A 55,993-nucleotide genomic window follows, 5' to 3' on the forward strand; every position below is an offset into this window, starting at 1 on the left:
ACCTCCTCGTGCGTGCGGGCGACGAAGTTCCACCACATCAGGATCTCTTCGCCGAACGGCGGCCCGCCCAGCAGCAGCACCCGCGCCGGGCCGCCGCCGGGGTTGGCCAGCTCCAGCCTGGGGGCACCGGCGTCGAGGCAGCCCAGCTCGGCCCGGGCCAGGGGCGTGCCGGCCAAGGTGACCGCGCCGGTGTCGACCAGCACGCCGTGCTCGAACCCGGGGTCCACGTCCAGGGTGAGGCGGGTGCCCGCGCCGAGGGTCAGCTCCGCGCCCAGCACCGGCGTGAACGTCTCCACCGGCGAGGTCTCGCCCGCGAGCGTGCCGAGGAAGACCCGCGCGGTGGCGCCGCGGCCGAGCCCGGTGAGGGGCGGGACGTGGTGCTGGAAGTCGCGGCCGGTGTGCCGGTGCGCTTCGGGCAGCGCCACCCAGAGCTGAACCCCGTGCAGTGTGGTGGTCTCCGGGGTGGAGACCTCCGAGTGGCAGATGCCGAGGCCGCCGGTCATCAGGTTCAGCTCGCCGGGGCGCACCAGCGCGTGGGAGCCGAGGCTGTCGCGGTGCTCGATCTCGCCGGCGAAGAGCCAGCTGACCGTCTGCAACCCGGTGTGCGGGTGCGAGCCGACCGCCATCCCGCCCGACCCGCCGGGGTCGTCCGGTCCGTAGTGGTCGGCGAAGCACCAGGCGCCGATGAGGGAACGGGCCCGCTGCGGCAGGGTCCGCCGCACCGGCATCGCCCGCGGGCCGCCGAGCGGCACCTCGCGGGCGCCGAGGACCTGGACCCGGCCCGGACCCGCGGTGGGGCCGTCACCGCAGCTCAGCTCGCCGGGGGAGGCTTCGGTGTTGCTCATCGCGGCGGACCTCCGATCCTTCGTCGCGGTCTCACCGAGACGATAGCCCGGGCCGGCCGGCGGGCAGGTGTGAACCGGGCCCGGCCGGGGTAGCCCATGAGCGCCTTACCGGGCCGTCCCTTCCCTCCGGCGAAAGAGCAGGTGCCCCGTGACCCGCATGATGGATGCCGACCTCGACGTGCACCACCGCTTCGATCGCGCGCTGCGCGGCTACCTCGCGCGGGTGGCCCGGGCGGCCGGCGTGGGACCCGAGTCCTGCACCGTGGACCTCGGCACCCCGGCTTCGGCCTACATCGCCCTCGACTGGCGGCTCGGCCGCTTCCCCGGCCGCGACCTGGCCCTGCTCTGGCACGAGGAGCACGGCTGGTCGGCCGCCCTCGACGCGGCCGGCGGGCAGGACACCATCGTGCTGGCCTACGCGGAGGTCCAGGACGTGCTGCCCGACCCCCGGACGGTGGTGAAGTTCCTGGCCGCTCTGCGGGCCGAGGACCACTCCGCCGGCCGGCCGGACCCGCGGGTGCTGCGGCGCGCCGGGCAGCACGAGGAGCTGATCGAGCGGCTCGCCTGAGCGGCCGGGGCGTGTCACCGGGCCGGGCCGCGGGTACTCCCGGGTCATGAGGCCTGTCTGGAGTGGATCGCTGACCTTCGGCCTGGTGACGGTGCCGGTGCGGCTCTACAGCGCGGTCGAGGACCACACGGTGCACTTCCGCCAGTTCGAGCGCGGGACCAGCGACCGCATCCGCTACCGCCGGGTGAACGAGCGCACCGGCGACGAGGTGGACTACGCCGACGTGGTCAAGGGCTACGAACTCGACGACGGCGAATACGTGCTGGTCGAGCCCGGGGAGCTGGACGAGATCGCCCCCGGGCGGTCGAAGGCGCTGGAAGTGGAGCAGTTCGCCGACCTCGCCGAGGTCGACCCGATGTTCTTCGACAAGACCTACTGGCTGGCCCCGGCCAAGGAGGAGTTCGCCCAGCCGTACGCGCTGCTGCTGGCCGCGATGGCGAAGACGGACAAGGCGGGCGTGGCGAAGTTCGTGTTGCGCGGGCGCGAGTACCTGGCCCTGGTGCGGGCCGGCGAAGGCGTGATGCTGCTCAACACCCTGCACTTCGCCGCGGACCTGCGGGACCCGGCGAAGGAGCTGCCCGATCTGCCGGACCGCGCGGGCGCGCGTGGGAAGGAACTGGACCTGGCCGTCAACCTGATCGAAGCCATGACCGACGAGTGGCGGCCCGGCGACCACCACGACACCTACACCGACCGCGTGCACGAGCTGATCGACGCCAAATCCCAGGGTCGCACCGTGACGCCCGCCGAAGAGGCCGCGGAGCCGACGAAGGTGGTCGAGCTGTTCGAGGCATTGCAGCGCAGTGTGGAGAAGGGGCGCGGCGGTGCCGGGAAGAAGCGGAGCGCGAGGAAGAAGCAGCCGGACCTCAAGGAGCTGTCGAAGGCCGAGCTCGAGGAGCTGGCGCGGGAGCGCGAGGTCAAGGGCCGGTCGAAGATGAACCGGGCCGCGCTGGAGAAGGCGCTCAAAGCCTCCTGACGGGGCCTCAGGGCTGGGCGAGGAGCCAGTCCAGCGAGACCGGGACCGTGTGCAGCACCGAGATGTGGCCGTCGCGGGGCCGCAGCCACAGTTCGGCGTGGGGCAGTCCGCGCAGCAGCGATTCGGCGTGCGCCATCGGGACCACCCGGTCCCCGCCGCCGTGGGCGAGCAGCACCGGGGCGGCCACGTCGGCCAGTTCGAAGCCCCAGGGGGAAGTGAACGCGACATCGTCGTCGGCTTGGGCCTCGACGCTGCTCTCGGCCGCACCAGCGTCTCGGCCCAGCACGGACCAGGGGCCCTTCAGCGTTTCGAAGTCCACGGGCAAGAAGGAATCCTCGACGAACTCTCCGTGGTGGGCGAGCCTGGCCTCCCGGCCTTCACTGGCCGCGCGTAGGGAGCTGTCGTCGGCCATGCCCGCGTACCAGTCGAATTCCTCGGTATACGGCGCCGGGCTCGCGTAAACCGCCGCGGCGCGCACGCGGCCGGGCAGCAGCGCGGCGCAGGCCAGCGCGTGCGGTCCACCGCCGGAGGCACCCAAGGCCGCGAACCGGTCGAGGCCGAGCGCGTCGGCGAGCTGCCGGACGTCCTCGGCGGCCGAGGAGACGGTGCGGCCCGGCTGCGCGCTCGAGCCGCCGTACCCGGCCCGGCCGTAGGAGACCACCCGGATGTCCCGCGCCTGCGCGGCCTCCACCAGTGGCGCGAGCAGGGCCCCGGTCTGCGGGGTGCCGTGGTGCCACACCACGGTGAGCGCCCCGCCCCGGCCGGTGTCGTGGACCTGCAGCGCGCGGCCGTCGGCCAAGGTCAGCTCTCGTGAAGTCCCCATGCGGCGATGGTAACGGCCACCGCCGGTCCCCCCGGGCCCGGAAGCGACCTTCCCTCGCTGGGACGCGGGCACCGCGCCCGGACGCCCCGCGGTGACCTCGAAGCTGCGGGCGCCGCGGTCCTCGAAGGGTCGGCGCCCGCGCTCACCGCCCCGTTCGTTCGGCGCGGGCCTGGTCGGTGAACCCGGACCAGGCCTGGAAGACCAGGGCCGGGTGGGCCAGCAGGTCCACCGCCGTCCGGGCCAGGGCCGCGGCCGCCGCGAGCAGCACGGCCCGCCCGCGCGAGGAGACCGCCGCGGCGGCGAACTCGGGGGTGCGGTCGGCGTGGCGCGGGTCGAGGATCGCGATCTGCGGGTGGATCGACGGCACCCGGACGCTGACCTCGCCGACCCCGGAGCCATCGGCGAAGACCTCGGGATCCGGTGGGGTGGTGTGGATCCCGTGCGCGGCCAGGTGGTGGCTGAACCGCGCCGACAGCACCGGGTTGTCGCGGAAGTGCGAGCTGTCCGCCAGCCGTTCGAGCTCGACCTTGGTACCGGTGGACAGGGCGGCCCCTTCGGCCGCCGCCGTCACGTCGGCCACCAGCGCTTCGAGCTCCGCGGCCGTGCGGGCGTACAGGCCGAACCGGCCCTCGGCCAGATCCGGCACGACGTCGGTGGCCTCGCCCCCGTGGGTGACGATGCCCTGCACCCGTGACCCCGGGGAGAGCCGCGCGCGCAGCGCCGCCACCGCGGTGAACGCCTGGACCAGCGCGGCGAGCGCGTCGACGCCGGGCTCGGGGGCGCTCAGCCCGGCGGCCCGGCCGTGGAAGGCCATCCGCAGCTCGGCCCGCGCGGCCAGCGGCGTCCACGACCACGAGTGCGCGCCCGGGTGGAACACCAGCGCCGCGTCCACCTCGTCGAACACCCCGGCGCGGGCCAGAGCCGGCTCCTCGGCCGGGGCCCCGGCCACCAGCAGCGAACCGCTGTCCCCGGCCAGCACCCGGCGCGCGGCCAGCGCGGCGCCGAACCCGGCCGCCGCGACCAGGTTGTGGCCACGCGTGTGGCCCGATCCCGGCGGTGCGTCGTAGGCCAGCAGCAGCGCGACGCACGGCCGCCCGGTGCCGTAGCGCGCGGTGAAGGCCGTCGGCCGGTCCGCCACCCCGCGCCGGACGTCGAACCCTTCGGCCGCCAGCCCGGCGGTCAGCCGGTCCGCGGCGAAATGCTCCTGACCGGCCGGTTCCGGGTGCGCGTGCAGCTCACCGGCGAGCGACCGGAGGCGCTCGTCCAGCCGTTCGATCTCCTGGTCCACCCGCTCGTGGCGGACTTCGTCGGACTCCATGCGCGGCTACTACCCACGCGCGGGCCGTTTTGACCGCGACCAGTGGGTAATTCGGCCGTGGGCACGGGGCGGGCGGTGGGGAATCCTCGGTCCGGACAGCGAACGGGCGGACCGGGACGGAGCAGCCAATGACAGCGGGGACCTACCGGGTGTTGCCGGCCGAGGTGTCGTCGATCGTGCAGAACGTGGAGGGCATCGGCGCCTCCGCGCTGTCCGCGACCCGTGACCTGGAGACCCTGGTGATCGACGCGCTGTCGTTCGCCGGCATCGGCAGCGGGGTGGCCGCCGCGAACTCCACCCTGCAGTCGCAGCTCGGCTCCGCGCTGGGCAAGTTCGTCAGCCTGCTCGGCGAGGTGAACACCAAGGTCCAGACCGCGGCCCGCGGGTACGCCGACGCCGACAGCGCCGTCGCCGAGGGCTTCGGCGGCGGGACGCAGACCGCGCAGGCCACCACCGGTGCCGCGGCCGGTGGGGGCGCCGCCGCCGGTGGGGGTGCCGCCGCGCCGGCCGTCGCGCCGCCGCAGCTCGACCCGCGCGTGGTCGATTCGATCATGCTGTCCGAGGGCGCGACCGGGGAGCAGGGCGGAGTGCCCGAGGCCTACGGCTTCCGGCAGAACATGCACAACGGCTACGACCAGATCATGGCCGCGCGGCAGCAGTACGGCCTCGGCAGCCCCGAGGAGCGGGCGGTCGTCGCGAACCTGATGACGAACAACGCCCGCCAGGCCGGCGCGCTGAACTTCACCGACCCCGGCACCCAGGCCGCGGTCATGTCCGGCGCGCACATGCGGGGCGCGGGCGGCGTGCGCGCGATCCTCAACCACATGGGCGGCGCGGACATCGTGCAGAGCGCGCGGACCCTCGACCCGGCCGCGGTGCAGCAGATCCAGGGCCTCACGCCGCAGGAGTTCCAGCAGCAGTTCCACGACGCCCGGATCGCCTACGACCAGCAGGTCTACGGCGGCACGACCACCACCCAGGGCGGCCACCGGGCCAACTGGTGGGACCGGTACGGCACCGGGCTCACCCAGCGTTACGACCGGGAGCAACAGCAGTTCCTGGGCTTCTCCCAGCCCCAGCCGTGAGCTCAGGCCGGGGGTGACGGGTACCGGACCTCGCGGACCATCTCCAGCGCGAGGCGCGGGTACCGGACGGTGCCCGCCCGGGTGAACCCGTGCCGCCGGTAGAGCGCGATGGCGGACTGGTTGTCGTCGAACACCTCCAGCCGCAGCCGCCGCGCGCCGCTGCGCCGCGCCCAGCCCGTGACGGCTTCGATCAGCGCGTCGCCGATCCCGTGCCCGCGCGCGGAAGCCGCCACGTACATCGAATGCAGGGCCACGGTGGCAGTTTCGTCGGGTGCGGACCCGCTGGCCATCCCGGTGGCCCGGCCGCCGATCTCGGCGAGCACGGTGAACGGCCGGTCGGTCAGCCGCTTCCGCCACCGGGCCTCGGTGTCGCCCGCGCCCTGCCACTCCTCGAGCCGCGCGCCGAACGCGTGCGGCGCTTCGGCCAGCGCGGTGAGCCGCAGGGCCCGCCACTCCCGCCAGTCGTCGGCGGTGAGCTCCCGGATGATCGCCATGGTTCACCATCGCCGGGGGAGCGGGGCGGGACAAGGGAGTTTCCGGGGCTTGGCCTTCCGACCCCGAGATACGGCGAGCCGGTTTCGGCTGGGCCAAGCCATCCCCTGTGCAGTGCCTCGGAGGCGCGGCTGCCTCGCCCTGGTTTAGGCTGGATGCTCGGCAGGCCAAGGTTTGAGTGAGGGCTTTCGTGAGTTTCGAGTGGACAGACTCCATCCCGTGGGTGATCTCCACGGCTGGTGCGGTCGTGTCAGGCTCCGCATTCCGGCGGTCGATCAGGACGGATCGACGCGAAGTGGAGCGGCACGCCCGAGACCGGCCGGCGAAGTTCGGCTTGTGGCTCGAGTGGTCGGGCGAGCTTTTTCCCGACTGTCCGACATTCATGTACCTCAACCGCAACACAGGCCCGATTCGCAACGTCACCATCACGGTCAAGTTCCATGTTATGGGCGGCGAACCGCCGGTTCAGCCATCACGGCTCTTCCTGACGCTTCTCAGGCCGACCGAGCAGCCGCTAGCCGTTGCCAACGCGATGGTCAACCTGCTCGGCGATCTCGTGCTCTCCGGCGCAGCTTCAGAGCCCGGGCAGACCCTTGAGACGGCGTATATCGCCGAAGTGGAGTTCACGGACCCGGCTGGAGAGCACTGGAGTCGTGACCTGGACGGCAACCTGGAGCGCATCAGGCGGCCGTCCCAGTCCGAACTTGAAGAACTCCGACGTGCCGATCTCGAAGCGCAGCCGGCAAGGGAGGAGGCCGCATCCGCAGTCTGGGCCGCGTACGACCTCGCCCGTTCCTCCTCCACACCGAAACAGGCGCGCTGATTTCCTCGGGGTCGAGCCCAAGCCCGAGGACGCCACCTCAGCGAATTGGCGTATAACGATATATACCGCTCGGCTCAGGCCGGTTCGGTCGAGCTGCCCAGGGTGATGAACGTCTTCGTGCCCATCACCCCGCCCGAGCTGCGGATGGTGTCGATCACCTCGCGCAGGTGGGTCACGTCCCTGGCGCGGATGTGGCACAGCGCGTCCGGGTCGCCGGCGATGAGGTAGACGGCCTGGACCTCCGGGAGGTCGACGGCGAGGCGTTCGATGTCCGGGGGACGGGTGCGGCCGGTGTAGCGCAGCTCGGTGAACGCCTCGATGCTCCAGCCGAGCTTCGTGTAGTCCACCTTCGCGGTGAAGCCGGTGATCACGCCGGCCGCCTGCAAGCGGTCCACGCGGCGCTTCACCGCGGGTAGCGAAAGACCCACTTCGGCCGCCATGTCGGCGTACGAGCGGCGGCCGTCGAGCCGCAGGAACCCGATCAGCCGCCGGTCGATGTCGTCCACGGCGCTCATGGCCCCTCCGCGCAATAAATGAACCCCGGCCGCGACCCTACGTCACTTAGTTGCGTGGAACCCGGCCGGGTGAACAGGGATCTTGCGCCGTGGGAAAGTGTCGGTTCTGCTGTGGGCCACCCCACAGGTCCCCGCGCGAGAGGAGCGCCACCGTGCTCACCGATCCGGTTTCGCTGGACGACAAATACGTCGCCGACCACGGGCGGGCGCTGATGTCCGGGGTGCAGGCGCTGGTCCGGCTGGTGCTGGAGCAGCGGCGGCTCGACCGGTCGAGGGGACTCGACACCCGGGCGTTCGTCTCGGGTTACCAGGGCTCGCCGCTCGGCGGGCTCGACCAGGAGCTGGGCCGGGCGAAGCGGTTCCTCGACCCGGCCGGCGTGGTGTTCCGGCCCGGGGTGAACGAGGAGCTGGCCGCCACCGCCGTGGCCGGCACGCAGCTGCTCGGCACCGTGCCGGGCCGGCGCCACGCCGGGGTCACCGGCTTCTGGTACGGGAAGAACCCGGGTCTCGACCGCGCGTCCGACGCCATCCGCCACGCCAACCTCGCGGGCACGGCCAGCCTCGGCGGCGCGGTGGCGTGGATCGGCGACGACCCGGCGTGCAAGTCCTCGACCGTGCCCAGCTCGTGCGAGCCGATGGCGCAGAGCCTGGTGATGCCGCTGCTGGCGCCGGGCAGCGTGCCGGAGATCATCGAGTTCGGCCTGCACGCCGTCGCGCTTTCGCGGGCGAGCGGGCTGTGGACCGGGCTGAAGCTGGTCGCGGACATCGCCGACGCCTCGGCCACCATCGACGTCGGCGCGCTGCGCCACGGCATCCCGATGCCGCCGGAGACCGTGCGCCCGACCGGGGCCGCGCTGGTCGGCGCGCCGGCCCTGGACGCCGAGCACGACCAGCTCACCCGCCGCCTCGACCTGGCCCGCGCCTACGCCCGCGCGACCGGGCTCAACCGCGTCACCTTCTCCGCCCGGGCACCGAAACTGGGGCTGCTCGCTTCGGGGACCGGGTACGCCGTGCTGCAGCGGGCGCTGCAGGACCTGGGGCTCGACGAGGCCGCGATGGACGCGCTCGGGCTCCGGCTGATCCGCCTGGCCATGCCGCACCCGATCGACGCCGGCGCGCTGGCCGAGCTCACCGAGGGGCTGGACGAGGTGCTGGTGGTCGAGGACAAGGTGCCGTTCCTCGAAGGGCACCTGAAGGAGGCGCTGTACCGCCGGCCCGGCGCGCCCGCCGTGGTCGGCCGCCGCGACGAGTCGGGCCGCCCGCTGCTCACCGCCCGCGGCCAGCTCGGGGCCGAGGACGTGGCCCGGGCCCTGGCCCGGCGGATCGACGCCGTGGTCGGCCCGGACCGGCTGCCGCGCGCCTCGGTCGTGCACCTGGACGCGATCGCACCGCCGCGGCCCGCCCGGATCGCGCTGCCCACCGCGACCGCCCCGCGCACCCCGTTCTTCTGCTCCGGCTGCCCGCACAACGTCTCCACCCGCACCTCGGACGGCACGCTGGTCGGCGTCGGCATCGGCTGCCACGCCATGGTGGCCGTCGACGGCGCGGGCCGCGGCCACCAGGTCGGCCTGACGCAGATGGGCGGCGAGGGCGCGCAATGGCTCGGCCTGGCGCCGTTCACCGACGACCGGCACTTCGTGCAGAACCTCGGCGACGGCACGTTCCACCACTCCGGCTCGCTCGCCATCCGGGCGGCCGTGGCCGGGGGCGTGACCATGACCTACAAGCTGCTCTACAACGACGCCGTCGCGATGACCGGGGGCCAGCGCGCCGAGGGCCGGATGGACGTCCCCTCGATCACGCGGCTGCTGGCCGTCGAGGGCGTGCGCCGGATCGTGATCACCACCGACCGCCCGGCGGACTACCGTGCCGCCGCGCTCGACCCGATCGCCTCGGTGCGCCACCGCGACGACTTCGCCGAGGTGGAGGCCGAGCTGGCCGCCACCGAGGGGGTCACGGTGCTGATCCACGACGACCGGTGCGCGGCCGAGGAGCGCAGGCTGCGCAAGCGGGGACAGTTGCCCACCCCGGCCGAGCGCGTGGTCGTCAACGAGCGGGTGTGCGAGGGCTGCGGCGACTGCGGCGACGTGTCCACCTGCCTCTCGGTGCGGCCGGTCGACACGGAGTTCGGCGTCAAGACGCGGATCCACCAGTCCACCTGCAACAGCGACTTCACCTGCCTCAAGGGCGACTGCCCGTCGTTCCTGCTCGTCACGCCGGGCGCACCGGGGCGGCGCGAGGTGCCGGAGCTGCCGGTGGCCCTGGCCGACCCGGTCCCTCGTCTGTCCGAAGAGGACAGTGTGCTGCTGCGGATGCCGGGGATCGGCGGCACCGGCGTGGTGACCGTCTCGCAGGTGCTGCAGATGGCCGCGCACCTCGACGGCCGGTTCGCGGCCGGGCTGGAGCAGACCGGGCTGGCGCAGAAGGGCGGCCCGGTCGTCTCCGACCTGCGGATCTCCAAGACGCCGCTGGCCGGGGCCCTGCGCGCTTCGCGGGCCACGGTCGACGTGCTGGTCGGCTTCGACCTGCTCGGCGCCGCCGACGCGGGTAACCTGGCCACCGCCCGGGCCGGGCACACGGTCGCCGTGGTCAACACCGCGGTGGTGCCGACGGCCGCGATGGTCACCCACCGCGTGGTCCTGCCCGGCTCGCCGGACGACGCGCTGGAGCGGATCTCCGCCGTGACCGCGGACCTGCTGCCGCTGGACGCGAACCAGCTGGCCGAGACGCTCTTCGGTGACCACATGCCGGCCAACGTGCTGCTGGTCGGTGCCGCCTACCAGCACGGCGCGGTGCCGATCTCGGGGGCGGCGATCGAGGCCGCGATCCGGCTCAACGGCACGGCCGTGGAGCGGACCCTGGCCGCGTTCCGGTGGGGCCGCGCCGCGGTGCTCGACCCGGCCGCCGTCCGGTCCGCGCTGGCCACTCCGGTAGTGGCGCCAATCGAGGTCGGGGTCGCCGCCGCGTCGATCGCGGCCGGGGAACTGGAGCCGGTGCTGGCGCCGCGGGTGGCCGACCTGATCGGTTTCCAGGACGAGCCGCTGGCCCGCCGGTACGCCGCCGAGGTCCGCCGGGTCGCCGCCGTGGCTACCGGGCGCACCGACGAGGAGACCGGCGCGCGCATCGGTGCCGCGTACGCCCGTGGGCTGCACAAACTGCTGGCGTACAAGGACGAGTACGAAGTCGCCCGCCTGCACCTCGACCCGGCGGAGCGCGCTCGCCGCGAAGCGGAGTACGGCGCCGACGCGGACGTCGCGGTGATGCTGCACCCGCCGGTGCTGCGCGCGATGGGGATGAGGCGCAAGATCCGCCTTCGCGGCCGCACGGCCACGGTGGCCTTCCAAGCCCTGCGGGGCGCTCGGCGGCTTCGCGGCACGAAAGCCGATGTGTTCGGGTACGCCCACGTCCGCCGGGTGGAGCGCGAGCTGCCGGGGGAGTACCAGCACCTCGTCGACCGCGCGCTCACCCATCTGGACGGGAAGACCGCCGAGTCCGTCGCGGAGCTGGCCGCGCTGCCCGACGTCGTGCGCGGGTACGAGGACATCAAGCTGGCCGCGGTCGAGCGGTTCCGGGCGCGTGCGGCGGAACTGCTGGAGACGATCACCGCCTGCGCCCCGTCGACGTCCACAGAGGACTGATCGGTCCGGGACCCCGCGGTGGCGCGCCGCGGGCGGCGGTGCGAGGCTCCACCGGGGAAACCGACGACCGGGAACCGACGACGGTGAGGTGGGCGTGAACGCTCTGGCCCGCGGCGGCGGGATGCTGGCCGTCGTCCTGGTGGTGGTGGGCGGTACGGCCGGGCTCGGCGCGGCCCTCGGGCTCGGCGGGACGACGATCCTGGCCGGGCTGATCGCCCTGTTCTGCTTCATCGCGGCGAACGGCGGCCCGCTGCGGCCCGATCTGCGGCTGCTGGCGGGGTTCGCGCCCGCGGTGGTCGCCGGCGCGGCCGGTCCGCGGCTGCTGGGCGGTGTCTCGGTGGTGGCCGCGGTGGCGCTGCTGGTGCTGGTGGTGTTCGTCTCCGCGCTGCTGCCGGCCCTGGGCGCGCGGTTCGTGACCGTCGGGCTCGGCCTGGGCCTGGCGTCGGTCTTCGGCTACGGGTTCCAGCTCACCGGTTCCGCCGGCGCCGCGCAGATCATCGGCGCCCCGGCGCTCGCCGTCGCGGTGGTGTTCGTGCTGCGGCTGCTGATGGGCCTGGGCGACCCGGGCCGGCCGACCCGCGCCGCGCTGGCCGACGCGCTGGCCGGTCCGGACCCCCTCAGCGCCGAGCGCGCCGTGCGGCTCTGGCTGGCCGACCGCCCGCGGGCCTGGCAGGCCCGGGTGCTCGGGGCGGGCCTGCGCGCCCACGGCACCTCCGAGGTGCTGCGGGACCGGCTGCGCGCGCTGGAGCCGGAACCGGCCGAAGCCCTCACCGCCGTGCTCTCCGCAGCCGACGGGGAGCTGGCGAGGATCGCCGCGGCCGTGCGCGAGAAGCACCCGCCGGCCGAACTCGCCCCGGTCGCCCGCGTCGGGGTGGACCACGAACTGCCGGGGGAGACCCGGAGGCTGGTCGAGGACCTGTGGAGCGCGATCGAGGCCGTGCGCGCGGCCGCTGCGGTGCGGGACGAGTCCATCGTGGACTTCCCGCGCCGCCTGGTGGAGGCGGCCGTGCGCCACGAAGCGGCCGGCGCGTTGTCGTGGCGCTCGGCCCAGTTGCGGCACGCGGTCCGGTGCGCGCTGGGCATGCTGGTCGCGATCATCGTGGCGAGCCTGCGACCGGGCGACCCGCTCACCGTTTCGTTCCTGATGACCACGTACGCGATCATGCAGCCGGAATGGCGCGACACCCTGTCGAAGGCCTGGCAGCGGTGCGCGGGCGCGGTGGCCGGCGCCGTGGTGCTCGCGCTGGTGCTGTGGCTGCTGCCGCCTTCGGCGCTGCTGCCGGCCGGGGTGGTCGCGCTGCTGGCCGGGCTCCCGTTCATGCAGGCGAAACCCATGGTGTTCAACGGGTGCATGGTGCTGATGAGCGTCGGGGTGAACGCGGCCACGCACCGGCTCGACGCGGTTTCGGTGCTGGTGGAGTACCTGCTGCTGGTGCTGCTGGCCGTGGTGATCGGCCTGCTGTTCGGCTTCGCCGCCGTGCCGGGGGTGCCGAAGCCGCCGGTTTCGCGGCGCTTCGCCGAGGCCACCGAAGCGATGGGCGAGCTGCTCACCGCTGTCGCGGCCCGGCTGCGCGGTGAAGCCCCGGAGCGGCGGGAGCTGGGCCTGCGGTTCCGCGCCGCCGTGCGCACCCACCAGGACCTGCTCAACCCGGAGGCGGGCAGCCGCAACCCGGACGAGGCGCAACGCGAAGCTCTGGACGAGGCGGCCGGCGGGCTGCGCGGGCTCGCCGCTTCGGCGGGCGCGATGCTGCAGGGCGGCTCGGCCGGGCTGGCCGCGTTCGCCGAGGGCGCCGCCCGCGCGCTGGCCGACGGTACCGCGGTGCCCAGCCTCCCCGAGCCCGCCGACGACGAACAGCGCCTGATCGCGGACCTGCTCCTCACCGACGTCCTGCGAGTCCAGCACGCCCGGCCGGCGCTCGCGGCCGGTTGACCGAGGTTCGTGGCCGGTCCGGGGGAAGCAGGCGGCGGGGGGCGGTTTCCGGGGCACCGGCATCGCGTCCACTCCGGACAGTGCAGCCGTGGTCCACAAGGGACTTTGTCGACCGGTCGGCCCGGGGGTGGACGGTGCCGCCGCGCGTTACCCGGTCAGCTCACCGGTGGAGCGGTTTCGCCGACCGGGGGGGGGGTGCTGATCGGGCCGGTGGCCGGAGCACGCGGTCAAGCGACGTACACGGGCACGCCGAGCGCGGCCAGCTCACGCCGCTGGTGCTCGGGTGCCGACTCGTCGGTGACCACGGCGCCGAGCTCGGTCGCGGCGCACACGTGGGCGAGGGCGGAGTGGCCCCATTTCGACCCGTCAGCCGCGAGGATCGAGCGGCGCGAGACGGCGAGCGCCTGCTGCTTCACCTCGGCGTCGCCCAGGTCGAACGCGGTCAGCCCGGCTTCGAGACCGAAGGCGCACGCGCCGAGCACGGCCACGTCGAACCGCAGTGAGCGCATGGACGCCAGCGCCAGCGGCCCGGCCAGCGCGAGCTCGCCGGGCCGGGGTTCGCCGCCGGGCAGCAGGATCCGCACGCCGGGCGCGTCGACCAGCGCGAGCGCGGCGTGCAGCGAAAGCGGCATTACCGTGACCGGCCGGTCGCGCAGCCACTTCGCCACCTCCAGCGCCGTGGTGCCGCTGTCGAGCAGCACAGTCTCGCCGTCGGAGACCATCGACGCCACCACGGCGCCGATCGACTGCTTGGCCCCGGCTCCGGTGGCGAGCCGGGCGTCGAACGGCGGCTCGATCCCGGTCGGCACCACCGGGACCGCGCCGCCGTGCACCCGCCGCAGCACCCCGTGCGCGGCCAGCACGTCGAGGTCGCGGCGCACGGTCATCTCGGACGCCCCGGTGAGCTGGGCCAGCTCACCCACCGCCACCTGGGCCGAGCCCCGCAGCCGCTCGACGATGACCTGGCGGCGTTCGGCACTCCTCATCCGCCCATGCTCGCACGCGGAATGGTCGTTCGCACAGGCGTGGTGTGCTAACTCCCATTGGCCGGTTCAGAACTTCACGTAGTCCGAGAGCACCGGGAACTGCCCGGACAACTCGTAGTCGCCGATGAGGGCGTTCTTCACGTCGAGCGAGTCGTGGGAGCCGAAAGTCCGGGCGTTGCGCCAGAAGCGGTCGAACCGGTAGCGGTTGGAGGTGCTGCGCGCGCCGGTCAGATCGTGGACGCGCGAGGCCACGTCGAGGCCCGCCCGGGTGCTGGCCACCTTCGAGCGGAACCCGCGGACGCCCAGCTCGCCGGCGTCCACCGAGGGGTCCTCGAGCTCGGCGGCGGTGGTCACCAGCAAGGCGCGGCTCGCGGCCAGCTCACTGGACATCTCGCCGAGCTGCCGGTGGATCAGCGGGTCGGTGGCCGCGGCGCCGAACCTCGGCATGCTCGGGCGGTCCAGCTCCCGCAGGTAGCCGACGGCCGCCTCGAACGCGCCTTCGCCGATGCCCTGCAGGAGGGCGGCGTGCAGGAGCATGACCGCGCACAGGAAGTACGGGTCCGGGGCGGCCGAGGCGAAGTGCCAGCCGTCGGGCACGAAGACGTCGTGGTAGACGATGGTCTGGCTGCAGGTGCCGCGCTGGCCCATGTTGTCCCAGTCGCCGCGGGCTTCGAGGGCGGGGTCGTCGAGCCGGACCAAGGCGCGGTGGCGGGGCGTCTCGCCGTCGAGCGTGAAGCTGACGCAGGACAGGTCGCGGCCCCCGCCCCCGCTGTCGGTGTTGAACGTCTTGGTGCCGTCGACGACCAGCCCGCCGGCCACCCGCCGCCCGGTCACCGGTCCGGTACCGCCGGTTTCGGCGTTCGACGCGACGAACCGGCGGCCCTCGTGCATCAGCTCGCCGGCCAGCGCCCGCTTGGTCCCCGGGTCGAGGTCCGAGCCGAACACCTCGCGTGCGACCAGCGCCGTGGTGGCCCAGCACTGCCCGGTGGAGCCGTCGGCCGCGGAGACCTCGGCGATCGTCTCGACGGTCTCGCGCCAGCCGCCGAACGGGCCGCCGTCCCAGAGACCGCCGAACCCGGCGGGCACGTTGACCCGCTGCAACCCGGCTTCCCCCAGCCGGCGCAGGTTTTCCGTGGGATCGGCGCCCTCGGCGTCGATGCGCACGGCGTCCTCGGCCAGCTGGGGCCGCAGCTCGCGGGCGCGCGCCACGACCTCGCGACGGGTTTCCGGCAGTCCGGTGGTCATCGGCTCTCCTCACGGATCTCACCGCGGCCCTCGAAGACCCGCGGCTCGTCATGGTGGCTTCCCGGTGCCCGGCACCGGTCCGACTGAACAGGCCGGGACCGTATCGTCCCGTCGACTCTAGGCGGGACGGCACGGTCCTGTCCAGTGCTAACATCGCCGCCCATGCCGGAAATCAAGCGTCGAACCCCCACCGGCGCCGCCGTCCTTCGGCCGGACCTGACCGATTCCATCATCGAGGCCGTGCTGGACGAGCTGGCCGAGAAGGGCTACCAGTCCCTGTCGATGGACGCCGTCGCGCGCCGAGCCGGAGTGGGCAAGAGCGCGCTGTACCGGCGCTGGCCGTCGAAGCTGGAGATGACGGTCAGCACCTTCGTGCGCCTGAGCGTCCCTCTGACGTCGATCCCCGACACCGGCAGCTTTCGCGGCGACCTGCGGAAGGTGCTCGACGAGATCCTGGCCTGGCTCGGCCATCCCCGCCACGGCCGGATCTTCACCGACCTGCTGGGCGCGGCCCGCACCAACCCGGAACTGGCCCGCGCCCTCACCGAGGACATCGCCGCGCCTCGGCGCGAGCTGGGCATGGAGGTGCTGGACCGCGCCGTCGCCCGGGGCGAGGTGCCGGCGGAGGTCAACCGCGAACTGGCCCTGGACGTCTTCGCCGCACCGGTCTTCTGGCGCCTGCACGCCCGGCGCGAGGTGGTGACGGCGGAGTACCTCGACGAGGTGGCGGACCTGATGGTGAAGGCCTTCACCTGAGAGCGTGGCCGCCTTCCGGCCGGGCCGGTGGCACGGGGTAGTTTGCCCCGGTGAGTCTCCTCGATGACGTGGCCGAGCGCGACGGCTGGCGCTGCTGGGTGTGCGACGAGCCGGTCGACCCCGCCCGGTCGGTGAACGACGCGCGCGGGCCCAGCGTGGACAGCCGGACCGCGGACCGGAAGGCCAAGGTCGCCGAGCGGCTCGCGCACCGCGGCTGCAACACCCGCAAGGGCGCGGTCAAGGTGGTCATCGAGTGGCCGGACCGGTTGTACGTGGTCGAACCCGCGCCGCTGATCACGGTGGCCGCGCGGCTGGAGCGCAAGGGCGGCCGCGAGCTGGTGGCCCGCTGCCCGACCGAGAAGGACGCCCGGGCGGCGGCGGACTGGCTGGTGGACCGCTTCTCCCGGCTGGTGCCGGGACTGCCGGTGACCGCGGCCGTGGAACCGGGCGGCGGCCAGTTCCTGGTGATCCTGAACGCCGGGCGCCGCTGACCGGGCGACGGTCGCCCGGCTCGGTGGCTCAGCGGGGCCGCACCAGGGTTTCCAGGTTGGCCCGGGCGATCGACCGGCGGAAGCCGCCCACGCGGGAGGCGTCGCCGGAGTCGTGCACAGTTTCGGTCAGCCGGACCGCGGCCGCCTGACGCCGCCAGATGTGGTCGAGGCAGGTGTCGGAATAGGACTTCAGCCCGCCGTCGTCCCCTTCTTCGACGTGCCGGGCCAGGGCGCGCGCCAGCGTTTCGGCGTCGTGGAGGGCGAGGCTCATGCCCTCGGCGCTCATCGGGGAGATCAGGTGCGCGGCGTCGCCGACGAGGTGGAGCCGGCCGTGGCTCATGGGGCTGAACACCAGTCCCCGCAACGGAACCACCTCCTTGCTCAGGATCGCGCCCCGGGCCGGCAGCGGGGTGCCGAACCGGGTCTCCAGTTCGGCCCAGACCCGTTCGTCCGGCCAGTCGCCGGCGCCGTCGGTCAGCGGGCACTGCAGGTAGAGCCGGCTGGCGCCCGGGCCCCGGGTGATCTGCGCCGCGAACCCGCGGCCGTGCACCGCCATCACCGCCGGCGGATCGGCGGGCACCTGTGCCAGGACGCTGAGCCAGGCGTACCCGAATTCGTGCGTGTCGCAGTGGAGGACGGCTTCGGGGATCGCGGACCGGCTGACCCCGTGGTAGCCGTCGCTGCCGGCGACGAACTCGCACTCGATCACGTGGCCCGCGCCGCCCGGGTCCCGGTAGGACACGAGTGCGCGCTCGGTTTCGAGGCCGGCCAAGGAAATCTCACCGGCCTCGAAGCGGAGGTCGCCGCCGTCGCGGAGGAACACCTCGATCAGGTTGCGGACCAGGACCTGCTGGGGGCAGAAGACCGACTCCCCGTAGTCGTCCGTCTTCCAGGACCGCCGTTCGCCGTCGACCAGCAACGGCAGGTCCCGGTCCTCGGCGGAGCCGGTGGAGCCACCGGCTTCGCCGAGGACCTCGTCGAGGCCCCAGCCGCGGAGCAGGCGGACTCCGTCGGAGTCGAGGGAACCGGCCCGCTGCCGGTTTTCGACGTGTTCGCGGCTGCGCTTCTCCAGGATCACGCAGCCGATTCCGCGGCGCTGCAGGAAGGCGCCGAGCGTGAGGCCGGCGACCCCGCCGCCGACGATGACCACCGTGGTGTTGCCGTGAACCATCGGGTCTTCCGTTCTGTCGAGGATTCCGGTGACCACAGTGGCGCCTCGGGGCCCTTGCCGGCCACCGTTATCCGGTCTCCGGGTAACGGAAACCCGCCAACCTGGACGGCTACTCGCCGCCGAGGCCCGACTGGTACCGGCCCGGGGTCTGCCCGACCACCGCCGTGAACGCCTCGATGAAGGTGGACGGGTTGGACCACCCGCACCGGATCGCGGTCTCGGTCACCGACCGGCCGCCGGCCAGCTCGGCCAGGGCGAGGTGGATGCGCAGGATCGTGCGCCAGCGCTGGAAACTCAGGCCGAGTTCGGTGTGGAACAGCCGGCTCAGGGTGCGCTCGCCGGCCCCGGCCCGCCGGCCGAGCTCGGTCAGGGTGGTGGTGCGGCCGGGATCGGCGCGCAGCAGGTCGGTGACCGCCCGCAGCCGGTCGTCCTTCGGTTCGGGCAGGTGCAGTGACTGCTCCGGAGACTCGACCAGCTCTTCGACCAGCACGGCGCGCAGCCGCTTCTCGGCGACCGGGGTCCGCCGCCGCTCGCCGGTGAGGGCGAGCAGCACTTCACGCACCAGCGGGCTCACCGCGAACACGCCGGGGTGCGCCGGGAGCCGGCCGCACTGCCCGGCGGGCAGGGCGAGGATGCGCGTGTCGGTCTCGCCGTAGATGCGGTGGGAGTGCTCGAACCCCGGCGGTGTCCAGGTGATCCGGTGGGCCGGGGCGACCCAGGTCCCGCGCCCGGTCGTGGTCGCCAGCGCCCCGGTGGCCGCGTAGACCAGTTGCCCTTCGGCGTGTGAGTGGCTTTCGAGGTGGAAGCCGTGCGGAAGCCACCCCGCCCCCTGCGGCGTCGAGCCCGGGGGCCAGGTGTCCGGCGCGGTCGGGCGGGTTTTCGACATCGGCAGCCAGCTTACCGGATACCGGCCGTGTTGCCGGTCGGCGGGCGACGCAGCGTTCGATCAGCTCCCGGGCCGCAGCCTTGGCGAGACGCAGCTCTTCCACGCCGACAGCCGGCACGAGCAGGTCGTGATGTCCGGGTCCAGCTTCGACATCGACGGTGGTTACTGCGCCTGACCGGTACTGGGCCTGCCGGTCACGGAGCGACGTCCACGAGCACCTTGCCGACGGCGTGGCCTTCGACGGCGCGGTGCGCGTCGGCGGTGCGTTCGAGGGGGAAGCGCAGCAGGGGCAGGCCGTGGTCTTCGCCGACCGGCAGCGCGCCGTCGCGGACCGCGGCGGCGACGTCCTCGACGGCCGCGTCGCGGACCTGCCGACCGGCCGTGTAGAGCACCAGGAACTGGAGCCGGGCGTTGCGCACCATGCTCAACGGCACGTTGAGCTCGGCGGTTGCCCCGCCGTCGTTGCCGTAGGTGGCGATCGTGCCGCGAGGACGGAGCACGGACAGGTCCAGGCCGACGTTCGCGCCGAACGCCACCTCGGCCACGAGGTCGACGCCCTCGGGGGCGATGGCGCGGATCGCGCCGGCCGGGTCGCCCGCGCGGTAGTCGATCACGTGGTGCGCCCCCGCCGCGGTGGCGAGCCGGGCCTTTGCGGGACCGCTGACGGTGCTGATCACGGTCGCGCCCGCCCAGCGCGCGAGCTGGCACACCGCGTGCCCGACCGCGCCGGCGCCGCCCGCGGCGAGCACCACTTTCCCGGCGAGCGCGCCCGGGGCGAGCCGGCTCGGCCCGTCCTCGGCCACGGTCAGCGTGCGGTGGGCGGTGAGCGCCGGCACGCCGAGCGACGCGCCGACGTCGAAACCGACCTCGGCGGGCAGCGGCACGGCCCGGTCGGCGGGCACCACCGCGAACTCGGCCGCGGTGCCGGTGGGCCGGCCGGCCGCGGCCAGGAAGACCCAGACCCGCTGGCCGGCCCGGCTCGCATCGACGCCCTCCCCGACGGCATCGATCGTGCCGGCGCCATCCAGATTCGGGGTGACCTCGGGAAAATCCGCCGAACCGGAGCGGGCCTGCCCGTCGGCCGGGTTGACCCCCGACACGGCGACCCGCACCCGGACCTCGCCGGGCCCGGGTTCGGGGACCGCACGTTCGACGAACCGGAGCACCTCGGCCCCGCCGGGCGCGCTGTAGACGATGGCTTTCACGCACCGGACAGTACGACTGACGAATGACAGATGTCAATCTTTGTCATCACTGACGTATGAGGAAGCAGGGTAGGGAGGTCGGGAAGTCCCGGCGGGCCCTTGATCCCGCGCCCCCACCCGACCGGCCATCGGCCCGCAGCGGGGCAAAAGCGTTGTCCTGCCGGGGAAATACGCGGCTGATCAGTCGTCGGTGGTCTGGGGTCCGGTCGTGGCGTACCGGGCGGCCAGGGTGCGAACGGCCTCGTCGACCACCTCGGTGACGCGTTCGGCGCTCACCTCCCAGTCCGGCACCAGCAGCGCCGGCCAGAAGACGTAGTTGGCGATCATGCCCAGGAACTGGGTGGCGGTGAGGTCGACGTCGTCCACCCGCACGGTTCCGGCCTCGCGCTCGGCCAGGAGGTAGTCGCGCACGGAATCGAAGTAGGGCATCTTCCCGTGCCGGAACTGCGCGTGGGCCAGCTCGGGGAAACGCGGCAGCTCGGCGATGACGATGCGGAACAGGTCGGTCATCCGGGGCCGGCGCAGCAGCTCGGCGTACCGGCGGCCGATGGTGCGCAGCCCCTCGACGAGGTGGCCCGCCGGGGGCGGATCCTCCTCCTCGGCCGCGGACCAGGACTCGGTGACGATGGCGTCGAACAGGGCCGCCTTGCTCGGGAACTGCTTGAACAAGGTGGCCCGTGAAACGCCCGAGCGCTCCGCGATCTGCGCCAGCGACGTCCGGTCGTAGCCCAGTTCGAGGAACAGCGCAGTCGCCGCCGCCACGATCAGCGCGCGCTTCTCCTGGGCCACGCGCTGGTGATACGTCGTCACGACCCCGCTCATGGGCCGAGTATACGAGGTGAGCGGCTTGACCTGCGCGAACTGCTCTCGCTGGCGTCGCGTACGTCGATCACCACTTCGCGCGGTGGCCGGCTGAGCGCATCCGCCTCCCGTGAGTCCTTCGGGCAAAGTTGGTGCTGTCCGGCGGGAATTCCTTCGAAGCGCCAGTGTCCGGCCTTAGGCTGCCCGCAGGTGTGAAAACGACCGTTCACGGGTCTTGAGAATGGTCTGGTTCCTGTTGGCCGGTTGTGGTGAGGACGAGTTGAACGCTGTGCGGAAAGTATCTCTGATTGCGCTGGTATTCCTGCTCGCGGCGTTCGGAGTGGGGGCGGTTTCGCAGGCCAGCGCCGGCCAGTTCCCGGTCCGGGCCCTGGTGATCACGATGTTCGACCCCGAGACCGCTCCGTGGCTGGCCCACGAGTCGCTGCCCGTCGAAATTCCGGTCAAGGGCGCGTATGGACCGCTGCACTGCGCGGACAACGGTTTGTGCGTCGCCACGATCGGTGAAGGCAAGGTCAACGCGGCCACGAGCCTGACCGCGATTCTCGACAGCGCGAAACTCGACTTCGGCCGAGCCTATTTCCTCACCGCCGGAATCGGGGGCGTCTCCCCGAAGACCGGGACGATCGGCTTCGCGGCGTGGGCGCGCTGGGTGGTGGACTGGGATTTGGGCCACCACGTCCAGGATCCCGACGTCCCGCACGGCTACCTGCCGATCGACGATCAGGGGACGAACGTGTTCCACCTCGACCAGCGGCTGGTCGACCGGGCCTACGGGCTCACCAGGAACCTCCCGTTGTCCGACAGCGCCGCCGCGGTCGAAACGCGGACGCACTACGCCGGCCAGGAGGGGCGGAAGCCGTTCGTCGCCACCTGCGACACCTTGACCGGTGACGACTACTGGGCCGGCGGCGGTTTGTCCGAGACAGCCCAGTACGTCACCGACATCTGGACGAAGAACCAGGGCTCTTACTGCACCACGCAGCAGGAAGACAACGCCACGGCCGCCGCCCTCGCCCGGCACGGGTACCTGGACCGGTACCTCAGCCTGCGCACGGCGAGCAATTTCGACCAGCCCTACCCCGGCCAGAGCGTGCGCGAGCTCCTGGCCACCTACCCGGGCTTCGAACCGGCGATCGACAACGCGTACCTCGTCGGCTCGACGGTGGTGCACGACTTGCTGACCCACCCGTGATCGTCCGGCTGGCGCGGCGGGTCGCGACTTCGTTGACCGAGGTCTCCGGGAGAAAGCCGCCGTCGTGCGGGACCGGCCGGGTGGGCGCACGATGAGGTCATGCCGATCCCGACGAAAGCTTTCGCCCACGTCCGCCTGACCGTCACCGACATCGGCCGTTCGCGGGCGTTCTACGAGGAGGTGTTCGGTCTTCCGGTGGCGTTCGAGTTGCCGGAGAACGCCGACGAGGAAACGAAGAAGCAGCTGTGGTTCCTGTTCGGCGGGGTCATCTACCAGCTCGGTGACTCGCTGCTGGGCCTGCGTCCGGTCAGCGACGACACGTTCACCGAGGATCGGACCGGACTGGACCACGTGAGCTTCGCCGTCGAATCGCGGGCGGAGCTGGATTTGGCGGTGTCACTGCTGGACGCGCGGGGCATCGAGAACGGCGGGGTCAAGGACATCGGAGTCGGTTACATCGTCGAGTTCCGCGATCCGGACAACATTGCGCTCGAAGTGTTCGCGCCCAAGGAATAGTCCGGCGCGGTGGCAGACTGACTCGGCTGACCGCATCGGCGAGCTAAGAGGTCGCGGGCGTAGTGCTCCCGGCGCTGCCCGGTGAAAGCGCTGCGGTTCAGCGAGCGGCGAGACCGGTGCGGGGTTCCCAGCCGAACAGGCGGCGGGCCTTGCCGATGTCGATGGCCCCGGCGTCGGGGCGTTCGAGGTGGCGTATCGGCGGAGCGTCACTTCCGTAAGCCTGCTCGACGAGATCGGCGAGAGGGCGGCCCATCAGATTGTCCGGTTGTGCGGCGTACACGACTTCGTGGCCCGGAGTGGTGGCGGTCGCGGCTCGCACCATGAGGTCGCCAAGATCGTCGGCGTCGACGAAGGTCCACTGGTTGAACGACGGCTCGACGTCGGCCTCCCGGGTCCGCTTGATGAAGCCGTCGTACATCTCGGCGGTGGTCACCAGCGAGGGGCGGATGGAGACCGCGGTGATCGATGTGGGGTTGTCCTGACGGCGTACCAGCGCGTCGAGCATGTGCTCGCCGAGAACCTTCGACAGGGCGTAGCCCTCGCGCGGGCGCAACGGGTGGTCCTCGTCGACGGGCAGGTAGTCGGGTAGCAGGACCGGATCGCCGGTCAGGTAGCCGGTGGCGGTTTCGCTGGAGGTCCAGACGAGCCGCGGCACCCCGGCGCTCCGGACCGCCTCGATGACGTGGAACAGCATCGGGACGTTGGTGTCGAACACCGTGACTTCGGTGTCCTGGAACGGTTCGGGGATGCCGGCTGCGTGGACCACGGCGTCCGGCCCCACCTGGGTGACGAGGGCGACGGTCTGCCCGTGGTCGGTCAGGTCGGCGCGCACGTAGGGCGCTTCACCGGGATCGGCCGGACCGTAGGACGGCGGGGCCTGGTCGGACGCGACGACGTCGTGGCCGGCGCGCCGGGCGGCGGTGACCGTGGCCCGCCCGACCTTGCCCAGGGCTCCGGTGATGAGGATCTTCATGCCGATCGGGTACCCCGCCGGTCCGGGGGGCAATCGGCGGGCCGCGCGCGCCGGCTGTGGGCTTCAGGCCCCGGACCGCCCCAGGACGATGTCGGACAGGCGGGCCAGGGCTTCGGCGTTCCGGGGTTTCGCGATCAGCGCCTGGACCGGCACCGGAAGGGCTCTTCCCGGTCCCCGCACGATGTGCTCCGCCATCCGGATCAGGGTCCCGCCCCCGTGGGGTTCGAGCGTCAGCCGGATCGCCGCGGACCCGAGCGGCCAGCCGCGCGCTTCGAGGGAGAGGGACCGGCCGGGTTCGACGGCGGTGACCACCGAGGTGTCCTGGATGTGCAGCGGCCAGGGGCCCACGCTGTGGTGGATGCGCGTACCGGGGGCGGGCCAGCCTTCGTCCACGTCACGGATGTGCGAGCTGCCCACCACCCACCCGGCGTAGGACCAGCCGTCGGCGAGCACGGCGAAAACGGCCTCCGGGGCCGCGTTGATCACGCGGCTGGCTTCGATCACGTTGTCCTCCGCTTTCGTTCCGGCTGTTACTGCCGGAGGGTGCCCGCCGTGGGCCGGCGCAAACGAGCTGACGGCGCCCGGGAGGGACGCGGCCAACACCGCCGGGGCCCGGCCGCCGAGAGCTGCGGGTCATCGAACGGGTCACAGTGCTTGCCGCTCGGCTGGTCCGGGGTTAGCGTGGGCGGGCAGGCGGTCCAACAGCGGGCCGTGTCCATGCTTCCCTGCACCCAGGGCATCGAGTCGTCGCGCGGCCGGTGGTCGTGCTCTCGCTTCAGCGTTGCGCTCAGGGTGTGGTCGATGAAAGCAGGCCACGATGACCATCGTTGTTTCCTCCTCCACCCAGTGTCCCGATCTGACCCCGCTGCGGCTCTCGGTCGAGCGCCTGGACCACGACCACCTCGTGATCCGGGTGGCCGGCGACGTCGACGCCGTCGGGACGCCCCGGCTTCGGGAACTGCTCGAAGCGAAGCTGCGCGGAGTGACCCGCGCGGTGGTGCTCGACCTTTCCGCGGTGACCTTCCTCAGCTCGGCCGGACTGTCCGAACTGGACCGCGCCCACCTGCTGGCCGCCGAACTCGGCGTGCGCTTCACCGTGCACGTCGGCGAAGCCCGTCAGGTCCGGCGGGTGATCGAGCTGTTCCCGCTGGCCGTGTTCTCCGCGGTCGACGGCTGAGGCCCCGCCGGTCGCCGCGACCGAACCACAATGGACCGGCCGCGGACCGGATAACCCCGGCCGCGCTGGGTACCCGGTGCGGGAGGAGGCATTGACATGACTGACTACCAGCACACCGCCACGATCGATCTGCCCGCCGACGAGTTGTTCGCCTACCTGCGCGAGCCGCGCAACCTGCCGCGGTACTTCCCCCAGATGCGGGCCGCCGAGCCGGAAGGCGGCGACGCGGTGCACGTGGAGGCCGAAGTGGGCGGTGAACGCGTCGAAGGCGAAGCGTGGCTCACCGTCGACGAGGACGCTCGAAAGCTTTCGTGGGGCGCTCAAGGGCCGCACGACTACCACGGCGAGCTGTCCATAGACGAGCAGAATCCCGGCAGCTCCCGTCTGACCGTCGTCCTGCACAGCGTCCGTGAGGGCGAGGACGAGCAGGTGCAGCGCGGTCTGGAACAGACCGTCGCCGCCCTCGCGCACCAGGCGACCGCGGATGCCGATGTGGAGAACGCCGAGGCCGAGGGCGGTTGGACCGGCCGCTGAACCCGCCCCGTTCGCCGGTGCGTTTCGCGGTCCTTCACAGTCCACAAAGGATTTAAGACCGGACCTGCGCGCGATGGCCCACTGTGATCGGTGGGCTATCGCGCGCTTTCCTGAAACCGGTGCGGTGGGCCGAGTCTTCAGTCAGGGCTTTCGCGGCCGGAATTGCCGGATCGTGGTGCCGAGCCCCTGGATCCGTCTCGGCGGTTACCGCGTCAGGCCGGGTGGATCTTGTCCGGCCGGTGCACCGCGGTGCGCCCGGACTTGTCGCTGCGCACCAGGTACTGCGGGTCCTCGGGGGAGGCTTTCACCTTGCGCCCGCCCGCGTGGGTGTCGGTGGTGATCTTCTCCTCCACGGTACCGGTGGAGCTTTCGTTGCCCGCGTCCCACTTGACGTGGTCGCCCTTGCGGAATTCCTTGGTCATGGTTTCCTCCTCGGTAGTGGCCGGGTGGCCGGGCCTTCCAGCACCGTGCCGTCGATGTCGAACCGGGAGCCGTGGCACGGGCAGTCCCAGCTGCGTTCGGCCGCGTTGAAGCGCACGAAACAGCCGAGGTGCGTGCAGCGCAGAGAGACTCCGTGCAGTTCTCCCGCCCGGTCCCGGTACACGCCCTTGCGACCGAACCCGTCCGGCAGCACGCGGGCTTCACCGGCGGGGATTTCGCCGCTGTCGCGCGCCTCGGCCGGGACCAGCCGGTCGCCGATCAGGTCCTTGGCGACCTCGGTGTTCTGCCGCACCAGCTTCGGTGCCGACCGCAGCGAGACCCGGTGCGGGGCGAACAGGTCCCGGTACGGATTGTCCGAGCCGGTGATGCCGTCCGCGACCACCTCGGCCGCCACGGTCCCCATCGCCAGCCCCCACTTGCCGAACCCAGCGGCCACCCACAGCCGGCGTGCGCCGGGAAGGTACGGACCGGCGAGCGGGATGCCGTCGTAGACCACCGCGTCCTGTGCGGACCAGCGGTGCGTGACTTCTTCGACGTCGAAATGCCGCGAAGCGAACTCGTCCAGCGCCAGGTACCGGCCGAATCCGGCCCGCTCGCCCGCGGGGTGGCCCTGCCCGCCGAGGATGAGCCGGCCTCCGTGCGCGGCGAACGACCACAGCGGGCTGCCCGCGCTGATCGCCAGTTCACCGGGCGGAGCACCTGTCCGCAGCGTCGCCGCGACGCAGTAGGACCGCTGCACCTTCAGCCGCGGGAAGAACACCCCCCGGTCCAGGATCGGGTAGTGGGTGGCCACGACGAGGGTGCCGGCTTTGAGCACTCCGTCGTCGGTGTGGACGCGGTAGGGCCCCGTGGTGCTGACGTGCCGGACCCGGCTGTCTTCGAACACCCGGCCGCCCTCGGCCTCGACGGCTCCGGCGAGGCCGCGGACGTAATCGGCGGGGTGCAGGGCGAGCTGCCCGGGCAGCCGGACCGCGCCGTGCACCGGCACCGGCAGGTCGAGCGAGGTGACCCGTTCGACCGGCAATCCCGCCCGCGCCGCCGACTCGTACTCGTCTCGCACCGCGGCCTGCTCCCCGGCGGTGAGCGCGAACGTGGTGGCCGGCGCGCGACGCAGACCGCAGCCGAGCGGCTCCGCGAGCCGCCCGACCAGCTCCACCCCGGACTGCGCGGCCCGCGCGTAGGCGGACGCGGTCTCCGGGCCGTGTTCGCGGGTCAGGGTCGAATAGATGGTGGACTGCAGAGCGGTGACCTTGGCCGTGTTGTTGCCGGTCGCGCCTGCGGCGATGCGTCCGGCCTCCACGACGGCGACGTCGACACCTCGCCGAGCGAGCACCAGTGCCGTGGTCACCCCCGCGATCCCGCCGCCGAGGACGGCGACGTCGGCTTCTTCGCGGCCGCGCAACGGCGCCCGCCTGCTCTCACGGGCGGTGGCCAGCCACAACGACTGCTCGGCGGTGGTCGTCATCGAAGGCTCAGGCTGCCGGGTACTGGGCGTCGTGGAGCAACCGGGCGAGGTGGACGGCGTTGCGGACCAGGGTGGCGTTGGTGGAGGCGACGGTCTCGGGGGTTTCGTCGAGGTCGTTGTAGTCGCCGCCCTGCATGGCTTCGCCGTTCCAGTAGGTGCCGCCCTGGGCCGGAATGGTGAAGCCGGTGTCGTTGAGGGCCTGGAACAGATCGGCGATGATCTTGTGCGCGCCGTCCTCGTTGCCGACGGCCGCGGCGACGGCGACCTTGCCGAACATGGCCGGCCGGCCCTCACTGTCGCTTTCGGACAGTTCGGCGTCGAGCCGTTCGAGCACCCGCTGGGCCACGCTGGACATGTGCCCGACCCAGGTGGGCGTGGCCACCAGCAGGATGTCCGCCGCGGCGATCCGGCGGCGGATGCCGGGCCACTCGTCACCGTGGCCCATGTCGGCCTCCACCCCGGGCCGGACGTCGTGATCGACCACGCGCACGCTCTCGCCGTCGACGCCGTGCCGGGCGAACAGCTCGAGCAACTGCCCGGCGATCAGCTCGCTGCTGGACTTCGCGGGCGTGGGCTTGAGGGTGCAGACCAGGGCCAGTACACGCATGGACGTCTCCCGATTCGGTGGCGGTGGCATCGAAACGACCACCCGCTCATCCGGCTACCCCTCGCGCGCCCCGGCAAACCGGGACCCGGCCCGGTCCGCCCGTTCCGTGGGACGAACCCCGGGCGGCTCACGCGGTGTCACCGGAACGAGGAGTGGGTGACGGCGGGGAAATCGGCTCTGTAACGGGGAACGGAGGGCGAGCGACATCGCCTGCGGGTACAGGGGCATCGACATCGTGGGAGACGCGCGGATGCAGATCAGCGGAGCGGCTTGGGGCCGGGGCGTCGAGGACGCCGACCAGAAGGCCTACTCGGACCTGGTGACGACCGGGGACGAGAAGAAGGACCCCCTCACCGAACTCATGGTCAAGCAGTACAAGGCCTCGACGGCCGACTTCGCCCTGGAGCAGCTCGTCGCCCTCCGGGAGGTCCTTGGGCGCGGCAAGCCCACCTACATCCCGGCGTCGGACCTCGCCAAACTCGACCGGGAGATCGAAAACCGGAACGACCCGGGGTGGATCGCCGAGCAGGCTCGCAAGGCCGAGGAGCGCCGGGCCAAGCAAACGGCCACCGAAGACCGGCTGCTCCGGCAGGGCCGGGCCAAGCTGGGGGGCGACGGTGACACCTGGAGCGCCCGGGCCGGCCGGATCAAGGCCTGGTGGAAGGCGGTGAAAGCGGCCGAGAAGGAGGAGACCTGGTCGAGCGCCTTCGGCGCCAACCGCATGTCGGCCCGTCAGATCGGGTCGACCCAGACCATGGGCGGGGAGTTCACCGTCCGCAACAAGCACGCCCGCACCGATGCCCGGCGGGACCGCACGATCTTCCTCGACCGGGGGGCCACCGGCATCGGGGAACGGATGAAGCCGGGCAACTTCCACGACCCGGAGACCGGGGCGAGCCAGAAGAACGAGAAGGGACTGCACGACCTGAGCGCGTCCCTGCTGGACGGCACCAAGACCCCGTCCTCGATCCTCGCCCAGCTCAAACCGTACAAGAACTCCATCGTGGTGTTCATGCCGGTGCCGGCCGAGGAGGATCTGCAGATCTTCCACGCCATCGCGAACCTGGAGGCACCGGATGCCAAGGCCCTCGGCGACATGCGCAGCAAGCTGACGCGGGTCAAGTACGCCCAGGGCAGTGACATGCACACCACGCTGTTCGACGTCAGCGCGAGCCCCGATGAGCCGGCCCAGATCCGCTACGGAGTCACCGGCCGCGCCCACCGCAAGGGCGAGGAGGAGACCATGGCCGACGAGACCGACCTCGCCGCCCGCCGGACGAACGCCCTGGAGCACAGCGTCATCCTCAAGGACGGGGCGGTGCAGAAGGTCAACGAGATCGTGATGGCCTACCGGTCCCACGACTCCGCTCGGTTTCCCCTGTTCGCGCGGTGGAACGCGGACAAGAAGCAGTTCGACGTCATCGATCCGGACCACGAGTGGGCCGGCACCGGCGCCTACATCACCGATGCCGGGGTCTGGCACGACTGAGTGACCCCGGGCGGCTACACGCTTTGTCCGGCGCGCGAGTGCTCGGCGGTGTCGACGATCGATCGGGCGAGCTGCGCGAAAACCAGGTCGTGCAGGGGTTTCTGCAGATACCAGTAAGCGGTGCCGAGGGTGCCCGCCGGGGTGAAGCGGACGGTCTGCTCGAATGCGGTCCCGTCCTGCGCCGGCTCCGCCCGCAGGGTCAGCTCCACGGTTCCCGGGAGCTGCATGTCGGCGGTCAGGACCAGTTCCCGGCGCTGATCGTCACGGCTGCGCACGGTCCAGAAATCCACCACGTCGCCGGGCCGGAGGTGCTCGGGGCGGCCGCGGTACAGCCCGGCGCCGCCGATGAGCTGGTCGAGCAGTCCGCGCAAGGCCCAGGCGGTGGCCGGTGCGAACGGTTGGCGGTGGCCGCCCAATCCGACGATCGACTGCCAGACGCGGTCGGCGCTGACCGGCGTGCGGAGGGTGTGCTTGCCGTAGTGGGCCGGTCCTTCCGAAGGCGGCCGAACCGGCGAGGAAAGCGCTTCACGCAGCGCGTTGTCGAGAGTCGGCGAGCCACCCGGAGGGTGGGGGAGAATCGTTTCGGCCGCCGTGTCCACGGGGAGCAGGTCGTGCTCGAGCGAAGCGAACAGAGGCGCCGCGACGCCCTTGGACACCGGGGTGAACAGTTCGGTGGCCCGGGCGGCCAGGCTGTGGGACCACAGCACCGCCGGCGGCATGACGGGCACCGGGCGGCGCAGCACGCGGGCGCACCGCCGCACCAGCTCACGGTAGGTGACCGGCTCCGGGCCGCTGAGGTCGAGCCGGCCGCGGACCGGGACCGCGTCCACCACGGCCCGCAGGTAGTGGCGCACGTCGGCGAGGGCCACCGGCCTGCTGCGGTGCCGCATCCAGGCCGGACACGGCACCACCGGGAGCCGCGCGATCCGGGCCAGCACCTCGATCCCGGTCGAGCCCTCGCCCACGATCAACGACGCTTGCAGGATCGCGGCGGGCACCTCGCCGGAGAGGAGGATGTCGGCGACTTCCGAGCGTGAAGCGAGGTGCGGCGAGGTCCGGCCGATCGGACGTGGCCCGCTGAGGTAGACGATCTGGCCGACGCCCGCCTCCGCGGCGGCGGCGCAGAGGCCGGCCGCGATCAGGCGGTCTCGTTCGGCGAAATCACGCTCGCTCAACGAGTGGATCAGGTGGAACACGACGTCTGCGTCCCGGACGACCGCTCGAAGCGCTTCGGTGTCCGTCGCGTCTCCCGGCACCACCTCGACGCCAGGGGGGAACCGGTGTTCCCCGGACCGGCTCAGCACCCGCACGCGGTGCCCGGCGGAGAGCAGGTCGGCGGTGAGGTGCGCGCCGATGAACCCCGACGCGCCGAGGACGACACACCGGACCCCCGCCGCCTGGTCCCGCTTCGATGCATCCACGATGCAAATCTAACCTTCGAAGTGGCCCGCCGCGCGATGAAGATCCGGTTCTCGGCGTTCTCGCTCGTGCGGTTCGATTCGGGCCAGGTGCATCGGCGATTCGCCGGGCGAAACCACCGGAACCGGTGAGTGCGCGGAGCCGGTTCCCCCCGTCCGAGCGGAGCGGTCCGCAGTGGGCCAGCTCGCCGGGGCAGCGGCTAGCGGCGGGCGGCCAGCAGGTGGTCGTCGCCGACCTGCCACAGCGGGGCCACGGCAGCGAACCCGGCTGACTTGAGCAGTTCGATGTGCTCGCCGACGGTGAGGCCGTTGCCGTGGTGGCTGGGCTCGGCCGGGGATTCCGCTTGGGCCGCAGCGGATTCTCGTTCGGCGATGCGGTCTGCGCGGGCTTGGGCGAGCTGGGTGAAGTGGGGGTCGGCAACGATCGCGTCCCACCACTGGCGCCATTCGTCCGTGGCACTGGGCCCGCCGAGATCGGCCTCGACCCATTGGGCGGCCGATCCGTAGCAGGCGCGGGCCAGGCCGGGCAGCAGCGGATCCGAGTCGATGCCGATGACCGTGGCCGAGGGGAGCCGCTGGCGCAACCGGCCAGGGGGCCCGGACCGCAGCCGAGATCGACGACGACCGGATGGGGCCCGCCCTCCAGCGCGGCTGCGGCCCCCGACGCACCTCGCCGATCTCGGCTGCGGGAGTACGCCGATCGGCTGCGTTCGGTGTTCACCGCGGTGGACGCCGGGCGGATCGACGATGCCTGCGAGCGCGTCAACGCGCTGCTGCGGGACACCCGGGCGGCCCCGGTGCTCACCCGGCACGACGACGAGCCGTGGCACCTGCACTTCCACGCCGCGGGGGAGGACTGGGCCCGCAGCTGGGCCGCATCGATGGCGACCGCTCTCGCGGTGGTGCTGGGCAACCCGGTGTCCGACCGCCTCGGGGTGTGCACCGCGTCCGCCTGCGACCGGGTGTTCGTCGACACCTCCCGCAACGGCACCAAGCGGTTCTGCTCTACCGCCTGCCAGAACCGGGTCAAGGCGGCGGCTTTCCGCGCCCGCCGGCGGGGCTGACCGAGTCCGCTCGGGGGTGACGGGCCGGGGCCGCACGACCGGGCTTTCGCCTGGATGAGGCTCGCCGGAGCGGTTCGCCGCGGTCGAACGAAGACGCCTGCGGTGAGCCATGCCCGCTGCGGACGATTCCGCACGAAGCTCGTTCTCATTCGCTCATGTGCAGGTGCTGATGTCACCGGAAGCCACCGAGTATCACTCTTTTGATATTGATAATCATTATCATGTCCATTAGGTTCGTTTTGGGCGCGCCCAGCGCGGCTGGGTGGAAGGTGCCGCTCAATCCTCGGTACACCGGTTCGGCGGGAAGGTTTCGATGCGTGAGCGTGCGGTCGCACGCGCCCTGGGGGCGTGCGTGGCGATGGTGCTGGTCGTGAGCGGATGCGCGCCGGTGGCGCGATCCGGCGGCGGGATCCGGGTGGTGACGACGACCGGCATCCTGGCCGACCTGGTCCAGGCCGTGGGCGGTGACCGGGTGCGGGTCGGCTCGATCGTCCCCGCCGGTGGGGATCCGCACTCCTACGAGCCGACCCCGGCGGACGCGAAACGGGTGGCGCAGGCCGACGTCACGTTCACCAACCACCTGCTGCTGGAGGAACAGCGCCTCATCAAGGCGGTCGACGCCAACGCCCGCGAAGGCACGCCGAACGTGTCGCTGGCCGAGGACTCGGAATCCTACGGGGCGCACGTGATCCCGCTGGTGGAGAACGTCGGGCTGGACGTGCTGTGGCTCGGGCTGCGGGTGCGCGGCGAAGGCGCGCGGTTCGGCGCCACGCGCACCTCGGAGATCCGGCTCTTCGCGACCGCACTGGAGGGTCCGGGCTCCCTGACCGCGTACCTGACGGAGTCGCTGGGACAACCGGACGTGTACTTCTCCTCGGCCGACGGCTTCGACGGGCGTGATTCGACGACGCTGCCGCCCGCGGCCCACACCCACCTCAACTGGGCGTTCAGCGCGCCGGGGCTGTACCAGCTGACCCTGCGCGCTCAGCTCGACGAGCCCGCCGGTGCGCCGAAACCGCTGGGACAGGCCACTTTCACCTTCGCCGTCGGAGTCGATCCCCAGACCGCGGCGCCGGGCCGGCGCGTTCTCGACCGGGGGCACACCGACCTGACCGTGGATCTGGACCAGGGCCGGCTCTACACCTTCAACGACGCCACCGGCGGCACCACGCAGGAGGAGATCGCGGCGCCGGACGCCGTGATCGAGGTGCCGAACAAGGCGATCGACCAGGTTCCCGGCGATCCGCGGTACGCGTTCCTCGGTGCCCCGGGCGCGCGGATCTTCCAACTGCCCCAAGCGGTTCTGGGCAAGCACGTGCACGGTGAGATCGACCCGCACCTGTGGCAGGACGCGCAGAACGTCGCGGCCTACGCCCAGCTGATCCGCGACACGCTGAAGAAGGTCGACCCCGCAGGCGCCGAGGTCTACGACCGCAACACCGCCGGGTACCGGCGGCAGCTCGACGACCTCGACGGTTACCTGACCCGCACCATCGCCACCATCCCGCCGGGGAACCGGCAACTGGTGACGACCCACGACGCGTTCGGCTACCTCGCCGACGCCTACGGCTTGAAGATCGCCGGCTTCGTGGTGCCCAACCCGGCGCAGGAGCCGAGCGTGGCGGACGTCCGCAAGCTGACCGAGACCATCCGGAACCTGCACGTGCCCGCGGTGTTCACCGAACCCAACCTGGCGCAACGGGCCTCGACGCTGATCCAGGTCGCCCACGACCTCGGCGCGCAGGTGTGCTCGCTCTACGGCGACGCCTTCGACGCGAACACCCGCACCTACCTCGCCATGATGCGGCACAACGCCGACGAGCTGGCCCGCTGCCTGGGAGGAACCCGATGAAGCGCCCCGGGCGATGGATCGCCCTCACCGCAGTGGCCGCCGCCCTGGCGTCGTCCGCTCCCGCCGCGGCGCAGGAAACCGCCGCCGACGCCCCGCCGGGCCGCGTGGTGGTCGCGGACGGCCACGTCGACCTGGGCCCGCGGTTCGCCGCCGGTGCCTGGACGATCGAGATCCGCGACGACACCGGTGCCGCGCCGGTGTGGCGCCACCTCGAAGACGTGGTTCTGCACGCGGGTGCGGGCGCGCGGGCCGAAGTGCCCCAGGGCGGGGAGTACGCCTTCCTCGGCGCACCGGGAAGTCCGGTGTGGCTGCTGCCGCAGACCCAGCGCGCGGGCACGGTGTGGCCGGGCTGGAACACCCAGGACCCGGGGACCACGGCCAAGGTCGGCCGCGAGGTGACCTGGCGCCTGCGCTCGGTCCAGGGCCCCGGTTCGTTCTCGCTGTTCCTCACCGGCGCGTTCGGGGCGCCGCGGGTGGTGTTCGACTCGCGGAAACCGCTGCCGCAGGAGACCGGCATCGAAGCCGGCAGCCACGTGCACGGCAACTGGGCCTTCGGCGCGGCGGGAACCTACCTGCTCGGCCTCGAGATGAGTGCGCTCACCGTGGACGGCGGGCGGGTGAGCGACGACCGCGTGCTGCGGATCCACCTCGGGGACGGGGACCCGGCCTCGGCCTTCGCCGTGGCCCCGCCCGCCGGGGCGAATCAGGCCCCCGGGGGTGCCCCGATCCTGGTCTGGGCCATCGGCGCGCTGGTGGTGGCCTCGGGCCTCGGAGCCCTCGTGGTGCTCCTGGTCCGGCGCCGGGCGCGGCGAGCGGAGGTGGGCTGAGATGGCCGGACCGCCACTGGCGCTCGGCGGCGTCTCGGTCGAACTCGGTGGCCGGCTGGTCCTGCACGACGTCGACCTCGAGCTGGACGAGGGCGAACTGGTCGGGCTCATCGGGCCGAACGGAGCCGGGAAGACCACCCTCCTGCGCACGATCCTGGCCCTGCAACCGGCGCGCTCGGGCCGGCTCCGCGTCGGCGGCCGGGCCCCCGCGCAGGCGCGCGGCACCGTCGGCTACGTCCCGCAGCGGCACGAGTTCGCCTGGGACTTCCCGATTTCGGTGGAGAAGGCGGTCCTGACCGGCCGGGCGCACCGGCGGCGCTGGGGCCGGCCCGCGGGCCGCGAAGATCGCGAAGCCGTGCGGGACGCGCTGCGGCGCGTGGGCCTGGCCGAGCTCGCCACCCGGCCGGTCGGTGAGCTCTCCGGCGGGCAGCGGCAACGGGTCCTCGTGGCCCGGGCCCTGGCCATGCGGCCCCGGCTGCTGCTGCTCGACGAGCCGTTCACCGGGATCGACGTGCCCACCCAGGACGCGCTCACCGAACTCCTTTCACACCTGCGCACCGAGGGGACCGCCCTGCTGATGACCACGCACGACCTGGCCGCGGCCGCGGGCCTGTGCACCCGGTTGTGCCTGCTGAACCGCACCGTCATCGCCGACGACGCGCCGGCCCGGCTCGCCGACGCCGACGTGTGGCTGCGCGCCTTCGGCCTGGCCCGGTCCGAGCACTTGCTGCGCATCCTGGGCGGTACGGCGTGAACGGGGTGCTGGATTTCCTCACCGAGCCCTGGGCCTACGACTTCTGGCGCCGGGCCCTGCAGGTCGCCCTGATGTCGGGCGTCGTGTGCGGGGTGATCGGCAGCCACGTCGTGCTGCGCGGGATGGCGTTCATCGGCGACGCGGTCGCGCACTCGGTGTTCCCCGGCGTCGCGGTCGCGTTCGTGTCCGGCTTCGACCTCGTCGTGGGCGGCGCGGTCGCGGGCCTGCTGACCGCCCTGCTGGTCGCGGTGGTCTCCCAGAACCGGCGGCTCAAGGAGGACTCGGTGATCGGGATCTTCTTCGCCGCCGCGTTCGGGCTGGGCATCGTGGTGCTGTCCACCGCCCCCGGCTACAGCGGTTCGCTCGAATCCTTCCTGTTCGGCTCGATCCTCGGCATCAGCGACGGCGACGTGCGCAACGTGGCCGTGGTCGGGGTGGTGCTGCTGGCGCTCGCCGCGCTGCTGCACACCAAGCTGGTCGCCGCCAGCGTCGACCGCGAACAGGCCCGGGCGCTGGGGCTGCCGGTGCTCTGGCTGGACATCGCGCTCTACACCATGGTCACGCTCGCGATCGTGATCTCCCTGCAGGCCGTGGGGAACGTGCTCGTGCTGGCCCTGCTGATCACCCCGGCCGGCGCGGCCCGGCTGCTGACCGACCGGCTGGGCGTGATGATGCTGCTCGCCCCCGTGATCGGTGCGGGCAGTTCGGTGGCCGGGCTCTACCTGTCCTACCGCTGGGATCTCGCCGCGGGCGGGCTCATCGTCCTCACGGTCACCGCGGTGTTCCTGCTGTGCTGGTTCTTCGCGCCGCGGCACGGACTGCTGGCGAAGCTGAGAACGCGCACCCGCCGGGCTTCGCCGGCGCCGGTTCCCGAGGCTCCGTGAAACCGTTTTTCCCACCCAGAGAAAGGAAATTCATCATGCGATTGACCCGGGTTGTCCAGGTGGCCGCGGTCACGGCCGTGACCGTGCTCGGCGGAGCGACCATCGCGCAGGCCGCTCCGGTCGTGATCTCCTCCGGCCACGTCGACGTGGTCGAGGCCGAGTACGAGGACGGCGCGCTCGAAGTCCACCTGCACGACCACACGGTGGACCCGGCGGTGGACCGGGACCCGGCCGCGGTGGTCCTCGAGGCCGTGCCGGGCACCAAGACCACGGTGCCCTCGGCCGCGGCGTACCGGTTCCTCGGGACCGCGGGCAGCCCGGTGTGGGTGCTCCCGCAGGACCAGCGGGCCGGTGTCCTGTTCGCCGGGCTGAGCGCGGAGAACGTCCAGGCGGGCACCTTCGCCGGCGACAAGCTCGACTTCGCGCTCACCCGGGCCACCGGGCCCGGCCGGGTTTCGGTGTTCGACACCGATGCCGCCGGTTCGCCGACCGTGCTCTACCACAGCGGCGACGGGCTGCCCGACGTGCACACCGTCCACGCCGGCGACCACCACCACACGAACTGGGCCTTCACCGCCGCCGGCACCTACACCCTCACCTTCGACGTCACCGCCACCCGGTCCGACGGGACGGCGGTCGACTCCGGGCCGGCCACCTACACCTTCAAGGTCGACGCCTGAGCGGCGGACCACCGCCGTCGAAGAAGCCCGTGCGGCCCGGATCCTTCCGGGCCGCACGGCGCCCACCCCCGTCAAGGACAGGACATGACTGCTCTCAGCGGAACCCTCTGCGGCGTGCTCGCGCTCGCGCTCGGCCCGGCCGGTGCGGGCCCGGCTGCCGCCCCGTCTTCCCCGCCGGGGGCGCCCCTCGCCCAGCTCGCGGTGGTGACCGTCGACGACAGCGCCGTGCGCGTCCGGGTCACCGACGGGGTGGATCCCGCCGGTGTCGTGCTGCACGCCCGGGCGTGGACCGCGGTGACCGACGGCGCGGGCGGGCTGCCCGGCTGGGACACCACGGACCTGCCCGCGAACGCCCCGGAAGTGCGCTGGACGCTCGACTCCGTGCAGGGACCGGGCCGATTCCTGGCCTACACCGGCGACGGCGACCAGGTCGTGACCCGCTTCGACAGCGCCGCCGCGAAGATCGGCGGACCGCAGACCTACGCCATGCCCGCCGGATCGCAGGGGGACTTCGGCTGGGTCTTCGACACCCCCGGCCGGTACCGGGTCGCGTTCAGCGTGGCGGCCACGCTCGGCTCGGGCCGTTCGGTGGTCACACCGGCGGTCTACACCGCCGACATCGCCGACATGCAGGCCCCGTCCACACTGGCCCCGTCGCCGACCCCCACCACCACCGGTGAAGAGCCGGTGCCCGGGCCGGCCCCGGCGCGCGCGGCGGTGGCCGCCGGAGCGCCGCAGGTCCGGGAGCCGGGCACGCCCACCGGAGACACCGCGTCCGGCCGGGTGGTGCTCGGCGAAGGTCACGTCGACGCGCTGGCCCCGCGGCTGGTGGACGGCAAGTTCCAGATCCAGGTCAAGGACGGTACCCAGGCCAGGAAGGTGACCTGGCGGCGTCCGGCGGACGTGGTGTTCCAGGTGCGCCCGGCCGCGCGGTTCCCGTTGCCCGGCCGGGACCAGCTCGCGTTCGCCGGGCGGCCGGGCGATCTCGTCTACCTCATTCCCCAGGTTCAGCAGGACGGGGTGGTCTGGGCGGGCTGGAGCACCGAAGCGCTGACTGCGCGGCAGATCGCGGGCCCGGTGACATATGCGCTCACCGCGGTCGAAGGCCCCGCGCCCGTGGCGATCTTCACCACGGGCACCTTCGGCGACGAGAAGCTGCTCCTGGGCAACTCTCCCGGCACGCCGACGACCATGCCGGTACCGCTGGCCACGCACGCCCACGCCAACTGGATCTTCCCGAAGGACGGCATCTACCGCCTGACCTTCACCCTCACCGCGCGAGCGGCGGATGGTGGCACCTACACCGACACCCAGACCTACGGCTTCGCCGTGGGGAACGCCGATCCGGCCCGTGCGTTCGAGTCCGGCACGCGTCCGGGCGGCCCGGACAGCCCGGGTGGTGCGCAGGCCCAGCCGCGGACCGGTTCCGGCCCGGCCGAGTCCGCCCACCCCGCGCTCGCCCGAACCGGGGTGGGCGTGCTCCTGCCCCTCGGTGCGGCCGGGGTCCTGCTCGGTGGCGGCGCCGGGCTCGTGCTCTTCGCGAACCGCCGCCGCGCCCACCGGGGCGGGGTCCGCTGATGCGCGCCCGGGGCGGTCCCTCCGGACTGTTCGCCGGAATCCTGACGCTTCTGCTGATCACCGGTGTGCTCGCGCTGGGCGGGGGACCGGTGGCCGCCGCGGCCCGGCCGGACCCCATCGCCCCCGGAGGGGTCGGCGAGACGGTGCCCTCCGGCACGAAGTTCGTGCTCGACCACGGCCACATCGACGTCCTGGCCCCCGTGCTCGACGGCCGCTCGCTGCGGATCGAGTCCAAGGACGGCTCGGTGCCGGGCGCGCCGGTGAAGTGGCGCGATCCCGAAGACCTGGTGCTGCACGTGCGGCCCCAGACCACGTTCACGGTCCCGGATCGCCCGGACTTCGCCGAGATCGGTACCCCCGGGCAGACGCTGTGGACCATCCGGCAGCAGGAGACCGAACTGGCCACCACCGTGTGGGCGGGCTGGAGCACCGAGGTGATCGATCCGCCCGGCCACGCGCAGTTCGCCGGCGACCACCTCGACTGGCGCCTCGACGCCGTCGACGGTCCCGGCGTCGCGGCGCTGTGGATGAACGCCACCTTCGGGGCGGGGCCCCGGATGCTGCTCGACGGCGCGAAACCACTACCGCAGAGCACGCCGATGGCGGTGTTCACGCACAGCCACGTGAACTGGACCTTCAGCGCGCAGGGGGTGTACCGGATGACCTTCACCGTGGCCGGGGCCCTCACCGACTCCACGCCCGTGAGCGACACGGTGACGCTCGCCTTGGCGGTCGGCGACGTCGACCCTTCGGGCGTCGCCCCCGGGGACGGGACCCCACCCCCGACCTCGTCCACTGCGCCGACCTCGCCGACTGCGCCGACCCAGCCGACCTCATCGTCGGGTCCATCGAGCACCCCGAGCACCCCGGCCCCCTCGACGAAGCCCGGCGCCCCCCGGGACGACCTCGAACCGGCGGCGATCGTGCTCGACTCGGGGCACGTGGACGCCGTCGCCCCGCGCCTCGCCTCGGATGGCCGGCTGCGCGTGGACATCAAGGACAGCACCGGCCTCGGCGGCGCGGGGGTGCCCGAACCGGCCTGGCGGTCCCCGGACCGCACGGTGTTCCACGTCCGGCCCGCCGCCCGGCAGACCGTGCCCGACGATCCGGTGTTCGCCTTCCTCGGCCGAGCCGGTGCGCCGGTGTGGCTGATCCCGCAGACGCAAGACCCGGGGATCGTGTGGGCGGGCTGGAGCACGGAGGCCCTGGCCCCGGACCGGGTGCCCGCCGGTGTCGACTGGAGCCTGGACTCGATCGAAGGCCCCGGTAGCGTCGCCCTGTTCCAGAACGACGCGGCGGGCGGTATCGCCAGCACGGTGTTCGACAGCCGGAAGGCGCTGCCCCAGTCGGTCCACGTGGCCCTCGGTCTCCACGCGCACGCCAACTGGGCGTTCTCGGCCGAAGGCCTCTACCACCTGAACTTCACGGTCGCCTCCGCGAGCCCGGACGGGCGGCCCCTGCGCGACACCGAGGTCTACCACTTCGCGGTCGGCAACGTCGACCCGCGGGCCGCGTTCCCGCCCGGGGTCACCCCAGGGCCCAATCCGTCCACTTCGGACAGTGCCCGCCCGTCCGGGAACGGCGGTGGGCCCACCCCCTCCGCGCCGGTCTCCCGGGACGCCGGAGCGGAAAACCGGGGTCTCGCCCGGACCGGCGTCGAGCGGGGGACGTTCGTCGCACTGGGCCTGGGCACGATACTGGCCGGCACCGGTTTGCTCGCTCTGGTCCGGCGAAGGCGTCATTCCGACCGGCGGGACCCGTGGACGTGACCCCGTTGCCGTGGGGTCATCGGACCAGGCGGACGGTCTTCGCGGCGGGGACGAAGGTCGCCGTCTGGCCCCGCGTCAGGGCGACGCTGTCGGTCTCCAGGCCGTCGCCGAACGCGACCAGGCGGTCGGATTCGACCTCGATGGCCAGCGGCGCCGAGGTCAGCTCGCCCTCGGTGTGCCCGGTCCCGGTCGTCGGGGACGGCCACGCCTCGCGGACGAACCAGACCAGCCGGGCCTCGCCGGGGGCGGGCAGGCGCAGTCCGCTGTGGCGTTCGCGCCAGACCGAGCCGCACCAGCCGGTCGCGCCGGTGCCCGTGCCGACCAGGATCCCCGAGGACGCCTGGCGTTCCGCCGGCCCGCCACCGACCCCCAGCCGGTAGCGGGCCGTCTGGTGCCCGGCGTGGCCCAGGTAGATCTCGTTGAGCGCGAGCAGCCGCTGGCCGTCGTCCGCGGTCAGCTCGGCCATCGTCCGGTGCTCGACGTCCCCGGTGGCGCGGATCAGGTCCGCGACCGCGGCCGCCGGGTGCTTGACCAGCACCCCGGGCGCGCCGGGGGTCACGCCGATCACCGGCTGGCCGTCGAGGTACTTGGCGACGTTCGCGATCAGCCCGTCCTGGCCGACCGCGACGACGACGTCCTCCGGGGTGAACAGGAACCGGTCGAGGTCGGCCCGTTCGACCTCGCCGCGGCGCCAGTCGAGCGGGATCGCCGCCGACGCCGCGGTGAGCGCCGAGCGCAGGGCGGTGTCGGCTTCGGACACTTCGGCGAGGTCGCGCCCGCGCGTGCGCAGGAAGAACTCCGCCTGGCCGCGCGTGCCGTGCCGGGCCAGCAGTTCGTCGAGCTCGGTGCGCCGGTGCACCAGCACCACGCGCGGGGCGAGGCTCACGACCGCACGCCCAGCTTGGTCAGCAGCGGGGCGAGCAGGTCCGGGGTCACCGTGAGGCTGTCGATCCGCGGCAGGTGGCCGGCCAGCTCCTTGAGCGCCAGCCCGGTGAGCACGCTCTCGGGCACGTCGCGGTAGGCCGCCAGCCGCGCGGCTTCACCGGCGGCGTCCGCCTCGCCGAGGGCTCGCCGGCCGTCGGCTTCCACGAGGGTCAGGCGCTCCTGGCGCGTCGCCTGGGCCTCGGTCTCGATCCGGTTGGCCGCGGCGGCCTCTTCGGCCTGGCGGCGGGCGTTCGCGCCGCGCTGGGTGAGCAGCTGCTCCTCCCGGCGGGCCAGCTCGATCTGGTTCTGCAGCTCGTTTTCGCTGATGGCGCGCTCGCGTTCGACGGCCAGCGCGCGGCGCTCGTAGGTCGCCCGGTCGGCTTCCTGCTGCACCTTCTCCCGCGCGGTCGTCTGCAGGGCCTTCTCGACCTCGGGCTCGGCCCGGATCGCCACCACGCGGACGTCGGCGACGGCCGAGCCGGTCTGCGCGAGCCGGGTGTCCTCCTCGGCCAGCCCCGCGCGGATCCGATCGCGCACCGCGCTCACCCCGTCGGCCAGCGCGGTGGCCAGGTCGATGCGGGTGAGGACCTCCACGGCGTACTGCTGGACGTTCTCGGTGAGCAACCCGCTGATCTGGGCCAGCGGGTCGCTCCTCCAGCGTCCGGTGTTCGGGTCGATGGAGAAGTCGATGCGCTGCGCGGCGAGCCCGGGGTCCTCGATCCGGAAGGTCAGGGCGAGCTGGACGGTGACGTCCTGGAAGTCGGCCGTGCGGGCGTGGAACAGCAGCGGCAGTTCCCGGTCGTCGACGGGGACCTCGGAGATGACCGCGGTCAGCGGCCGGTACCAGAACGACAGCCCCACGCCGTCGTGCGCGAGCCGGCCGCGGTGGTGGTGGCGGATGTGGACGGTGGTGGCGCCCCGCAGGTGCCGGAACCCGAAGCGGCGGTTGATGTCGGCCATGTGCCCTCCTCTTATCGTCGTGGTGACGATATGGGAGGACGAGCCTTGTCGTCAAGCTGACGATTACCGGGTAGGGTGGTGGCATGGGTCACCCTCCGTTCGCCGTCACCGTCGATCTCGTCGTGCTCACCCTGACCGGGGACGAGCTGTGCGCGCTGGTGGTGCGCCGCGGGATCGAGCCGTACCGGGGGGAGTGGGCGCTCCCGGGTGGCTTCGTCCGCGAGGGCGAGGACCTTTCGGACGCGGCCCGCCGGGAGCTGGCGGAGGAGACGGGGCTGGCGCCGGGGACCGTCCACATCGAACAGCTCGCCGGGTACGGCGCACCGGACCGCGATCCGCGGATGCGGGTGGTGACGGTGGCCCACCTCGCGCTGGCGCCGGACCTGCCGGTGCCGCGCGCGGGCACGGACGCGGCGGAGGCCCGGTGGGCGCCGGTCCGGTCGCTGGGCGCCGAGCACCTGGCGTTCGACCACGACCGCATCCTCGCCGACGGCCTGGAACGGGCCCGCGCGAAGCTGGAGTACACGCCGCTGGCGACGGCGTTCTGCCCGCCGGAGTTCACGGTGGCGGAGCTGCGCCGGGTGTACGAGCTGGTCTGGGCCACCCGGCTCGACCCGCGCAACTTCCACCGGAAGGTGACCGGGGCCGACGGCCTGCTGGAGCCGACCGGCCGCACGACCACCCGCGACGGCGGCCGGCCGGCCCGGCTCTACCGGCGCGGAAAGGCCGAACTGCTCCACCCGCCCATGCTGCGGACCGCCGCGTAACGGCCGAACGCCGCCGCCGCGCCGGGTTCCCGCAGAAGCACGGCCCGGGCTACGGCCGGTCGGCGGGCAACTCGTCGGCGATGCCGCGCCTCCCGTCGAGGCCGGGCCGCCGCTTCCGGGGAAAACCCCTTGGGCGGCGGCCCGGGTGCTGTTCGCTCAGGCGGCGGGCGGGGTGCCGAAGGGGGCGCTCCACGCCTGGTTGGGCTGGTCGGTGCCGCAGGCGTAGGTGGCGACGGTGGAGGAGGCGTCACCGACGTCGCCGCCGTAGACGTCCAGGCAGGTGCCGCTGCCCTGGGTCAGGTGGCCGGAGCGGTGGTAGGCCCACACCTGCTTGACGTCCGAGCCGTCGCAGGGGGCGAGCCGGGCCCCGGAGGGGTCGGCGGCCAGGCACAGCGACGGGGCGGCGTAGGAGGAGATCAGCCCGCTCGGCTGCCGGACCCACTGCTGGTTGCCGCCACCGGTGCACGCGTACAGCGCGACCTCGGCCCCGGGGGTGGCGCCCCGGTAGGCGTCCAGGCAGAGCGCGGACTTCTGGAAATCGGCCTGCGCGGCCTGGATCTGGCCGGTGGGCCGGGCCGCGCCGCACGAGCCGGGCGTGATGGTGTACATCGCGTTGTCGTGCGCGGTGATCGTGGCGGTGAGCGAGCCCGTCACGTTCTGGTTCCCGTGGCTCCACAGGTTGCGGGCGGTGCGGGTGCAGCCCAGGTTCCCGAAGCCGACGCGCCCGAGGTCGAGGGAGTAGGTGGTGGAGGTGGCGTTCTTGTTCAGCACGACCACCGCCCGGCCGCCGCCGGCCAGCGGCTTGACCACGACGTCGATGCCCGAGGTGGCGGAGGCGTTGTCGCGGGCGGCGAGGTAGCCGCCCGCCCCCAGCGGGTCCTGGTCGACGGCGATGATGTCGCTGTTGGTGAGGATGCCGAGCTGGGGCGCGTACCCGGTGGGGTCGGCGGCCAGCTTGCGGACGTCGGTGCTGATCTCCAGCGGCGAACCCATCGCCGACCACAACGCGAACTGGCTGCGCTGCTCGGGCAGGGTGAGCTGGCCGTTGTCGCCGATCAGCAGCATGTCGGCGTCGCCGAAGTCGCCGGGGGCGTCGTAGCGGGCCAGCGCCACGGTGTCGGTGAAGTTCTGGTAGACGCCGCCCTCGTAGTAGTCCGCGCCGTGCGGCCAGTCCCAGGCGTTCGCCGGCGAGGGGTGCCGGACGGCGATGTCGGGGCTGACCCGCCACATCTGGCCCAGGCCCCGCACGTAGTCCATCGCGTCGTACTTGCCCGGGCTGTCCGGGCCGAAGCCGGCCGGGGCGGACTCGTTGAGCAGGATCTTGCGGCTGCGGCCGGTGGTCGCGGTCTTCAGCGCGTTCGCGACCTTGGTCAGCTCGCCCTGGCGGTTGCCGCTGTCGGTTCCGCAGTTGTCCACCTTGAGCGAGTCGATCCCCCAGGCGGCCAGCGAAGTGGCGTCCGCCTGCTCGTGGCCCATGATTCCGGCCGCGACGCCTTGGCAGGTGTTGACGCCTGAGGTGGTGTACAGCCCGGCGAGCATGCCCTGGCTGTGCACGTAGTTCGCGTACGCGGTCAGCTCGGAGTCGAAGCCGGGCTGGCTGCTGGAGCCCCATCGGGCCGCGCCGTGCAGGTAGCCGGAGGAGTTGCGCTGCATCCAGCAGTCGTCGACGGTGAGGTTGGTGTAGCCGGCGGCCACCAGCCCGGTGTCCTTCATGGCCTTGGACTGGTCCTGCATGAACTGCTGGAAGGAGTAGCCGCTGCTGGTGCCGTCCAGCCGGGTCTGCGCGCCGCAGGTGAACCGGGCCCAGTTGTTGAAGCCCATCATCGGTTTCACCCCGACGGCCGTGTCGGTGTTCGCGGCCACCGGGTCGGCGGCGGCGGGGGACAGCGCCGCCGTGACGCCCGCGGCGGACAGGGCCAGTGCGGAACCGAGCCGGATCAGCCGGTGTCGCCATCTCATGGGACCAACTCCTTCGAGCGGAAGGGAAGCCTGCCGGACGGTGACGCAGACGGTAACTCTCATCCCGGCCGTATGCAATAAGCTGCTTTCCATTAAGCTTGAATGAACATTTTCATGCAAGAAAAGCGGAGTTCGGCGCACTCGGCTTACCGGTTCACCGGGCCGGGAGCAGGCGGCCGTCTCCGGCGAGCGCCGTCTCCGGCCTCCGCTCACGGTCCCCGCCGCCGCGCCGGGAACCCGCTCGGTCAACGACTTTCGCCGGGTTCGGCCCAGGGCCGGCCCCCGTACCATCGGCCTCACCGAAATCCCCGAGGCGCAACGGATCGCCGCCGAGCCACGAAGGAGAACCACCATGCGAGCCCCCCGGATCGGCCCGTTCGCCGCCGCCGCGCTGGCCTGCGTCACCCTGGGCACGGGCCTGGCCGCCCCCGCCGCGGCCGGCAGCCTGCCGGGTTTCGACACCTGGCTCGCCGACGTCCACCAGGCCATGAGCGGCGGCACCCAGTACCTCGACGACCGCACGCAGCGCGGCGGCTCGAAGCTCGCGATCGTCACCGACATCGACAACACGGCGCTCGAAACGTACTACCGGCCGGGTCACGCCACCCAGGACGTGCTCGACTTCGCCGAGCACGCCAAGAGCCTCGGCGTGAGCGTGCTGGTGGCGAGCTACCGCAGCGACGCCTCGGACGCGAAGAACGCCCTGACCGGCGTCGGGTACCCCGTGGACCGCGTCTGCGTCCGCACGAGCGGCGAAAAGCACGCAACGGACACGAAACAACGCTGCCGCAAGGAGTACGCCGCGGCCGGGTACACGATCATCGCCAACGTCGGCAACCGCCCCGGCGACTTCACCGGCGGCAACTACGAGAAGGGGTTCAAGCTCCCGGACTACGACGAGCAGTTGTCCTGACGGGATCCCTCACCACGGCGACGTACGGCCTTCGAACGCGGCGATGGCGGGAGCGTCCACAAAGGATCTGCCCGGCCGGGGCGATCCGGCCGCCGGAGTTGACCGGAAACCACAAGGTTTCCTATCGTGGACCGGGTGGAACGGGTGTTCAGGGCGTTGGCGGATCCGACGCGCCGGGAGCTGCTCGATGAGCTGTTCCGGCGGGACGGGCAGTCGCTCACCGCGTTGGCGAGCCGGTTCGCGATGACCAGGGTCGCCGTGGCCAAGCACCTTCGCCTGCTCGAAGAGGCGGGTCTGGTCGTGTCCGGCCGGCGGGGCCGGGAGAAGCTGCACCTCCTGAACCCCGTGCCGATCCGGCTGCTCCACGACCGCTGGGTCGGCAAGTACACCGAGACGTGGGCCGCCGGTCTCGTCGGCCTGAAACGACAGCTGGAGACCGCCATGGAAAAGGTGTTCGAGATCTTCATCCGCACCGCGCCGCAGCGGCTGTGGGAGGCGATCACCGATCCCGGGACGCGGGCGCGGTTCCAGTTCGGCGCACGCGTGGAATCGGACTGGACCGAGGGCTCCGCCTACCGGGTCACCCACGCCGGGGCCGGCGGGTTGATCGAGGGGGAGAACCTGGAGCTCGACCCGCCCCGGCGGCTCGTGCAGACCTACCACGCCGTCTGGGACGACGACGTCGCCGCCCAGGCCACCAGCCGGGTGAGCTGGCAGATCGAGCCGGTCGGCGACAGCTGCCGGCTCGTCGTCCGGCACGACCGGCTCGCCGCCGACGCCGACGAGCGCCTCTACGGTGGCTGGCCGATGATCCTGTCCGGGCTCAAGACCTGGCTGGAGACCGGCACGGAACTCACCACCCCCGGCTCGCTCGCCTACGGAGGCGGACCCTCGTGACCGCGCGAAACCGCACCGGCCGGACACCGGGCAAGCCGTTCACCGCGACGCTGCGCAATGCCCGGACGAGGGCGCCTCGGCCGGCAACGCCGTCACTCGCCTGACTTACCGGACAGCTCCTGGATGACGTGGTGTCGTTCCAGGAAGTGGAATTGGTCCTGAAGGGTCTGGGTGAGGGTGGGTTCGGTCATGATGCCGAGGTGGTCGGTGGGGTAGCTGCGCAGCTCGGTGTGGTGCAGCAGCCGCGCCAGCGCGCGTGACACGGCGGGTGAGGTGATCCGGTCGCGGTCGGCGACGCAGAGCAGCAACGGCATGCGCAGCCGGACCGTTCGCGGCGGCCGGGGCAGGGCCCGCAGTCCGGCGATGGCGATCTCCTCCCGCCAGCCCGGTGCGGTCCGGGCGAATTCTTCGGTGAGGCGCTTGGCCTCACTGTCCACGATGAACGCTTTCTCGCCGGGAGCGCCGACCGCGGTCCGCAGTCGCGGGGCCCGGCCGGCCAGCATGCGCACCCCGTTCTCCACCCCCGCCCCGGCGAAGCGGAACAGGGTCAGCCAGGAACGCACCGAAACGGAAAATCCCGGGACCTGGGCGATGGCGGCACGCACGCCGGGATCACCGGCGGCCACGGTGATGACGTGCGCGCCACTGAGGGAGGATCCCCACAGCACGATCCGGTCCGGGTCCACTTCCGCGATGGTGCGGGCGTGGCGCAGGGCCGCCCGGTAGTCGTCCTGCTGCCGGGCGGCGTGCACGAGCTGGCGGGGCGCGCCGCCGCTGCCGCCGAAGTGCCGGTAATCGAAAGCGATCACCAGCAGCCCTCGGGCGGCGAACCGGCGGGCGTACTCGGGAAGAGCGAAATCCTTCGTGCCGCCGATACCTCCCGCCATGATCACGCAGGCAGTGGATCCCGACGATTCGGCGGGCCGGTAGAGGTGGGCGGAACAGGGCGTCCCGTCGGAGTCGAACTCGAAGCTTTCCACATCCATCCAGACCACGACCTCCGCCATCGAATCCTTGCAGTGTAAGGGGTTCACTCGGGCAGCGGTGCCGTCACGCCGCTTTTTCACCTAGTCTGACCACCGAAGTTCCGGTTGGATTTCGTTGTGCTCGAGAAGGATGGCCGACATGATGGATCCAGCGACGTTCGATCGAGTTCGATTTCGAAGAGAATGGCCGAGAAATCCGGAACTGAATCCGGTCGAATCGCTGGCCTGGCGAGCCGATTCCCTTCGCGGGCTCCGGTTCAACCTGGTCGGCGTCGTCCTTCTGGAAACGGTTCCGCCGTGGGGGCGGCTGGTCGCCCGGCACGAATGGCTGGTGCGGTACGTGCCCCGGCTGCGGCAGTGCGTGGTCGAGTCACCCGTGCCGTGGGGCCGCCCGTTGCTGGAAGCAGACCCCCGGTTCGACCTGGGAAGGCACCTGCACCGGGTCCGGCTGCCCTGGCCCGGCACCCGGCGGCAGCTGCTGGATCACGCCCAGGCGCTGGGGAACGGGCCGTTCGACCCGTTCCGGCCGCCGTGGGAGTCGGTCCTGATCGAAGGGCTGGAAGGGGGTGGGGCGGCGTACGTGTGCAAGATGCACCACACGCTCGCCGACGGCATCGGGGCCGGCCAGCTGCTGGCGCTGCTGCACGACGGCACACCCGGCGAACCGGAATTGCCCGCACCCCCGGAGACCCGGGACACCCGGGAAAACGGGCTCACCCGCTCGGTGCGGGCCTCTTCGGCCCTGGTGAGCTCGCTGTGGGACGGCCGGGGCGGGAGCTCCCGGCGCCCGGACCCGGGCGTGCGGGACCTGGCGCGGACCTTGCTGTCGATGGCCCGGATGACGGTGTGGCCCGAGGTACCCTCGCTGCCGCTGTTCCGGTCCAGGAGCCACACCTCCCGGTTCGAACTGCTCGACCTGCCGCGGGCGCGGCTGCGAGCCGCCGGTGCCGAGGCGGGCGGCACGGCCAACGACGCCCTGCTCGCGGCCCTGGCCGGCGGCGTGGAGCGGTACCACCGGCGCTGCCATTCGCCGGTGCGTCGCATCCCGGGGATGTTCCCGCTCAGCCTGCGCCGCCCGCAGGACCCGCCGGGCGGGAACCTGGTCGGCGCCGCCCACGTGATGCTGCCGGGCTGGGGGCACAGCCCGTCCGAGCGGATCCGGATCGTCCACCGCCAGGTGGCCACGATCCTGCGGGGCGCCACCTTCGACGCGCTCGACCTGCTGCTGCACCCGGTCTCGGCGCTCCCGGCCGCCGCGGTCCGCGCCGTGGCGGCGATGCTGTTCACCGGGGTGGACGTGCTCGCCAGCAGTTTCCCCGGGGCTTCGCTGCCGCTGTACCTGGCCGGTGCGCCGGTGACCGCGATCCACCCGTTCCCGCCCCAGGTGCGCACCGCCGTCTGCACGGCCATGCTCTCCTACCGAGACCGGGCGCAGCTCGGGCTGACCCTCGACACCGGGGCCATCACCGACCCCGGGCTGTTCATGACCTGCCTGGGGGAAAGCATCGCCGAACTACTGGACCTCGCCCCACCCGGCGGCTCCGCTTCGGCGCGCACGACCTAGTCGGCAGCCGGCGAATCGGGCGGGATCTGTTCAGGCCGGGAGGAGTTTGCGGGTGTACCACCGGAGCAGGCGGCGATCGCGGGAGAGGTCGTGGCGGTCCGGTTCGACCACCATGCCCAACTGCATCCCGTTGATCATCGCCAGCACGTAGGCCACCTGGTCGTCGATGTCCTGGCCGGCCAGGTGGCCCTGGGCGGCCAGGATGCTCAGCCAGCGCCGCACCGCGGTGGCCGACGCCGCGTGGGCGCCGTGCAGGACGTTGCGGAGGCTGGGCGCGGCGTCGGGGGCCAGCGCGGTGCAGTAGAGGTCGAACCAGCTTTCCGTCGCGGCGGCGCGATCGGGCAGGAACTGGTCGAGGCAGTCGTACAGGCGCGTGGCCGGGTCGGCAGTGTCGTCCTCGATGGCCAGGTCGTCGAGCACCGTGGTGACCAGCGCGGTCGCCACCGCGTGGTGGAGGGCGGCCTGCGAGGGGAAGTAGTGACGCAGGGTGGTTGCGCCGACGCCGGCCTCGCGCGCGACGCCCCGGACGCTGAGCGCGCCGAACCCCTCGTCCCGGGCACGCCGGAGCGCGGCCTGGATCAGCTCCTCCCGCCCGGACATCGCATCAGCATACAGGCACGGAGACGAATATCGTGCCAGTACGAGCGCGCTTTTCCGTACTGGCACGATATTGTATTTCTGTGCTAGCGTCTTGATTCATGAGTGAGTCGCTCGCCGCCCTTGTCTTCGGACCGAGTCGGTGCTCACCGTCCGGATGCCGCGCCGAAAGGGTGCGAACCGGCCCCGCGGGTGGCTCCTGAAGTTCCCCGGCGGCCGAGGGACGGGCCCCTGCGCAGTTTCGGGGACGGGCCCGCCCGGTCCGGTGCGCCGGTCCGGCCGGGCCCGGCGGATTTCCGGGTCACCTCGTTTTTCCGGTACGGCCCGGTGGCGGCGAGAGGTCCGCGGACCGGGCGACGACCGGAAGTCCTCGGGCTGCGGCCCGTTCTCTGTGTGAGGGAGCAATCATGAAGTTGGGTTTCAGCCTTCCGGTGTTCGGCCGGGCGGCGGCCACGCCGGGCGGGATCGCCCGGTATGCGCGCGAAGCCGAGCGGGCGGGGGCGGCCGGCCTGTGGGTCGCCGATCGGCTGTTGTCGCCGGTCAGCCCCGAGGTGCCGTACCCGGGCTACGACACCATGCCCGAGGAGTTCCGGACCGTGCAGGACCCGTTCGTCGCGCTGTCGGTCGCCGCGGCGGTGACCGAGCGGGCCGTCCTCGGCTCCAGCACCATCAACGCGACGCAGTACCAGCCCGCCAACCTGGCGCGGCAGCTCACCAGCATCGACGTCGCCAGCAACGGGCGGCTGCTGCCGGGCTTCGGCATCGGCTGGTCGCCCGAGGAGTACGCGGCGGTCGGCGTCCCGATGGGGGAGCGCGGCAAGCGGCTCGACGACGTGCTCAGCCTGCTCGAAACCTGGTGGACCCGGGAACTCGTGGCGCACGAGGGCGTCGGCTACACGGTCGCGGAGTCGCACGTCGGCCTCAAGCCGGTCCGCCGGCCCCCGGTGCACCTGGCCGCTTTCGGTGAGCGTTCGCTGCGCCGCGTGGCCGAACGCGCCGACGGCTGGCTGCCGGTCTGGTCGGTGCCCGAGCAGATCCCGGCGGAGGCGCTGAAGGGCATGGTGGCCAAGCTCCGCGCGGACACGGAGAAGGCCGGTCGTGACCCGCAGGCGCTCGGCGTGGCGTTGCGCGTGAACGTCGCCCGGGGTATCGAAGCCGCGGCGATCGCCGAGTCGGTGAAGAAGATCGTCGAGGAGCTGGCGCCGGACCACACCTTCGTCGATCTCAACTACCTGGCCGACAGCGTCGACGAGCAACTGGACCTCGTCGGCCGCCTGCTGGAGCTGACGGCCGGAAGCTGACCGTCGGGCGGGGTGCGGGGTTCCGCGCTGCCGCCGGTGGAGCCGGCGGGACACCGGCGGCCCCCGCCCATGGGGGATGGCAAGGCCGATCCTGGTGGCCGGTCCGCCCCGGGATCGGCCGAGCCCTTCCCCCGACGCCCGCCGGAACCAGGATTTCGGCGGTACCGGCGCGATGCCCCCGTCGGGGAACGCGGTTCGCTCAGGCCGGCTCGGCTCGTTCGCTTTCGGGTGCGGTGAGGGCGGTTTCGGCCCGTTGCCACAACGTGAGCAGGTGATCCAGGTCCGGCTGGGCGAACGCGCCCGCCGCGCCGACCAGGAGCAGCTCGGTCCGGTCCGGGTGGTCCGCCACGTGCATGCGCAGCTCGTGGGCCGCCTGGGATCGGCCGATCTCCCGGGCCCGCACGTCCAGTCCGTCCAGGGTCCAGCCCGGTCCGGAGTCCTCCGCCGTGTGGATCAGGGCGACCTGGTACAGCGGGTTGCGGTAACGGTTTTCGCCCAGCTCGGCCGCGGCGTGCGCGACCAGCGCCGCGATGGGGTGGTCGCGGCGCTGGAAGGTCTCGCGCATGATCGCGCGGCATTCCCGGAGCGTTTCGGTCAGTCCGGCGGCACGAGGGGAACGGGACCGCAGGAGGACCAGGTTCTGGTAGAAACCGACGGCGCGGAAGTCCTCGGCGCGCTGCCGGGTGTCGATCGGGGCCACGAGGCCGATGTCGTCGGAGCGGGAAAACTGTTTGAGGGCCCACATCGCCGCCGCCAGGTGCAGGACGAACCGGGTACAGCGCGCACGCCGCGCCGCGGCGTCCAGCCGGGCCGTGGTCTCGGGGGCGAGAGGCTGCGCGGCGGTCAGGGTGCGGAAGGCCTCCGGTCCGCTCCGCGGGTCCGGGCTGGCGAGGAACCGGGGTGGCAGCGGGGTGAGCAGGTCACGCAGGGCCGGCGTCTCCTCGACCCTCGGGAACGTGCTGCGGATGGCGTCCGGGTCGTAGGAGTGCACCTCGCCGAGTTCGTCCCGCCGTCCGGCGTAGAGGGCGGCCAGTTCACGCTGCAGGATCACCCGGGAACGCTCGTCGATCGCGATGTGGTCGACCGCGAAGATCAGGCTGTGCCGATTTTCACCGTGCGGGAGCAGTACCGCCTGCAGTATCGAGTGCCGATTCAGCGCCAGGAAATTGCGGGAAAGATCTTCGAACGTCCGGACCACGTGCTCGTGAATATCGTTTTCGTCGGAAAGCCCGCTGCTCGGGGCCACGCTGAACACATCCGGCCCCTCGGTCTCGTGCACGATGGCGAGCACTTCACCGTCGCCGAGCGAGGCGTAGTTGGTTCGCAGGATGGGATGCCGGCGAACCAGTTCGATGACCGCGCCGCGAAGGCGTTCCACGTCCAGCCGGCCACGCAGGAGGAGGTGCACGGCCACGATCAGCGGCGGCGCCCCGCCCGGTCCGCCCCGCATCGTGACCAGCCGGCTTTGCGGAGGTGCAGCTTTGTACGCAGTGGCCCGCGACGGTAATTTTGCCGCCATTCCGTCACCTCATCCGACGTGCAATAAGCGATTTCATGATCAAATGTCCGTGGGTCTGCGCAGCGTAGCAGTCGTTTAGGAAAATTTGCCACCGAACTCGGGCGAAGTTCATTTGCGGATGCGGGGACGGCGGTCTTTGTCCGGTTTCCCGCTTTGTGCGGGCGCTGGTCGGTGGAACGACGGGCCGCCGTTCGGACGCTTTGATTTCGGAAAAGATGATTTTTGCGCTGCGGGGGCCGGCCAACTTTCCGTGTTGCTGCCCCGATGGGCGATCATGAAACGTTGCTGCTTTCGGGGGGTGTTTCCCCGGTACCGGCTCCCGGTTGTGACGGTCGTGCCTGCCGTTCGAGTGGGTTCCGGTACCAGCGGTGGTCTTCGCCGTGGGGCGGCTGGTAAGAATCGTTGTGGTTCGGGATCGGCACTGAGTCGGGGGGCCGGCCGCATATCCCGTACCTCTTCGGCTCTTTCCCTGCGAAATCTTGAGGACCAATGTCTCCTGCACCTCTGTCCACCCGGCCCGGCCATGCGGGGTGACGAGACCGGGCTCGTCGCTGCGCTTTTCCACCGCCGGCTGGGCGACGACCGGGACGCCGTGGCGCTCACCGACGGCCGGGACGCGCTCACCCGCGCCCAGTTGGCGGCGCTCGCGGAAGTCCTGCGTGGACACGCCGAACTGCGCGACGCCGAGCGGATCGCCGTCGTCGGCACCCAGTCGCTGCGCCTGGCCGCGCTCCTCGCCGCGTGTCACCTGGCCGGGCGCGAGTTCGCCGTGGTCGACGCGCGCGAGGATCCGGCGGTCGTCGAGGCCCATCTCGACGCACTGAGACCGGACGCCGTCGTCGAAGCTTCCGGCGGAAAACCGCGTCACCACAGGGCGACCGTGTCCGGCGACGAGCTGTTCTGCGGCGAAGGAACATCCACAGAGGACTCGATACGGGCAGAGCACGCCTACACCGTGCGGACCTCCGGAACCACCGGACGGCCGAAGCTGGTGCAAATCGGCCGATCCGCCTTCGGGCAGTACGTCGCGGAGTTCCTCTCGCGCTACGGCGTGGGTGCCGGATCCCGGCTGGCCGTGTGGGCCGCACCGACCTACGACGCCCACCACTGCCAGCTCTTCGCGGCGCTGGCCGGCGGCGCGGTCGGGGTGGTGGCCGAGCCCGCCGTCCGCCGGAGCGGCGAGAGCGTGCTGGATTGGCTGGCCGCCCACCGCGTCACCCACTTCGAGACCACCCCGTCGATCCTGCGCGGCCTCGTCGCGGCCGCCCGCACCCGCGGCCTGCCCCCGGACCTGCGGCACGTGATGTGCAGCGGCGAACGGTTCGAGCCCGCCCTCGCCCGCGAAGTCGCCACGCTCGGCGCAGCGGTCCGGCTGTCCAACGAGTACGGACCCACCGAGTGCGTCCTGGCGACGTGGCACGAAATCACCCCCGCCGACCTCGCACTGCCGGATCTCCCGGCAGGCACGGTGATCGCGGGCCGCGAGGTGACGCTCGACCCGCCGGCCGCCTCGGCCGCCGAACCCGGCGAGATCGTCATCCGATCGCCGCACCTGTGCGCGGGCTACGGCCTCGACGGCGCGCTGACCGAGGAGTTCCCGTCCGAGGAGGACGGCGTGCGCGTCTACCGCACCGGCGACTTCGGCTACGTCGACGAACGCGGACTGCTGCGCCTGACCGGCCGCCGCGACCGCACGATCAAGCGGCGGGGCACCAAGATCGACCTCGACGACGTCGAGCGCGTGGTCAACTCCGTCCCCTACGTCACCGAAGCCGCCGTGCGCGCCGAAGACGGCGGGGCCGCGGTGTGGGTCTGGGCGGTCGCGCCGGAGCACACCGCCGACGACCTGCGCGCCGACGTCATGCCGCTGATGGCCGCGGCGAGCGCACCCGAGCGCGTGCTACTCGTCGACGCGCTACCCCGCCTGCACTCCGGAAAAGTGGACTACGCCGCCCTGCCCCGGCCCGTGGCGCCGACCCCGGCGGCCCCCGTCCCGCCGCCGACCGGGCTCGAAGCCGGCGTCACGGCCGAGTTCGCCCGGGTGCTCGGCGTCCCGGTGACCACACCGGACGCCGATTTCTTCGCCCTCGGCGGGCACTCGCTGCTGGCCCTGGACCTCAACCAGGGGCTCGCCCGCCGGTTCGGCGTCGACGTCACGCTGGCCGAAGTGCTGCGCCACCCCAAAGTGCGAGCGCTGGCGGAGCTGGTCGACCGGAAACGCACCGCGGCCGCCGTGTCCGGTCCGGCCGGCGGGCCCACCGGGCTCACCGCGCCGGAGCGGCCGATCTGGACGTGGAGCCAGCTCTTCCCGGACGACGGCTCCGCCAACGTGGTCGCCGGTTTCCGCACCACGCTTGCGTTCTCCGACCCCGACATCGCCGAATCGGCCGGCGCGCTGGTGCGCGACACCGCCCAGCTACGGCTCGGCTACCCCGGTGGCGGCCGTCCGGAGCGGGTCGTGCGCCCGCCGCAGCCGGTGGACGTCCGCGCCGTCACGGTCACCGGGGACGTCGGCGACTGCACCCGCCCCGAGCTGCGGCGGGAGCTGTACCGGCCGTTCGACATCGCCCGCGACCAGCTCGTCCGGTCCGTGATCGCGCGATCGGAAGCCGAAACGGCCGTGTTCCTCGTGGTGCACCACCTGGTGTGCGACGGCATCGGGCTCGCGACGCTGCTGGCGAGCCAGTACCGGCTGCTGACGGGCGGCTCCGCGGGCCCCGGGTCGGACACCCCCGCCGCGTTGCCCGCCCCGGCGGCCGAACGTCACTGGCCGGCGGTCAAGAGCCGCCTGCGGACGATCCCGTACGCCTTCACCCAGCCGCCGGGAACCGGGCCCGAGCCGGCGCCCTTCACCGTGTCGAATTCCACAGTGGACGCGATCGCGGCCGCGGAGGACCTACGGCTCTCGGTGGTCCTCGCCGAATACGTCGCCGAAGCGCTGCTGCGGGCCTCCGCTGCGGATGCTGTAGTGGTTGAGACGCCGGTGTCGCTGCGCACGGCCGCGCAGGCGGGCGTCATCGGGAATTTCGTGGTCGACGTGCCGGTCGTCGTCGACCGCGTGCCGCCGGGCGGCCGGGCCGAGCGCCGCAAGCGGCTCGCCGCCGACCTGCTCGACGCTGTCGAGGCCGCGCCGTCCGCGCCCGGGTTCGGCGGGCTGCGTCCCGGGCAGGGCGTGGCCCCGCCCGGTGACGCCGTGGTCGTGCTAGAGCACCCGCCCGCCCCCGGCGGACCGGACCCGGTGCGGGTCCCCGGTTCGCCGCCGCGCAACCCGGTCGCCGTCTACGTGACCGCCGGCCGAGACGTTCTCGAATTCCGGGTGCTGAGCCGGGCCGACCCCGCGCTGGCCCGGACCATCGCCACCCACCTCCGCACAGTGACGGCCGGGCCCGCGGGCCCGCCGGTGAGACAGGAGCACCAGTGACCACTTTCGTGATCGAGCCCGACGACCGGTGGACCCTCGCCGGTTTGCTCGCCGCGTCCGCCCCGGGCGCCGAGATCCGGCTCTCCGAGCCGACCCGGCGGGCGATCACCCGGACGTCGGACTGGGTGGAGACCCTTTCGGCGGGGCCCGACCTGGTGTACGGGGTGAACACCGGCTTCGGTGCGCTGGCCGACGTGCGGGTGCGCGCCGGGGAGGAGCACGAGTTGCAGCTCCGGCACGTCCTCTCGCACGCCTGCGGCGTGGGCGGACCGTCGCCGCAGGCCGTGGTGCGGATGATGATGCTGGTCAAGCTGCTGACGTTCCGGTCGGGCCAGACCGGGGTGTCGCTCGCGGTCGCCGAACGGCTCGCCGACCTGCTCAACCACGGCG

The 55,993-nt window shown here is 72.5% G+C and carries 52 protein-coding genes (2 of these 52 cut by a window edge); 28 read left to right on the forward strand and 24 right to left on the reverse strand.

All coding sequences use genetic code 11. The features are described from left to right. Positions 1-845: the 5' portion of a pirin family protein gene (locus NYF13_RS28925; RefSeq protein WP_315661055.1), read on the reverse strand. 136 nt of this gene lie to the left of the window's left edge; only the first 845 of its 981 coding nucleotides appear in the window; its start codon is at positions 843-845; the stop codon falls past the left edge of the window. Between the two features lie 157 nt (positions 846-1,002). On the opposite strand from NYF13_RS28925, the gene NYF13_RS28930 reads away from it, so the two are divergent. Beyond that, complete coding sequence (locus tag NYF13_RS28930) at positions 1,003-1,413, forward strand: DUF6292 family protein (protein WP_315661266.1); 411 nt, start codon at positions 1,003-1,005, stop codon at positions 1,411-1,413. A 46-nt stretch (positions 1,414-1,459) separates the two neighbouring features. After that, positions 1,460-2,389, forward strand: a complete 930-nt coding sequence (locus tag NYF13_RS28935; protein ID WP_315661056.1) for a Ku protein — start codon at positions 1,460-1,462, stop codon at positions 2,387-2,389. Between the two features lie 7 nt (positions 2,390-2,396). Here the strand turns inward: NYF13_RS28935 and NYF13_RS28940 are convergent, their stop codons facing one another. Beyond that, positions 2,397-3,212, reverse strand: coding sequence for an alpha/beta fold hydrolase (locus NYF13_RS28940; protein WP_315661057.1), 816 nt, complete (start codon positions 3,210-3,212; stop codon positions 2,397-2,399). Between the two features lie 142 nt (positions 3,213-3,354). Next, positions 3,355-4,530: a peptidase dimerization domain-containing protein gene (locus tag NYF13_RS28945; RefSeq protein WP_315661058.1), complete on the reverse strand. Its 1,176-nt coding sequence runs from the start codon at positions 4,528-4,530 to the stop codon at positions 3,355-3,357. A gap of 128 nt (positions 4,531-4,658) precedes the next feature. Between NYF13_RS28945 and NYF13_RS28950 the strand changes: the two genes are divergently transcribed. Continuing rightward, the gene (locus tag NYF13_RS28950; RefSeq protein WP_315661059.1) at positions 4,659-5,615 is read left to right on the forward strand and encodes a hypothetical protein; all 957 of its coding nucleotides are present in this window, start codon (positions 4,659-4,661) and stop codon (positions 5,613-5,615) included. A gap of 2 nt (positions 5,616-5,617) precedes the next feature. Here NYF13_RS28950 and NYF13_RS28955 read toward each other — a convergent pair whose 3' ends face one another. Continuing rightward, a complete protein-coding gene (locus tag NYF13_RS28955) occupies positions 5,618-6,109 on the reverse strand; it encodes a GNAT family N-acetyltransferase (RefSeq protein WP_315661060.1) in 492 nt (163 codons plus the stop codon). 188 nt (positions 6,110-6,297) lie between these two features. Between NYF13_RS28955 and NYF13_RS28960 the strand changes: the two genes are divergently transcribed. Next, positions 6,298-6,930, forward strand: coding sequence for a hypothetical protein (locus NYF13_RS28960; RefSeq protein ID WP_315661061.1), 633 nt, complete (start codon positions 6,298-6,300; stop codon positions 6,928-6,930). Positions 6,931-7,004: 74 nt separating this feature from the next. Here the strand turns inward: NYF13_RS28960 and NYF13_RS28965 are convergent, their stop codons facing one another. Further along, the gene (locus NYF13_RS28965; protein WP_315661062.1) at positions 7,005-7,445 is read right to left on the reverse strand and encodes an Lrp/AsnC family transcriptional regulator; all 441 of its coding nucleotides are present in this window, start codon (positions 7,443-7,445) and stop codon (positions 7,005-7,007) included. Between the two features lie 152 nt (positions 7,446-7,597). On the opposite strand from NYF13_RS28965, the gene NYF13_RS28970 reads away from it, so the two are divergent. Both NYF13_RS28970 and NYF13_RS28975 read left to right on the forward strand, forming a co-directional pair. Continuing rightward, positions 7,598-11,083, forward strand: a complete 3,486-nt coding sequence (locus NYF13_RS28970; RefSeq protein WP_315661063.1) for an indolepyruvate ferredoxin oxidoreductase family protein — start codon at positions 7,598-7,600, stop codon at positions 11,081-11,083. 94 nt (positions 11,084-11,177) lie between these two features. Further along, complete coding sequence (locus tag NYF13_RS28975; RefSeq protein WP_315661064.1) at positions 11,178-13,013, forward strand: FUSC family protein; 1,836 nt, start codon at positions 11,178-11,180, stop codon at positions 13,011-13,013. Between the two features lie 227 nt (positions 13,014-13,240). Here the strand turns inward: NYF13_RS28975 and NYF13_RS28980 are convergent, their stop codons facing one another. Further along, a complete protein-coding gene (locus tag NYF13_RS28980; protein WP_315661065.1) occupies positions 13,241-13,999 on the reverse strand; it encodes a DeoR/GlpR family DNA-binding transcription regulator in 759 nt (252 codons plus the stop codon). A 66-nt stretch (positions 14,000-14,065) separates the two neighbouring features. Continuing rightward, positions 14,066-15,244, reverse strand: a complete 1,179-nt coding sequence (locus NYF13_RS28985) for an acyl-CoA dehydrogenase family protein (RefSeq protein ID WP_315661066.1) — start codon at positions 15,242-15,244, stop codon at positions 14,066-14,068. Between the two features lie 162 nt (positions 15,245-15,406). Here NYF13_RS28985 and NYF13_RS28990 point away from each other — a divergent pair, with 162 nt between their 5' ends. Both NYF13_RS28990 and NYF13_RS28995 read left to right on the forward strand, forming a co-directional pair. After that, a complete protein-coding gene (locus NYF13_RS28990) occupies positions 15,407-16,000 on the forward strand; it encodes a TetR/AcrR family transcriptional regulator (RefSeq protein WP_315661067.1) in 594 nt (197 codons plus the stop codon). 50 nt (positions 16,001-16,050) lie between these two features. Next, a complete protein-coding gene (locus tag NYF13_RS28995; protein ID WP_315661068.1) occupies positions 16,051-16,491 on the forward strand; it encodes a hypothetical protein in 441 nt (146 codons plus the stop codon). 28 nt (positions 16,492-16,519) lie between these two features. On the opposite strand, the gene NYF13_RS29000 is transcribed toward NYF13_RS28995, so the two are convergent. The 4 genes from NYF13_RS29000 to NYF13_RS29015 form a co-directional block, all read right to left on the reverse strand. Further along, positions 16,520-17,662, reverse strand: coding sequence for a 4-hydroxybenzoate 3-monooxygenase (locus NYF13_RS29000; RefSeq protein ID WP_315661069.1), 1,143 nt, complete (start codon positions 17,660-17,662; stop codon positions 16,520-16,522). Between the two features lie 109 nt (positions 17,663-17,771). Next, the gene (locus tag NYF13_RS29005; RefSeq protein ID WP_315661070.1) at positions 17,772-18,548 is read right to left on the reverse strand and encodes a helix-turn-helix transcriptional regulator; all 777 of its coding nucleotides are present in this window, start codon (positions 18,546-18,548) and stop codon (positions 17,772-17,774) included. A gap of 194 nt (positions 18,549-18,742) precedes the next feature. Further along, positions 18,743-19,753 carry an NADPH:quinone reductase gene (locus NYF13_RS29010; RefSeq protein ID WP_315661071.1) on the reverse strand — a complete coding sequence of 337 codons (1,011 nt, stop codon included), beginning with the start codon at positions 19,751-19,753 and terminating at the stop codon, positions 18,743-18,745. Positions 19,754-19,933: 180 nt separating this feature from the next. Beyond that, the gene (locus tag NYF13_RS29015; protein WP_315661072.1) at positions 19,934-20,575 is read right to left on the reverse strand and encodes a TetR/AcrR family transcriptional regulator; all 642 of its coding nucleotides are present in this window, start codon (positions 20,573-20,575) and stop codon (positions 19,934-19,936) included. Between the two features lie 268 nt (positions 20,576-20,843). On the opposite strand from NYF13_RS29015, the gene NYF13_RS29020 reads away from it, so the two are divergent. Beyond that, entirely contained in the window at positions 20,844-21,767 is a 924-nt protein-coding gene (locus NYF13_RS29020; protein WP_315661073.1) for a purine nucleoside permease, read from the forward strand. Between the two features lie 99 nt (positions 21,768-21,866). Then, the gene (locus NYF13_RS29025) at positions 21,867-22,283 is read left to right on the forward strand and encodes a VOC family protein (RefSeq protein WP_315661074.1); all 417 of its coding nucleotides are present in this window, start codon (positions 21,867-21,869) and stop codon (positions 22,281-22,283) included. 97 nt (positions 22,284-22,380) lie between these two features. On the opposite strand, the gene NYF13_RS29030 is transcribed toward NYF13_RS29025, so the two are convergent. Together NYF13_RS29030 and NYF13_RS29035 are read right to left on the reverse strand one after the other, a co-directional pair. After that, positions 22,381-23,256, reverse strand: coding sequence for an NAD(P)-dependent oxidoreductase (locus NYF13_RS29030; protein WP_315661075.1), 876 nt, complete (start codon positions 23,254-23,256; stop codon positions 22,381-22,383). 63 nt (positions 23,257-23,319) lie between these two features. Further along, on the reverse strand, positions 23,320-23,760 hold the full coding sequence (locus NYF13_RS29035) for an SRPBCC family protein (RefSeq protein ID WP_315661076.1): 441 nt from the start codon (positions 23,758-23,760) through the stop codon (positions 23,320-23,322). A gap of 313 nt (positions 23,761-24,073) precedes the next feature. Here NYF13_RS29035 and NYF13_RS29040 point away from each other — a divergent pair, with 313 nt between their 5' ends. Both NYF13_RS29040 and NYF13_RS29045 read left to right on the forward strand, forming a co-directional pair. Beyond that, entirely contained in the window at positions 24,074-24,433 is a 360-nt protein-coding gene (locus NYF13_RS29040) for an STAS domain-containing protein (RefSeq protein ID WP_315661077.1), read from the forward strand. Positions 24,434-24,529: 96 nt separating this feature from the next. Further along, positions 24,530-24,967: an SRPBCC family protein gene (locus NYF13_RS29045; protein WP_315661078.1), complete on the forward strand. Its 438-nt coding sequence runs from the start codon at positions 24,530-24,532 to the stop codon at positions 24,965-24,967. A gap of 212 nt (positions 24,968-25,179) precedes the next feature. Here the strand turns inward: NYF13_RS29045 and NYF13_RS29050 are convergent, their stop codons facing one another. The 3 genes from NYF13_RS29050 to NYF13_RS29060 are packed head-to-tail and all read right to left on the reverse strand — an operon-like array spanning position 25,180 to position 27,480. Next, positions 25,180-25,389, reverse strand: a complete 210-nt coding sequence (locus NYF13_RS29050) for a DUF2945 domain-containing protein (RefSeq protein ID WP_315661079.1) — start codon at positions 25,387-25,389, stop codon at positions 25,180-25,182. Then, positions 25,386-26,873 carry an FAD-dependent oxidoreductase gene (locus tag NYF13_RS29055; RefSeq protein WP_315661080.1) on the reverse strand — a complete coding sequence of 496 codons (1,488 nt, stop codon included), beginning with the start codon at positions 26,871-26,873 and terminating at the stop codon, positions 25,386-25,388. The genes NYF13_RS29050 and NYF13_RS29055 overlap by 4 nt, the downstream gene beginning before the upstream one ends. 7 nt (positions 26,874-26,880) lie before the next feature. Continuing rightward, on the reverse strand, positions 26,881-27,480 hold the full coding sequence (locus tag NYF13_RS29060) for an NAD(P)H-dependent oxidoreductase (RefSeq protein ID WP_315661081.1): 600 nt from the start codon (positions 27,478-27,480) through the stop codon (positions 26,881-26,883). 250 nt (positions 27,481-27,730) lie between these two features. Between NYF13_RS29060 and NYF13_RS29065 the strand changes: the two genes are divergently transcribed. After that, a complete protein-coding gene (locus tag NYF13_RS29065; RefSeq protein ID WP_315661082.1) occupies positions 27,731-28,969 on the forward strand; it encodes a hypothetical protein in 1,239 nt (412 codons plus the stop codon). A gap of 14 nt (positions 28,970-28,983) precedes the next feature. On the opposite strand, the gene NYF13_RS29070 is transcribed toward NYF13_RS29065, so the two are convergent. Continuing rightward, positions 28,984-30,390 carry a DUF2867 domain-containing protein gene (locus NYF13_RS29070; protein WP_315661083.1) on the reverse strand — a complete coding sequence of 469 codons (1,407 nt, stop codon included), beginning with the start codon at positions 30,388-30,390 and terminating at the stop codon, positions 28,984-28,986. Positions 30,391-30,587: 197 nt separating this feature from the next. Continuing rightward, positions 30,588-30,971 carry a hypothetical protein gene (locus NYF13_RS29075; RefSeq protein WP_315661278.1) on the reverse strand — a complete coding sequence of 128 codons (384 nt, stop codon included), beginning with the start codon at positions 30,969-30,971 and terminating at the stop codon, positions 30,588-30,590. On the opposite strand from NYF13_RS29075, the gene NYF13_RS29080 reads away from it, so the two are divergent. The 8 genes from NYF13_RS29080 (at position 30,876) to NYF13_RS29115 (ending at position 39,795) form a co-directional block, all read left to right on the forward strand. Continuing rightward, positions 30,876-31,451, forward strand: coding sequence for a CGNR zinc finger domain-containing protein (locus NYF13_RS29080; RefSeq protein ID WP_315661267.1), 576 nt, complete (start codon positions 30,876-30,878; stop codon positions 31,449-31,451). The two genes, NYF13_RS29075 and NYF13_RS29080, sit on opposite strands and share 96 nt — an antisense overlap. 313 nt (positions 31,452-31,764) lie before the next feature. Beyond that, on the forward strand, positions 31,765-33,303 hold the full coding sequence (locus NYF13_RS29085; protein ID WP_315661084.1) for an anchored repeat ABC transporter, substrate-binding protein: 1,539 nt from the start codon (positions 31,765-31,767) through the stop codon (positions 33,301-33,303). Beyond that, the gene (locus NYF13_RS29090) at positions 33,300-34,130 is read left to right on the forward strand and encodes a choice-of-anchor M domain-containing protein (protein WP_315661085.1); all 831 of its coding nucleotides are present in this window, start codon (positions 33,300-33,302) and stop codon (positions 34,128-34,130) included. The genes NYF13_RS29085 and NYF13_RS29090 overlap by 4 nt, the downstream gene beginning before the upstream one ends. Position 34,131: 1 nt before the next feature. Beyond that, positions 34,132-34,884 carry an anchored repeat-type ABC transporter ATP-binding subunit gene (locus NYF13_RS29095; protein ID WP_315661086.1) on the forward strand — a complete coding sequence of 251 codons (753 nt, stop codon included), beginning with the start codon at positions 34,132-34,134 and terminating at the stop codon, positions 34,882-34,884. Beyond that, positions 34,881-35,768, forward strand: coding sequence for an anchored repeat-type ABC transporter permease subunit (locus tag NYF13_RS29100; RefSeq protein ID WP_315661087.1), 888 nt, complete (start codon positions 34,881-34,883; stop codon positions 35,766-35,768). Before NYF13_RS29095 ends, NYF13_RS29100 begins: the two co-directional genes overlap by 4 nt. Before the next feature lie 35 nt (positions 35,769-35,803). Then, positions 35,804-36,448, forward strand: a complete 645-nt coding sequence (locus tag NYF13_RS29105; RefSeq protein ID WP_315661088.1) for a choice-of-anchor M domain-containing protein — start codon at positions 35,804-35,806, stop codon at positions 36,446-36,448. An 84-nt stretch (positions 36,449-36,532) separates the two neighbouring features. Further along, positions 36,533-38,026 carry a choice-of-anchor M domain-containing protein gene (locus NYF13_RS29110; protein WP_315661089.1) on the forward strand — a complete coding sequence of 498 codons (1,494 nt, stop codon included), beginning with the start codon at positions 36,533-36,535 and terminating at the stop codon, positions 38,024-38,026. Then, positions 38,026-39,795 (forward strand): choice-of-anchor M domain-containing protein, encoded by a 1,770-nt coding sequence (locus NYF13_RS29115; protein ID WP_315661090.1) that lies wholly within the window; start codon positions 38,026-38,028, stop codon positions 39,793-39,795. Before NYF13_RS29110 ends, NYF13_RS29115 begins: the two co-directional genes overlap by 1 nt. Before the next feature lie 16 nt (positions 39,796-39,811). Here NYF13_RS29115 and NYF13_RS29120 read toward each other — a convergent pair whose 3' ends face one another. Together NYF13_RS29120 and NYF13_RS29125 are read right to left on the reverse strand one after the other, a co-directional pair. Further along, on the reverse strand, positions 39,812-40,681 hold the full coding sequence (locus tag NYF13_RS29120; protein WP_315661091.1) for a hypothetical protein: 870 nt from the start codon (positions 40,679-40,681) through the stop codon (positions 39,812-39,814). Continuing rightward, positions 40,678-41,679 carry an SPFH domain-containing protein gene (locus NYF13_RS29125; RefSeq protein WP_315661092.1) on the reverse strand — a complete coding sequence of 334 codons (1,002 nt, stop codon included), beginning with the start codon at positions 41,677-41,679 and terminating at the stop codon, positions 40,678-40,680. The genes NYF13_RS29120 and NYF13_RS29125 overlap by 4 nt, the downstream gene beginning before the upstream one ends. Before the next feature lie 83 nt (positions 41,680-41,762). On the opposite strand from NYF13_RS29125, the gene NYF13_RS29130 reads away from it, so the two are divergent. Further along, on the forward strand, positions 41,763-42,446 hold the full coding sequence (locus tag NYF13_RS29130) for an NUDIX domain-containing protein (RefSeq protein WP_315661093.1): 684 nt from the start codon (positions 41,763-41,765) through the stop codon (positions 42,444-42,446). 156 nt (positions 42,447-42,602) lie between these two features. Here the strand turns inward: NYF13_RS29130 and NYF13_RS29135 are convergent, their stop codons facing one another. Next, positions 42,603-44,405: a ricin-type beta-trefoil lectin domain protein gene (locus NYF13_RS29135; protein WP_315661094.1), complete on the reverse strand. Its 1,803-nt coding sequence runs from the start codon at positions 44,403-44,405 to the stop codon at positions 42,603-42,605. Between the two features lie 352 nt (positions 44,406-44,757). Between NYF13_RS29135 and NYF13_RS29140 the strand changes: the two genes are divergently transcribed. After that, the gene (locus tag NYF13_RS29140) at positions 44,758-45,318 is read left to right on the forward strand and encodes an HAD family acid phosphatase (protein ID WP_315661095.1); all 561 of its coding nucleotides are present in this window, start codon (positions 44,758-44,760) and stop codon (positions 45,316-45,318) included. Positions 45,319-45,453: 135 nt separating this feature from the next. Continuing rightward, entirely contained in the window at positions 45,454-46,215 is a 762-nt protein-coding gene (locus NYF13_RS29145) for a metalloregulator ArsR/SmtB family transcription factor (protein WP_315661096.1), read from the forward strand. Positions 46,216-46,307: 92 nt separating this feature from the next. Here NYF13_RS29145 and NYF13_RS29150 read toward each other — a convergent pair whose 3' ends face one another. Continuing rightward, on the reverse strand, positions 46,308-47,222 hold the full coding sequence (locus NYF13_RS29150) for an alpha/beta fold hydrolase (RefSeq protein WP_315661097.1): 915 nt from the start codon (positions 47,220-47,222) through the stop codon (positions 46,308-46,310). A gap of 121 nt (positions 47,223-47,343) precedes the next feature. Here NYF13_RS29150 and NYF13_RS29155 point away from each other — a divergent pair, with 121 nt between their 5' ends. Beyond that, positions 47,344-48,765 carry a wax ester/triacylglycerol synthase domain-containing protein gene (locus NYF13_RS29155; RefSeq protein WP_315661268.1) on the forward strand — a complete coding sequence of 474 codons (1,422 nt, stop codon included), beginning with the start codon at positions 47,344-47,346 and terminating at the stop codon, positions 48,763-48,765. 30 nt (positions 48,766-48,795) lie between these two features. Here the strand turns inward: NYF13_RS29155 and NYF13_RS29160 are convergent, their stop codons facing one another. Further along, positions 48,796-49,365: a TetR family transcriptional regulator gene (locus NYF13_RS29160; RefSeq protein WP_315661098.1), complete on the reverse strand. Its 570-nt coding sequence runs from the start codon at positions 49,363-49,365 to the stop codon at positions 48,796-48,798. Positions 49,366-49,769: 404 nt separating this feature from the next. Here NYF13_RS29160 and NYF13_RS29165 point away from each other — a divergent pair, with 404 nt between their 5' ends. Further along, entirely contained in the window at positions 49,770-50,663 is an 894-nt protein-coding gene (locus NYF13_RS29165; protein WP_315661099.1) for a TIGR03619 family F420-dependent LLM class oxidoreductase, read from the forward strand. A 199-nt stretch (positions 50,664-50,862) separates the two neighbouring features. Here the strand turns inward: NYF13_RS29165 and NYF13_RS29170 are convergent, their stop codons facing one another. After that, positions 50,863-52,113: a condensation domain-containing protein gene (locus tag NYF13_RS29170; RefSeq protein ID WP_315661100.1), complete on the reverse strand. Its 1,251-nt coding sequence runs from the start codon at positions 52,111-52,113 to the stop codon at positions 50,863-50,865. Between the two features lie 592 nt (positions 52,114-52,705). On the opposite strand from NYF13_RS29170, the gene NYF13_RS29175 reads away from it, so the two are divergent. Together NYF13_RS29175 and hutH are read left to right on the forward strand one after the other, a co-directional pair. Continuing rightward, on the forward strand, positions 52,706-55,603 hold the full coding sequence (locus NYF13_RS29175) for an AMP-binding protein (protein ID WP_315661101.1): 2,898 nt from the start codon (positions 52,706-52,708) through the stop codon (positions 55,601-55,603). Then, positions 55,600-55,993, forward strand: the beginning of a protein-coding gene (gene hutH, locus NYF13_RS29180; RefSeq protein ID WP_315661102.1) for a histidine ammonia-lyase. It continues 1,142 nt past the right edge of the window; the window shows 394 of its 1,536 coding nt (coding positions 1-394); it begins with the start codon at positions 55,600-55,602; its stop codon lies off the right edge, out of view. Before NYF13_RS29175 ends, hutH begins: the two co-directional genes overlap by 4 nt.

This window comes from Amycolatopsis sp. PS_44_ISF1 (genome assembly GCF_032335455.1).
Taxonomy (GTDB): domain Bacteria; phylum Actinomycetota; class Actinomycetes; order Mycobacteriales; family Pseudonocardiaceae; genus Amycolatopsis.

Bases quoted from the DNA above. Each gene is read 5' to 3' on its own strand.
- NYF13_RS28930 (WP_315661266.1), top strand. From the start codon at position 1,003: ATGATGGATGCCGACCTCGACGTGCACCACCGCTTCGATCGCGCGCTG.
- NYF13_RS28935 (WP_315661056.1), top strand. From the start codon at position 1,460: ATGAGGCCTGTCTGGAGTGGATCGCTGACCTTCGGCCTGGTGACGGTG.
- NYF13_RS28940 (WP_315661057.1), bottom strand. From the start codon at position 3,212: ATGGGGACTTCACGAGAGCTGACCTTGGCCGACGGCCGCGCGCTGCAG.
- NYF13_RS28945 (WP_315661058.1), bottom strand. From the start codon at position 4,530: ATGGAGTCCGACGAAGTCCGCCACGAGCGGGTGGACCAGGAGATCGAA.
- NYF13_RS28950 (WP_315661059.1), top strand. From the start codon at position 4,659: ATGACAGCGGGGACCTACCGGGTGTTGCCGGCCGAGGTGTCGTCGATC.
- NYF13_RS28955 (WP_315661060.1), bottom strand. From the start codon at position 6,109: ATGGCGATCATCCGGGAGCTCACCGCCGACGACTGGCGGGAGTGGCGG.
- NYF13_RS28965 (WP_315661062.1), bottom strand. From the start codon at position 7,445: ATGAGCGCCGTGGACGACATCGACCGGCGGCTGATCGGGTTCCTGCGG.
- NYF13_RS28980 (WP_315661065.1), bottom strand. From the start codon at position 13,999: ATGAGGAGTGCCGAACGCCGCCAGGTCATCGTCGAGCGGCTGCGGGGC.
- NYF13_RS28985 (WP_315661066.1), bottom strand. From the start codon at position 15,244: ATGACCACCGGACTGCCGGAAACCCGTCGCGAGGTCGTGGCGCGCGCC.
- NYF13_RS28990 (WP_315661067.1), top strand. From the start codon at position 15,407: ATGCCGGAAATCAAGCGTCGAACCCCCACCGGCGCCGCCGTCCTTCGG.
- NYF13_RS29000 (WP_315661069.1), bottom strand. From the start codon at position 17,662: ATGGTTCACGGCAACACCACGGTGGTCATCGTCGGCGGCGGGGTCGCC.
- NYF13_RS29005 (WP_315661070.1), bottom strand. From the start codon at position 18,548: ATGTCGAAAACCCGCCCGACCGCGCCGGACACCTGGCCCCCGGGCTCG.
- NYF13_RS29015 (WP_315661072.1), bottom strand. From the start codon at position 20,575: ATGAGCGGGGTCGTGACGACGTATCACCAGCGCGTGGCCCAGGAGAAG.
- NYF13_RS29025 (WP_315661074.1), top strand. From the start codon at position 21,867: ATGCCGATCCCGACGAAAGCTTTCGCCCACGTCCGCCTGACCGTCACC.
- NYF13_RS29030 (WP_315661075.1), bottom strand. From the start codon at position 23,256: ATGAAGATCCTCATCACCGGAGCCCTGGGCAAGGTCGGGCGGGCCACG.
- NYF13_RS29040 (WP_315661077.1), top strand. From the start codon at position 24,074: ATGACCATCGTTGTTTCCTCCTCCACCCAGTGTCCCGATCTGACCCCG.
- NYF13_RS29045 (WP_315661078.1), top strand. From the start codon at position 24,530: ATGACTGACTACCAGCACACCGCCACGATCGATCTGCCCGCCGACGAG.
- NYF13_RS29050 (WP_315661079.1), bottom strand. From the start codon at position 25,389: ATGACCAAGGAATTCCGCAAGGGCGACCACGTCAAGTGGGACGCGGGC.
- NYF13_RS29055 (WP_315661080.1), bottom strand. From the start codon at position 26,873: ATGACGACCACCGCCGAGCAGTCGTTGTGGCTGGCCACCGCCCGTGAG.
- NYF13_RS29060 (WP_315661081.1), bottom strand. From the start codon at position 27,480: ATGCGTGTACTGGCCCTGGTCTGCACCCTCAAGCCCACGCCCGCGAAG.
- NYF13_RS29065 (WP_315661082.1), top strand. From the start codon at position 27,731: ATGCAGATCAGCGGAGCGGCTTGGGGCCGGGGCGTCGAGGACGCCGAC.
- NYF13_RS29085 (WP_315661084.1), top strand. From the start codon at position 31,765: ATGCGTGAGCGTGCGGTCGCACGCGCCCTGGGGGCGTGCGTGGCGATG.
- NYF13_RS29090 (WP_315661085.1), top strand. From the start codon at position 33,300: ATGAAGCGCCCCGGGCGATGGATCGCCCTCACCGCAGTGGCCGCCGCC.
- NYF13_RS29095 (WP_315661086.1), top strand. From the start codon at position 34,132: ATGGCCGGACCGCCACTGGCGCTCGGCGGCGTCTCGGTCGAACTCGGT.
- NYF13_RS29105 (WP_315661088.1), top strand. From the start codon at position 35,804: ATGCGATTGACCCGGGTTGTCCAGGTGGCCGCGGTCACGGCCGTGACC.
- NYF13_RS29110 (WP_315661089.1), top strand. From the start codon at position 36,533: ATGACTGCTCTCAGCGGAACCCTCTGCGGCGTGCTCGCGCTCGCGCTC.
- NYF13_RS29115 (WP_315661090.1), top strand. From the start codon at position 38,026: ATGCGCGCCCGGGGCGGTCCCTCCGGACTGTTCGCCGGAATCCTGACG.
- NYF13_RS29125 (WP_315661092.1), bottom strand. From the start codon at position 41,679: ATGGCCGACATCAACCGCCGCTTCGGGTTCCGGCACCTGCGGGGCGCC.
- NYF13_RS29130 (WP_315661093.1), top strand. From the start codon at position 41,763: ATGGGTCACCCTCCGTTCGCCGTCACCGTCGATCTCGTCGTGCTCACC.
- NYF13_RS29135 (WP_315661094.1), bottom strand. From the start codon at position 44,405: ATGAGATGGCGACACCGGCTGATCCGGCTCGGTTCCGCACTGGCCCTG.
- NYF13_RS29140 (WP_315661095.1), top strand. From the start codon at position 44,758: ATGCGAGCCCCCCGGATCGGCCCGTTCGCCGCCGCCGCGCTGGCCTGC.
- NYF13_RS29150 (WP_315661097.1), bottom strand. From the start codon at position 47,222: ATGGCGGAGGTCGTGGTCTGGATGGATGTGGAAAGCTTCGAGTTCGAC.
- NYF13_RS29155 (WP_315661268.1), top strand. From the start codon at position 47,344: ATGGATCCAGCGACGTTCGATCGAGTTCGATTTCGAAGAGAATGGCCG.
- NYF13_RS29160 (WP_315661098.1), bottom strand. From the start codon at position 49,365: ATGTCCGGGCGGGAGGAGCTGATCCAGGCCGCGCTCCGGCGTGCCCGG.
- NYF13_RS29165 (WP_315661099.1), top strand. From the start codon at position 49,770: ATGAAGTTGGGTTTCAGCCTTCCGGTGTTCGGCCGGGCGGCGGCCACG.
- NYF13_RS29170 (WP_315661100.1), bottom strand. From the start codon at position 52,113: ATGCGGGGCGGACCGGGCGGGGCGCCGCCGCTGATCGTGGCCGTGCAC.
- NYF13_RS29175 (WP_315661101.1), top strand. From the start codon at position 52,706: ATGCGGGGTGACGAGACCGGGCTCGTCGCTGCGCTTTTCCACCGCCGG.